The 53,482-nt window shown below is 39.6% G+C and carries 51 protein-coding genes; 29 read left to right on the forward strand and 22 right to left on the reverse strand.

Translation table 11 applies throughout. The features are described from left to right. A partial coding sequence (locus EV693_RS07850; RefSeq protein WP_207906498.1) for a YadA C-terminal domain-containing protein occupies positions 1-294 on the forward strand: 294 nt, incomplete at its 5' end. Positions 295-541: 247 nt separating this feature from the next. On the opposite strand, the gene malQ is transcribed toward EV693_RS07850, so the two are convergent. From malQ to malE, 4 genes are all read right to left on the reverse strand, one after another. After that, positions 542-2,569: a 4-alpha-glucanotransferase gene (gene malQ / locus EV693_RS07855; RefSeq protein ID WP_132501816.1), complete on the reverse strand. Its 2,028-nt coding sequence runs from the start codon at positions 2,567-2,569 to the stop codon at positions 542-544. Between the two features lie 28 nt (positions 2,570-2,597). Beyond that, on the reverse strand, positions 2,598-3,488 hold the full coding sequence (gene malG / locus EV693_RS07860) for a maltose ABC transporter permease MalG (protein ID WP_132501817.1): 891 nt from the start codon (positions 3,486-3,488) through the stop codon (positions 2,598-2,600). Positions 3,489-3,530: 42 nt separating this feature from the next. After that, the gene (gene malF / locus EV693_RS07865) at positions 3,531-5,141 is read right to left on the reverse strand and encodes a maltose ABC transporter permease MalF (protein ID WP_132501818.1); all 1,611 of its coding nucleotides are present in this window, start codon (positions 5,139-5,141) and stop codon (positions 3,531-3,533) included. A 95-nt stretch (positions 5,142-5,236) separates the two neighbouring features. Then, positions 5,237-6,424 (reverse strand): maltose/maltodextrin ABC transporter substrate-binding protein MalE, encoded by a 1,188-nt coding sequence (gene malE / locus EV693_RS07870; RefSeq protein ID WP_424991511.1) that lies wholly within the window; start codon positions 6,422-6,424, stop codon positions 5,237-5,239. Positions 6,425-6,787: 363 nt separating this feature from the next. On the opposite strand from malE, the gene malK reads away from it, so the two are divergent. Further along, entirely contained in the window at positions 6,788-7,927 is a 1,140-nt protein-coding gene (gene malK / locus EV693_RS07875) for a maltose/maltodextrin ABC transporter ATP-binding protein MalK (RefSeq protein ID WP_132501820.1), read from the forward strand. A gap of 88 nt (positions 7,928-8,015) precedes the next feature. Then, the gene (malT, locus tag EV693_RS07880) at positions 8,016-10,733 is read left to right on the forward strand and encodes an HTH-type transcriptional regulator MalT (RefSeq protein WP_132501821.1); all 2,718 of its coding nucleotides are present in this window, start codon (positions 8,016-8,018) and stop codon (positions 10,731-10,733) included. Between the two features lie 11 nt (positions 10,734-10,744). Here malT and EV693_RS07885 read toward each other — a convergent pair whose 3' ends face one another. Both EV693_RS07885 and nadR read right to left on the reverse strand, forming a co-directional pair. Further along, positions 10,745-11,431, reverse strand: a complete 687-nt coding sequence (locus EV693_RS07885; protein ID WP_132501822.1) for a metallophosphoesterase family protein — start codon at positions 11,429-11,431, stop codon at positions 10,745-10,747. Beyond that, entirely contained in the window at positions 11,428-12,699 is a 1,272-nt protein-coding gene (gene nadR / locus EV693_RS07890; RefSeq protein WP_132501823.1) for a multifunctional transcriptional regulator/nicotinamide-nucleotide adenylyltransferase/ribosylnicotinamide kinase NadR, read from the reverse strand. The genes EV693_RS07885 and nadR overlap by 4 nt, the downstream gene beginning before the upstream one ends. Positions 12,700-13,024: 325 nt before the next feature. Between nadR and EV693_RS07895 the strand changes: the two genes are divergently transcribed. Continuing rightward, positions 13,025-14,350, forward strand: a complete 1,326-nt coding sequence (locus EV693_RS07895) for an MFS transporter (protein ID WP_132501824.1) — start codon at positions 13,025-13,027, stop codon at positions 14,348-14,350. A gap of 305 nt (positions 14,351-14,655) precedes the next feature. Here EV693_RS07895 and erpA read toward each other — a convergent pair whose 3' ends face one another. Further along, positions 14,656-14,997: an iron-sulfur cluster insertion protein ErpA gene (erpA, locus tag EV693_RS07900; protein WP_132501825.1), complete on the reverse strand. Its 342-nt coding sequence runs from the start codon at positions 14,995-14,997 to the stop codon at positions 14,656-14,658. Between the two features lie 141 nt (positions 14,998-15,138). Here erpA and rfbB point away from each other — a divergent pair, with 141 nt between their 5' ends. The 6 genes from rfbB (at position 15,139) to EV693_RS07930 (ending at position 22,345) form a co-directional block, all read left to right on the forward strand. Continuing rightward, entirely contained in the window at positions 15,139-16,155 is a 1,017-nt protein-coding gene (rfbB, locus tag EV693_RS07905; RefSeq protein WP_207906499.1) for a dTDP-glucose 4,6-dehydratase, read from the forward strand. 10 nt (positions 16,156-16,165) lie between these two features. Beyond that, a complete protein-coding gene (rfbA, locus tag EV693_RS07910) occupies positions 16,166-17,035 on the forward strand; it encodes a glucose-1-phosphate thymidylyltransferase RfbA (protein ID WP_132501827.1) in 870 nt (289 codons plus the stop codon). 173 nt (positions 17,036-17,208) lie between these two features. Then, positions 17,209-17,424, forward strand: coding sequence for a 30S ribosomal protein S21 (gene rpsU, locus EV693_RS07915; protein ID WP_132501828.1), 216 nt, complete (start codon positions 17,209-17,211; stop codon positions 17,422-17,424). A 178-nt stretch (positions 17,425-17,602) separates the two neighbouring features. Then, positions 17,603-19,351: a DNA primase gene (dnaG, locus tag EV693_RS07920; protein ID WP_132501829.1), complete on the forward strand. Its 1,749-nt coding sequence runs from the start codon at positions 17,603-17,605 to the stop codon at positions 19,349-19,351. 141 nt (positions 19,352-19,492) lie between these two features. After that, entirely contained in the window at positions 19,493-21,358 is a 1,866-nt protein-coding gene (gene rpoD, locus EV693_RS07925; protein WP_132501830.1) for an RNA polymerase sigma factor RpoD, read from the forward strand. A 48-nt stretch (positions 21,359-21,406) separates the two neighbouring features. Next, positions 21,407-22,345, forward strand: coding sequence for an RsiV family protein (locus EV693_RS07930; RefSeq protein ID WP_132501831.1), 939 nt, complete (start codon positions 21,407-21,409; stop codon positions 22,343-22,345). A 125-nt stretch (positions 22,346-22,470) separates the two neighbouring features. On the opposite strand, the gene argH is transcribed toward EV693_RS07930, so the two are convergent. The 4 genes from argH to radC form a co-directional block, all read right to left on the reverse strand. Then, complete coding sequence (gene argH, locus EV693_RS07935) at positions 22,471-23,856, reverse strand: argininosuccinate lyase (protein WP_132501832.1); 1,386 nt, start codon at positions 23,854-23,856, stop codon at positions 22,471-22,473. A 234-nt stretch (positions 23,857-24,090) separates the two neighbouring features. Then, complete coding sequence (rpmG, locus tag EV693_RS07940) at positions 24,091-24,261, reverse strand: 50S ribosomal protein L33 (protein WP_132501833.1); 171 nt, start codon at positions 24,259-24,261, stop codon at positions 24,091-24,093. A gap of 11 nt (positions 24,262-24,272) precedes the next feature. After that, positions 24,273-24,509, reverse strand: a complete 237-nt coding sequence (gene rpmB / locus EV693_RS07945) for a 50S ribosomal protein L28 (RefSeq protein ID WP_006251446.1) — start codon at positions 24,507-24,509, stop codon at positions 24,273-24,275. 231 nt (positions 24,510-24,740) lie between these two features. Further along, entirely contained in the window at positions 24,741-25,397 is a 657-nt protein-coding gene (gene radC, locus EV693_RS07950; RefSeq protein WP_132501834.1) for a RadC family protein, read from the reverse strand. Positions 25,398-25,556: 159 nt separating this feature from the next. Here radC and coaBC point away from each other — a divergent pair, with 159 nt between their 5' ends. The 5 genes from coaBC to crp all read left to right on the forward strand — a co-directional run bounded on the left by coaBC (position 25,557) and on the right by crp (position 28,870). After that, positions 25,557-26,762: a bifunctional phosphopantothenoylcysteine decarboxylase/phosphopantothenate--cysteine ligase CoaBC gene (gene coaBC, locus EV693_RS07955; RefSeq protein WP_132501835.1), complete on the forward strand. Its 1,206-nt coding sequence runs from the start codon at positions 25,557-25,559 to the stop codon at positions 26,760-26,762. Beyond that, positions 26,759-27,214, forward strand: coding sequence for a dUTP diphosphatase (gene dut / locus EV693_RS07960; RefSeq protein ID WP_132501836.1), 456 nt, complete (start codon positions 26,759-26,761; stop codon positions 27,212-27,214). The genes coaBC and dut overlap by 4 nt, the downstream gene beginning before the upstream one ends. 68 nt (positions 27,215-27,282) lie before the next feature. After that, a complete protein-coding gene (slmA, locus tag EV693_RS07965; RefSeq protein ID WP_132501837.1) occupies positions 27,283-27,888 on the forward strand; it encodes a nucleoid occlusion factor SlmA in 606 nt (201 codons plus the stop codon). 25 nt (positions 27,889-27,913) lie between these two features. Next, on the forward strand, positions 27,914-28,138 hold the full coding sequence (locus EV693_RS07970) for a YheU family protein (RefSeq protein ID WP_132501838.1): 225 nt from the start codon (positions 27,914-27,916) through the stop codon (positions 28,136-28,138). Positions 28,139-28,195: 57 nt separating this feature from the next. Next, the gene (gene crp, locus EV693_RS07975; RefSeq protein ID WP_132501839.1) at positions 28,196-28,870 is read left to right on the forward strand and encodes a cAMP-activated global transcriptional regulator CRP; all 675 of its coding nucleotides are present in this window, start codon (positions 28,196-28,198) and stop codon (positions 28,868-28,870) included. A gap of 37 nt (positions 28,871-28,907) precedes the next feature. Here the strand turns inward: crp and EV693_RS07980 are convergent, their stop codons facing one another. Both EV693_RS07980 and EV693_RS07985 read right to left on the reverse strand, forming a co-directional pair. Continuing rightward, positions 28,908-30,503: an ABC transporter substrate-binding protein gene (locus EV693_RS07980; protein ID WP_132501840.1), complete on the reverse strand. Its 1,596-nt coding sequence runs from the start codon at positions 30,501-30,503 to the stop codon at positions 28,908-28,910. Between the two features lie 114 nt (positions 30,504-30,617). Next, positions 30,618-31,166 carry a TorD/DmsD family molecular chaperone gene (locus EV693_RS07985; protein WP_132501841.1) on the reverse strand — a complete coding sequence of 183 codons (549 nt, stop codon included), beginning with the start codon at positions 31,164-31,166 and terminating at the stop codon, positions 30,618-30,620. A 101-nt stretch (positions 31,167-31,267) separates the two neighbouring features. Here EV693_RS07985 and nfo point away from each other — a divergent pair, with 101 nt between their 5' ends. Then, entirely contained in the window at positions 31,268-32,116 is an 849-nt protein-coding gene (gene nfo, locus EV693_RS07990; protein ID WP_132501842.1) for a deoxyribonuclease IV, read from the forward strand. Between the two features lie 30 nt (positions 32,117-32,146). Here nfo and EV693_RS07995 read toward each other — a convergent pair whose 3' ends face one another. Next, positions 32,147-32,578, reverse strand: a complete 432-nt coding sequence (locus EV693_RS07995) for a LexA family protein (protein WP_132501843.1) — start codon at positions 32,576-32,578, stop codon at positions 32,147-32,149. A 411-nt stretch (positions 32,579-32,989) separates the two neighbouring features. Here EV693_RS07995 and agaR point away from each other — a divergent pair, with 411 nt between their 5' ends. From agaR to EV693_RS08030, 7 genes are all read left to right on the forward strand, one after another. Then, on the forward strand, positions 32,990-33,763 hold the full coding sequence (gene agaR, locus EV693_RS08000) for a transcriptional repressor AgaR (RefSeq protein WP_132501844.1): 774 nt from the start codon (positions 32,990-32,992) through the stop codon (positions 33,761-33,763). 79 nt (positions 33,764-33,842) lie between these two features. Beyond that, positions 33,843-35,006 (forward strand): SIS domain-containing protein, encoded by a 1,164-nt coding sequence (locus EV693_RS08005; RefSeq protein ID WP_132501845.1) that lies wholly within the window; start codon positions 33,843-33,845, stop codon positions 35,004-35,006. Between the two features lie 33 nt (positions 35,007-35,039). Then, positions 35,040-35,516 carry a PTS N-acetylgalactosamine transporter subunit IIB gene (gene agaV, locus EV693_RS08010; RefSeq protein ID WP_132501846.1) on the forward strand — a complete coding sequence of 159 codons (477 nt, stop codon included), beginning with the start codon at positions 35,040-35,042 and terminating at the stop codon, positions 35,514-35,516. Between the two features lie 9 nt (positions 35,517-35,525). After that, positions 35,526-36,299 carry a PTS N-acetylgalactosamine transporter subunit IIC gene (agaW, locus tag EV693_RS08015; RefSeq protein WP_132501847.1) on the forward strand — a complete coding sequence of 258 codons (774 nt, stop codon included), beginning with the start codon at positions 35,526-35,528 and terminating at the stop codon, positions 36,297-36,299. Continuing rightward, positions 36,289-37,134: a PTS N-acetylgalactosamine transporter subunit IID gene (gene agaE / locus EV693_RS08020; protein WP_132501848.1), complete on the forward strand. Its 846-nt coding sequence runs from the start codon at positions 36,289-36,291 to the stop codon at positions 37,132-37,134. The genes agaW and agaE overlap by 11 nt, the downstream gene beginning before the upstream one ends. A gap of 53 nt (positions 37,135-37,187) precedes the next feature. After that, the gene (agaF, locus tag EV693_RS08025; RefSeq protein WP_132501850.1) at positions 37,188-37,625 is read left to right on the forward strand and encodes a PTS galactosamine/N-acetylgalactosamine transporter subunit IIA; all 438 of its coding nucleotides are present in this window, start codon (positions 37,188-37,190) and stop codon (positions 37,623-37,625) included. Between the two features lie 13 nt (positions 37,626-37,638). Then, positions 37,639-38,604: a tagatose 1,6-diphosphate aldolase gene (locus EV693_RS08030; RefSeq protein ID WP_132501852.1), complete on the forward strand. Its 966-nt coding sequence runs from the start codon at positions 37,639-37,641 to the stop codon at positions 38,602-38,604. Between the two features lie 104 nt (positions 38,605-38,708). On the opposite strand, the gene accC is transcribed toward EV693_RS08030, so the two are convergent. The 4 genes from accC to aroQ form a co-directional block, all read right to left on the reverse strand. Then, positions 38,709-40,052 carry an acetyl-CoA carboxylase biotin carboxylase subunit gene (accC, locus tag EV693_RS08035; protein ID WP_132501853.1) on the reverse strand — a complete coding sequence of 448 codons (1,344 nt, stop codon included), beginning with the start codon at positions 40,050-40,052 and terminating at the stop codon, positions 38,709-38,711. 86 nt (positions 40,053-40,138) lie between these two features. Continuing rightward, positions 40,139-40,603 carry an acetyl-CoA carboxylase biotin carboxyl carrier protein gene (gene accB / locus EV693_RS08040; protein ID WP_132501854.1) on the reverse strand — a complete coding sequence of 155 codons (465 nt, stop codon included), beginning with the start codon at positions 40,601-40,603 and terminating at the stop codon, positions 40,139-40,141. A gap of 145 nt (positions 40,604-40,748) precedes the next feature. Next, positions 40,749-41,618 carry a VirK/YbjX family protein gene (locus tag EV693_RS08045; protein ID WP_132501855.1) on the reverse strand — a complete coding sequence of 290 codons (870 nt, stop codon included), beginning with the start codon at positions 41,616-41,618 and terminating at the stop codon, positions 40,749-40,751. A 5-nt stretch (positions 41,619-41,623) separates the two neighbouring features. Beyond that, complete coding sequence (aroQ, locus tag EV693_RS08050) at positions 41,624-42,067, reverse strand: type II 3-dehydroquinate dehydratase (RefSeq protein WP_132501857.1); 444 nt, start codon at positions 42,065-42,067, stop codon at positions 41,624-41,626. 229 nt (positions 42,068-42,296) lie between these two features. On the opposite strand from aroQ, the gene map reads away from it, so the two are divergent. Beyond that, positions 42,297-43,103, forward strand: coding sequence for a type I methionyl aminopeptidase (gene map / locus EV693_RS08055; RefSeq protein ID WP_132501858.1), 807 nt, complete (start codon positions 42,297-42,299; stop codon positions 43,101-43,103). A 59-nt stretch (positions 43,104-43,162) separates the two neighbouring features. On the opposite strand, the gene EV693_RS08060 is transcribed toward map, so the two are convergent. The 3 genes from EV693_RS08060 to EV693_RS08070 form a co-directional block, all read right to left on the reverse strand. Then, positions 43,163-43,489 (reverse strand): zinc ribbon domain-containing protein YjdM, encoded by a 327-nt coding sequence (locus EV693_RS08060; RefSeq protein ID WP_132501859.1) that lies wholly within the window; start codon positions 43,487-43,489, stop codon positions 43,163-43,165. Positions 43,490-43,570: 81 nt separating this feature from the next. Then, on the reverse strand, positions 43,571-44,383 hold the full coding sequence (locus EV693_RS08065; RefSeq protein WP_132501860.1) for a DNA ligase: 813 nt from the start codon (positions 44,381-44,383) through the stop codon (positions 43,571-43,573). Positions 44,384-44,538: 155 nt separating this feature from the next. Beyond that, positions 44,539-45,381: a DUF5718 family protein gene (locus tag EV693_RS08070; RefSeq protein ID WP_132501862.1), complete on the reverse strand. Its 843-nt coding sequence runs from the start codon at positions 45,379-45,381 to the stop codon at positions 44,539-44,541. Positions 45,382-45,557: 176 nt separating this feature from the next. Between EV693_RS08070 and EV693_RS08075 the strand changes: the two genes are divergently transcribed. The 4 genes from EV693_RS08075 (at position 45,558) to EV693_RS08090 (ending at position 51,385) form a co-directional block, all read left to right on the forward strand. Further along, a complete protein-coding gene (locus EV693_RS08075) occupies positions 45,558-46,502 on the forward strand; it encodes a LacI family DNA-binding transcriptional regulator (protein ID WP_132501863.1) in 945 nt (314 codons plus the stop codon). Positions 46,503-46,631: 129 nt separating this feature from the next. Then, a complete protein-coding gene (gene treB, locus EV693_RS08080) occupies positions 46,632-48,056 on the forward strand; it encodes a PTS trehalose transporter subunit IIBC (protein WP_132501865.1) in 1,425 nt (474 codons plus the stop codon). A 75-nt stretch (positions 48,057-48,131) separates the two neighbouring features. Further along, complete coding sequence (gene treC, locus EV693_RS08085) at positions 48,132-49,778, forward strand: alpha,alpha-phosphotrehalase (RefSeq protein ID WP_132501866.1); 1,647 nt, start codon at positions 48,132-48,134, stop codon at positions 49,776-49,778. A gap of 110 nt (positions 49,779-49,888) precedes the next feature. Continuing rightward, positions 49,889-51,385 (forward strand): PTS transporter subunit EIIC, encoded by a 1,497-nt coding sequence (locus tag EV693_RS08090; protein WP_132501868.1) that lies wholly within the window; start codon positions 49,889-49,891, stop codon positions 51,383-51,385. Positions 51,386-51,511: 126 nt separating this feature from the next. Here the strand turns inward: EV693_RS08090 and EV693_RS08095 are convergent, their stop codons facing one another. Then, positions 51,512-52,375 carry a YicC/YloC family endoribonuclease gene (locus EV693_RS08095; RefSeq protein WP_132501869.1) on the reverse strand — a complete coding sequence of 288 codons (864 nt, stop codon included), beginning with the start codon at positions 52,373-52,375 and terminating at the stop codon, positions 51,512-51,514. A gap of 76 nt (positions 52,376-52,451) precedes the next feature. On the opposite strand from EV693_RS08095, the gene rph reads away from it, so the two are divergent. Beyond that, positions 52,452-53,168 carry a ribonuclease PH gene (gene rph / locus EV693_RS08100; protein WP_132501871.1) on the forward strand — a complete coding sequence of 239 codons (717 nt, stop codon included), beginning with the start codon at positions 52,452-52,454 and terminating at the stop codon, positions 53,166-53,168. Positions 53,169-53,482 lie beyond the last annotated feature (314 nt).

A 53,482-nucleotide genomic window follows, 5' to 3' on the forward strand; every position in this document is an offset into this window, starting at 1 on the left:
CTGAGTAATGAGCTTGGTATGAAGGTACAAGAGATAAATAGTCGAATCCAAAATGTGGATAATCGTCTACAAAACGGTATTGCCAGTGCGGTTGCAGCGGCGAGCTTAGTACAAGCTTATAACCCAAGTGACAGCTTATTTGCGATTGGTGTTGGGAGTTATCGTGGTAGAAATGCGTTGGCAATAGGTTACTCTAAGGTGTCGGATAGTGGCAAAGTTATTTTTAAAGTAACGGGCAGTGTAAACCAGTTTAGTGACTACACAGGCGGAGCAAGCATAGGCTTTAAGTTCTAGGTGGTAGGCGAGCGTTTTAGTACAAGCGGTCAATTTGATGGATTTATTGGTAAATTTTCCACTGAAATTGACCGCTTTTTTATTGTTTTTCTTCCCCTCCCTCAGTTCTACGGACAGCGCTCTTTGTGGGCGCAGAGATAATACCGAAGGAGGAATTGTACAACACAAACACAATGTAAAGATCACTTTAGGGAGAAGTATAAACGATGTTTGTGTTGTATATTTTTTTGAGATAGTCAATAAAAAATTAAGCTTGGCGTTTTTGTTCTATTAAGGTGAGTAGTTCATTAATTTTCGGATCATCAAATATCGAATTAATATTCGTGTTTAATTTTCGCCGCCAATTTGGATATTCTGTGCTGGTGCCTGGGATATTGACAGGCTCTAGCATATTCAACCAATCTTCAGGCTGGGTGCCAAATAAGGCACTTTGAGTGTCTGCAACATAGCTTTGTAGCTGATGTGTGAAGATTTGGTTTACGCCATTTTCATCAGGTGCTAACTCTTGTTCTGCTTCTACAGCTCGGCGAATAGCGGCTTTATTATGATGACGAGTGGTTTGTAACGTTTGAAGGACTTTTTCATTTGGATAGATGCCAAATTTTTGCCCTAATTCAAAATCGTAGCCTTTCCAGTAACCTTGCACAGTCGGCAGGTCGTGGGTACTGAGTGTTGTCATTGCTGAATAAGGGTAATGTGCAAGCGGTTTGCTGCCGTGCTGGTCGAATTCAAAATAGAAAATGTTATAGGTCAGAATGCCTGCACGCTGTAGCGTGTCTATCATACCTTTAGGGACAGTACCGAGTGCTTCGGCAATAATTAAACAGCGGTTGCGTTGGCTTTCTAACGCTAAAATAGCTAGCAGATCCGCCAGTGGATATTTAACATAAACCCCGTTTTTAGCGGATTCGCCTTTTGCTACCCACCATAGACGAGCAAAGCCTAAGATATGGTCAATGCGTAATGCACCACAATCTTTCATATTGGCACGCAACAGATCGATAAACGGCTGATAGCCACGTTGTTGTAGAATTTCGGGGTGCATTGGCGAAAGTCCCCAATTTTGCCCTTGTGGTGCCATTATATCGGGAGGGGCGCCTACTGATGCCCCCAACACAAACAGATCTTTATCTGCCCAAGTTTCGGCACCATTATCAGCAACCCCAACTGCAAGATCACGATAAAAACCAATTGGCATACCGAGTTTGCAAGCAAGCTGGTAACAGGTGTTTAGCTGCTGGTTGGCAATATATTGTAGCCACATATAAAAACGTACTTCGCTTGCCTGATCACGCTGAAATTGTTGCACACTAGCGGTGTGATAATCTTGATATTCTGCAGCCCAGTTTTGCCAGCCCCATTGGTTTTTATGTTGTTCTGTTAGCCAAGCGTGAAGAGCATCAAATGTGCCTTGAATACGAAGTGATTCGCCGTGTTGGGCGATAAATTGCTCAAAATCACTTTGATCCTGTTGTGCAAATTGCTCAAATGCAAAGCGTAAAGCGGTTAATTTCAACGTTGTTACTTGCGAATAAACAATATTGTCTGATGCTCTTACTTCAGCGAGCTGCCGCTGTGTTTCGGCTGACTGTAACCATTTTTGTGCTTCTTCACTTTGTTTAAAGGCAGGTATGGCATTAATATCAATGTAAAGAATATTTTGCCATAGGCGTGAAGAGGGACTATAGGGGCTAGCACTGTCAGGATTGGCAGGGAAGAGCGAGTGGATCGGATTAAGCCCCACAAAATCCCCCCCTTTTTCAGCAAGTCTGATGAGAAATTGCTGTAAATCGCCAAAATCACCAATCCCCCAATTTTTTTCACTTCGCAGGGTATAAAGTTGTACAATTGCTCCCCATAATTTTTGTTGTTGCTGTAATGCTTGTGGCTGGTAAGCGTTTGAGGGGGCGATAATTACTCGACAGTTGGCAGCTTTGGTATTGAGGGTAAGTTGATGATAACCAAGGGGTAAATCTCGTGGTAAGGCAATGGCATTGCGTTTGCATTTTCCTGAGAGAATTTGACCGCTTTCTAATGTCAGTTGCCATTTTGCTTGAATCCGCTGAGTTTTATCTGCCACAAATAGGCGGATAAAAATCGGTTCACCCTGTTTAACCACTTTAACAAGCGGTAAGATTGGGCGTGATTTTTGCATATCCTGCTTGTTCATATTTAGCAACTGACTGATTTTTTTCACTACATCTGGAGTAGGGTAGCGGTGGCGACCATATTCATCAATAAAATAAGGATTAAGATACGGGTGAGTGGATTTCATTATAAATGTCCTGTTTGTATTGTGATATTTAGCCTTTTACACCGCCTGCGGTTAAGCCGCCAATTAGCCAACGCTGTGCAATGATAAAGATTAACGTTACAGGGATTGCAGATAAGATAGCCGCCGCTGCAAAATCGCCCCAAAGGTAATTCTGTGGGTGTAAATATTGCTGCATACCCACAGAAAGCGTATAGCTTTGCACATCTCGTAACAGTAATGAGGCAACAGGGACTTCAATGATTGCAGCTATAAAGGATAAGATAAAGACTACTGCTAAAATTGGCACAGAAAGCGGTAATAAAATTAAACGGAATGTTTGCCATGGCGTTGCACCATCAAGTGCTGCGGCTTCTTCAAGCGAAGTATCAATGGTTTCAAAATAGCCTTTTATGATCCAAATATACATTGCGATGCCGCCAAGATAAGCAAAAATGACACCGCCGTGGGTATTAAGTCCTAAAAATGGAATGTACTGACTGAGTCTGTCAAATAACGCATACAAGGCAACTAATGACAATACAGCAGGGAACATTTGGAAAATCAGCATACTTTGCAACAGCATTTTTTTGCCAAGAAAACGAAAGCGAGCAAAGACGTAGGCTGCGGTGGTGGACAATATTAGTGTAATTAATGCAGTAATGCCTGCTACCTTGACCGAATTCCACAGCCATAAAAGCACAGGAAAAGGGGGAGTAGTAACCGAACCATCAGGGTGGGTAACGCTAAAGCCCAGTGCTAATTTCCAGTGTTCTAACGATATTTCACTTGGAATAATTTCACCTAAGGCTAAATTCCCTGGACGTAGCGAGATACCGAAGACCATCAACAGCGGAAACATAATTAATGCACAAAAGATAATCAGAAAAGCGTGAGTAGCGAAAAGTCGCCGTTTCATTGATTTAGGTTGAACAATGGCCATATTTAGTTCCTTTTTATCTTCTTTTTATCTGTTATCAAGCGGTTAATTTTGAGAGAGTTTAGTCATTCGCATTTGGAAAAGAGCCAGTCCGCTGACTAATAGGAAAATGATGACTGAAATGGCAGCAGCTAAGCCAAAATCCTGTGTTCCGCTCCCTTCAAACGCAATTCGGTAAGTGTAGCTGACTAATAAATCGGTATGCCCTGCTGGTGTGCTTGTTCCTATCATTGCTGGGTGTCCTTCGGTTAATAGTTGAATGAGAACGAAGTTATTAAAATTAAATGCAAAGCTGGCAATCATCAGTGGCATAAGCGGTTTAATTAATAATGGCATTGTGATCCGAGTAAAATTCTGCCACACACCTGCTCCATCAATTGCCGAAGCTTCGTATAAATCAGTCGGAATAGCTTTTAGCAACCCCATACACACAATCATAACGTAGGGATAGCCCAACCAAGTATTGACGATTAAGATCATCACTTTGGCAAGAAATGGATCGTTAAACCATTCTGGGCGAATACCAAATAATGCGTCTAAAATGAGGTTGATTTCACCAAAACTCTGGTTAAATAAACCTTTAAAGACCAGAATAGAGATAAACCCTGGGACAGCGTAGGGTAAAATCAGCAGCAGGCGGTAAATCGCTTTGCCCTTAAGTGCGTCCCATTGTACTAATGAGGCGAACACCATACCCAATAAGGTGGTAAATAATACCGTCAGCAGCGAGAAAGTAACTGTCCAAATAAAAATCTGGAGGAATGGTTTTTGTATGCCCTCATCGGTGAGAATTTTGGTGAAATTTGTCCAACCATTACCCACGATGTAACCTGGTTCTAACCGCTTTCCATTAAAATTATTCCGTGCATCTATCTGTTCAAAAAAACCAATGTCATCATTCGGTCTATAACGTTCATTGGTTTCTTGATTAGTCAGAATTTGTGTGTCGCTATCAAAATGAAAACGTGGGCTTTGTTGAGCAAATTGACGTAATGAACTCATTGTGACCATTTCATTGGTTGGTAATGTTACGTTTAGACGTTGTAAATGCTGGCGATGTTGAGTAATGATTTTTAACGATGCGACCTTGAGCGAAGGCTCGTTTGCTATGGTATCAACGGTAATATTTGTTGCCATGCCATTCAAAGCAATATCGGTTAAAACAAGCGGTTCAGAAAGGTAAAATTTTTGCAATTTGCGATTTTCAAGCAAAAGTTGATACTGTTTTTCACCGTTGTTGCTTGTATTGCTGCTTGCTTCATTACTATCTTCTGCACGTTCAAGCAATTTAAACTGAAAGCGTTCACCTGAAAAATAACGTTGTGTTTGTAGTTGTTGCAATACTCGTTCAAAGGTAAGCTGATTGCTGCCACTGTAATTGGTAAACGCAATTAATACCGTACATAACAATGGAAAAACCACGAAGATTCCAATTGCAGAGACACCGGGGAAAAGATAACGCCAGCGGTAGCTACGAGCATTGCTGAACACAAAAATCCCTGTTGTAACAACAATTAAAACGAGTAAAGCAAACAGTAGCTCACCCTGTAAATAGATAGTTAATACAAGGTAGAAAGAAATCAAATACAGCAATCCAACGATTATACGCTTACCCCAATATTGAAGTGGTGCTAAGGGCTTGGTGATGTGCTGCATAAATATTTCCCCTTTACATTGTATGCAAGATAAGAAAGTAGACAGGTAAAAATGACTTCAGGGCGAATTCACTCTTCGCCCTATTCTTATTAAGATTATTCTTTTTCAATCTTAGCTTGTGCTTCATCAAGGGCGGCTTTCACACTTTGGCGACCTGAAACCGCACTGTTAATTGCTGTTTTTTCCGCATACCAAAAACGGCTCATTTGCGGAATATTTGGCATAATTTCACCGTTTTCAGCATTTTTCATTGTGGCGGCAATACGGGAATCTTGAGCTAATTTCTGTTGATATGAATTTAACGCTACTGCTCCTAGCGGCACATCATTATTCACAGTGGCTAAACCTTCCTCAGTCAGTAGGTGATTTTCCAAAAATTCTTTGGCTAAATCTTGATTTGGGCTGGAGGCATTCACTGCGGCACTTAGTACGCCTACAAAGGGTTTACTCGCTTTACCGTTTAAAGTTGGCAGTACAGCAACACCATAATTAACGCCACTTTTTTCAATATTTGCCCACGCCCAAGGCCCATTAATGGTCATCGCCGTATTGCCTTTGTTAAACGAGGCTTCAGCAACTGCATAGTCTGTATCAGCATTAATCACTTTATTTTTAACTAAGCCTACAACGAACTGTAAACCTTTTTGTGCTGCCTCATTATTGACGCCAACGTCTTTAACATCATAGCCTTCGTCAGTCATTTTAAAAGCATAGGCACCTTGAGAGGAGATAATCGGCCAAGTGAAGTACGGTTCTACCAAATTCCACATAATCGCATTTTTTCCTTTAGCTTTCAGTTTGTTGTCTAATGCCGCAACCTCTTCCCACGTTTTTGGTGCAGAGGCAACTAGATCTTTATTATAAATTAACGACAATGCTTCAACGGCAATAGGGTAGGCAATTTGTTTGCCATTGTATTTGGTTGCTTCCCAGCCAATATCAGAGAATTTTGCTTTAAATTCTGCACTTGGCTGTACTTCTGCAAGCAAGCCTGCCTGTGCATAGCCGCCAAAACGGTCGTGAGCAAAAATGATAATATCTGGTCCATCGCCTGTTGAGGCGACTTGTGGAAAAATCTCTTCCAATTTACTTGGGTGCTCAACTAACACCTTAATACCAGTCTCTTCTTCAAATTTTTTACCTACTTCAGTCAAGCCGTTATAGCCCTTGTCCGCACTAATCCAAACATTAAGTTGTCCTTCAATTAATTTCGCTTGAATATCTTGAACAAGCCCAAAACTTGCGACCATAGAGAGTGTGATTTGTGTAAATTTTTTCATCAGATGATCCTCACTTTGAGTTAAAAAGAATAAAGCAATAAGTAACAGAGAGATTAAATTGGTTTTTTGCCATAATGATCGATTTTATTTTTATCTTCATCATTCTCCCCTCTCAACCCTCACTGTTTATTTTGTGATCTTGATCACAAATTCTGATGATTTGGCAGAAAATACGGTTGATAATGTATTATTTAGAATAAATTTTAGGAAAAATTACACAATAATTCACATATTTACGCTAATATTTTTTTCGTATCGCTGAAAATTTTTTGCAAAAGTATGATGGCAATTAACCGCTTGATTGCTAGACTAGGGATAAAAAAGAAGCAATACTAAAACGTTAAAATACATTAGGGAGCAAGCATTATGGCAAATGTTAAATTGGTCAATATTGGTAAATCCTACGGCAACGTACCTATTTCACGCAATATAAATTTGGATATTCAAGACGGTGAATTTGTTGTATTTGTTGGACCTTCTGGCTGCGGAAAATCTACCGTTTTACGAATGATTGCAGGGTTAGAAGATATTTCGACTGGCGATCTTTACATTGGTGATCAGCGTATGAATGATATTGTCCCTGCTAAACGTAATGTGGGAATGGTCTTTCAGTCTTATGCACTTTATCCTCATCTTAACGTGGCTGAAAATATGTCTTTTGGTTTGAAGCTCGCTGGCAAATCGAAGACTGAGATTCACCAGCGAGTTAATCAAGTTGCTGAAATATTGCAGCTTGCTCATTTGCTAGAACGTAAACCTAAGGAATTGTCGGGTGGACAGCGCCAGCGTGTGGCGATTGGGCGAACATTAGTTTCGCAGCCTGAGGTATTTCTGCTTGATGAACCGCTCTCAAACCTTGATGCGACATTGCGTGTCCAAATGCGAATAGAGATTTCAAAATTGCATAAAAAACTAGGCAGAACAATGATTTATGTCACTCACGACCAAGTTGAGGCAATGACGCTCGCAGATAAAATAGTCGTCTTACAGGCAATCCAATCTGGTAGTCCGATGACGACAAATGTTGCTCAAGTGGGAAAACCGCTGGAACTTTACCACTACCCAGCAAATCGATTTGTGGCAGGGTTTATTGGATCGCCTAAAATGAATTTTTTACCTGTTCGAGTGATTGATGTGCGTGACGGCGGCGTAAAAATTGAATTGCCGAATTCTACCCATTTAAACTTTTGGGTACCCGTCGATAGCACAGGGGTGAAAGTAGGCGATAATCTCTCATTGGGTATTCGACCTGAACATTTACTGCCTTATGATCAAGGCGATGTGTGTATTAGTGGCACAGTGAAGGTGGTTGAGCAACTTGGTAATGAAACCCTTATCTATCTTGAAATGCCGCCAATTAAACAAAATTTAATTTATCGCCAAAGTGACATTGTATTAGTCGATGAAAACGACCAGATGTCAGTGGGTATTAATCCAAATCGTTGTCATTTATTCCGTGAAGATGGTATTGCCTGTCGCCGTTTATACCAAGAATTGGGGGTATGATGGAGGGAAATAGAGCGGAATGAGTAATTTACTGTAAAGTTTGCTAGAATTCTTCTTTACAAATCTTGCCTTATATTTTGGAGGAGCAATGCAGAGTGTAACAAAACTGATTCCGACTAAATTAATTGCTAACCAGCCAGTCCAAGCAATAAAGTTATCTCATCAGGAAGTGGAACGCCGTGAGTTGCTTACCAAATTGGGGAGTGCAAGATACTATCCGCTGACACTGATTACTGCTCCTGCAGGTTATGGTAAAACCACTCTTGCTCTGCAATGGCAAGCTCGTTTATTGCAAAAAAAGGAATCTGTGGCGTGGTTTTCTCTTGATGAAAGTGATAATAACGCAGAACAGTTTGCTAATTATTTTTCGACTGCACTGGCAAAGGTAGCTCGTATTTCGTTACAAGATGTTCACTATAAACATAATTTGATTGATTATTTTAGCCAATTGCTAGTACGGTTGAATGATGTTTCCCACCATTTTTACATTATTGTTGATGATTATCATCTTATCGAAAATAGCCAGATTCACGATGCGTTGCGTTTTTGGCTAAAACACCAACCTGAAACAATGAGTTTAGTGCTGCTTTCTCGTCTGATTCCACCGCTTAGCATTACCAATTTACGCATTCACGAGAAATTACTGGAAATTGATGTGCATCAGCTCGCTTTTACGCTAAATGAAACACGCCAATTTTTTGGGCAAAAACTCAATGAAACGTTAAGCGATGAGGTCATTTTTGCTCTGTACGATCGTGTTGAAGGCTGGGCAACAGCTTTGCAGTTAATGATCTTTACACTCAAACAAAATAGTGAATTGGCCTATTTCCCTGAAAAATTATTTGCAAAGCTAAACCAGCAACATATAGCAGATTATTTGAACGAAGAAGTATTTCATTATGTTGATCCGCAAATTAAGCGGTTTATGCTGCGTTGTGCGATTTTAAGATCGATGAATGAAAAACTTGTGATAGCGCTAACCCAAGATGAAAATGGCGTAAAAAAACTTGATGAACTTGAGAAAATGGGGCTGTTTATTTCTCGAATAACCCATAATGATGGCGAAATTTGGTGGAAATTCCACCCTATTCTTGCCTCTTATCTGCTGCAATCTTGTCGTTTAGAGTTACCAAATGAGTGGCAAAAATTACATCAAATTGCAGCGTTAATGTGGCTAAAATTAGGTTATGCTTCCGAAGCCTTATATCATGCTAAAATGTTGGAGAATACGCAAACGCTTTACCATATTTTACAAGAACGTGGCTGGGAATTATTCCATCAAGGACAATTAAAATTACTAGAAGATGGTTTAAATCACCTTTCTTGTGAGCAGTTGTGGTGTGATCAAAATTTAGTGCTACTCAAGGCGTGGTTGGCACAGAGCCAGCACCGTTATCAGGAGGTGAGCGGAATTTTGCAAAATTTTCGGTCAAAGTTACCGCTTACCGAGAGTCTACAGGGGCGTTTTGATGCTTTAAAAGCACAAGTGGCAATTAATGAAGGAAATGAAGAGCAGGCTTATCAGCTTGCTAAACAAGCCTTAACCAATTTATGTTCTGAATTTAATTATGCTCAAATCGTTGCTACATCTGTTATTGGCGAGGCACAGCATTGTCGAGGTTATCTGAAAGAAGGATTGTCATTAATGCAGCAAGTGGAAAAAATGGCAATTACTCAGCAGGTTTATCATCATTGGCTCTGGTCTCGTCTCCAACAAGCTGAGATATTGTCAGCACAAGGCTTTTTACAATCAGCTTACGACTTGCTAAAAGAGACAACAAAACAGATCACCGCATTTCATCGGATCCCAATGAATGAGTTTCTGTTACGTTTAAAAGGTCAAATTTTATGGGAATGGCATCAGCTTGATCAGGCTGAAGCAATGGCTCATGCTGGGATAGAGGTACTGGAAAAAGAGCAAGAACAGATTCAATGTGTGGCACTGCTGGCGAAAATTTCGCTGACTAAAGGCGATTTGGCTAATGCTGCACGTCTGATTGAGCAGTGTCGAGAATTGTTTACTCGCTATTCCCCTCATCAAGATTGGATAACTGCTGTTGATGAGGTTCAACTGATTTATTGGCAGATGAATAATCAAAAAGAGGGCTTGGAAAGCTGGTTGCTGCAAGCCTATTTCCCAGTCCAAGAGTACAATCATTTTACTCAACGCCAGTGGCGAAATATTGCACGTTGTTATATTTTGCAAGAAGATTACGAGAAGGCGTTAAACATTCTCAATCGCTTATTGAAAACTGCGGCGATATTTAATTTGGTTAGCGATAGCCAGCGGGCATTAACGCTCCGCAATCGAATATACACCTTACAAGGGCGGCGGGATCTCGCACAATGTGATTTGATCCAAGCACTTAAATTGAGCCAACAAACGAATTTCATCAGTGTATTTGTGATTGAAGGCGATCTGATGGCTGAGCAAATTCGCCAGCTATTGCAACTGAACGTGCTAGACGAACTGACCTCTCACAAGGCAGTGTTTATTTTACGCAGTATTAATCAGCATAATCGCCACAAGGTGGCACATTTTGATGAAGCTTTTGTTAAAAGTTTACTGGAAAATCCACAAGTCCCAGAATTGCTGAAAATTAGTCCTTTAACACAGCGAGAGTGGCAGGTATTGGGGTTAATTTATTCAGGATATAGCAACGATCAAATCTGTCAGGAATTAGCGGTTGCAATGACAACGATTAAAACACACATTCGCAACTTATACCAAAAAATAGGCGTATCTAATCGCAGTGAAGCGATTGAATATACTCGCAGTTTATTGCATATGATGGGATATCATTAATCACATTACATCTATTCCCGATCGTCTACACCGACAAGTAAATAGTTGCCATTTATATCAGAGAGGCTACGAAATCCGATATTAAAAATATCACAAGTTGGATTACGATTGATGCCTTTATAATCAAAATTATCGTGATGATGACCGTGGAAAATCTTGTGTACTCCCATTTTTCGGGCAAGTTGGTTAATGACGGAAAAGCCCTGTGGGTGAGGGCGAGGAGCTTCGTGTGTAATAAGAATATCAGCACGTTGATTTTCAAGTATCTCAACATCAGAAGGAAAAATAGAAGAGCGATGACGCAATGGTACACCACCACGCCAAATTCGCTCTTGTGGTAAATGCTGGCAATAATGAATCGGATCAAAAAACATTGGACGATGTGGTGGCATCCAAATATGTCCTCGAAATACACCGCCCAATCCTGCAATCTTTACTCCCTCAATCTCCACCACACGGCTATGGATATTACGGCTTTTCCATTCACTCCCCCAAATCACATCAAACGCCGCAACGGTTTTACTATCGTGATTTCCGTGTATAAACCAAATATCACAATGCTGCGCAAGTTTGTCCAGTTCTTGCGTTGTGGTTAGCTGAAGATCACCCAAAATAATGAGTGAAACGTTATCATAGGCTTCAACAAAAGGGTAAAGGTGTGCGTAACTGCCGTGAGGGTCGCCTGCAAAAAGTATCATAATCCGTTCTCCACCATCGTTTTGAATGTTAAAGAGAGCGGCTGCTCATTCAGAATAGCTTCGATAACTTGTTTAGTTTGATCATAACGATCTAAATAGCTTGGAGATTCAATCTCAATATAAGGCACACTATATTTATCCAATAATTTTTTCAATAATTGCTGAAAACGTTGGCGTTGTTTTTGTGAACCTAGACTGCGTAGCCCATCATCAACCCACTTGGTGTTATTAGACAGTAAGATCGTTACATCAAACGGATATTCTTTAATCATTGAGTCTAAAAATGGGTGGGCTTTACCCTCATATTGGATACAAAATGCTTGAGTTGTGATGTAATCAGTATCAATAATCGCTACCTTATCAGCATGCTTCATTGCGTGATCAACATAACGCTTATGTCCGAGAGCAATTTGTGGGTAGTCTGAATATTGCATTGCCTGTTCATTGCCACCTAGCTGCTCAAAGACAAACTCTCGTCCGTACTCCCATGCCGATGTGGTATTAAATACGTTGGCAAGTTTACTAACCAGTACACTTTTACCACTACTTTCACCGCCTAAAATTGCAATGGTTTTCACAAAAAACGGACGAACCTCTTTTGGAATAAATCGCCAATATTGAAATGGATTATTGCGAATTTTAGTCGCAGAGACATTGAAAGAATGGCGTTCTGGATCAACTAAATGCACCTCTAAATTGAGATATTTTTCATAAGGATCTTTATCTTGTACTTCGCTGCTAAATACCATAGTTGGGTGAATTTGCTGCTCTTCAAATAATGCTTTCACTCGTTTAGCCCAACTTTCCCAACCATTTGGATAACTTGGAATACCGTCTTCAACTAAATGATGAATAAAAATTTGTTTTTGTTGGTATTTGAAAATTTGCTGCATCCAGCGTAAACGGTCTTCATTGGTCGGCATTCGTTTCATTTTACTGTCGTGAAAAAGCTGTAAATCACGTTCGGTTTCTGTGCAAACAACAACGTGCAGCATATCAACTTTACTAAATGCCTCATAAATCATATTAATATGCCCTGTATGCACAGGATAGAACTTACCAAAAATGATACCCACACGTTGATCTTCTGTTTCCATAATGCCTAACACCTTATGCAAGCTGCTCAATTTGGTGGCACTAGGATTTTTGATCTTCCCTGTAACCAATTGATTAAAATAAGCCCTTGTTACACCTGCCTGCTGGCAAACATCATTGACCTTGAGTTTAAGTTGTTTACGTTTTTGTTGAAGATAAGCAAAATTCGACATAAATAAATCCTTTCATTATCTGCAAATAATAGGTGAATTCTAACCGCTTGTCATTGAAATTTATCCTTTTAAATAGTGAGATTCGCTCAATGTTTTACGATATTTTAGTGATAAAGAATAAAATTTTTTATCGTCAATATTTCTTATCCTCTGGAAGAAGTACTATTCAATACAACTTATTTTAATATAAAAATCTTTATATTATTAAATTTGCAGTTTTTTATAAAAATTTATGAATGATTGATGAACTGAGTCTTGTTGCGTATAAGCATTATAAATGCTAGGATTTTAGTTCTTTTTAAACGCTATATGGATAATATTTAAAATGGCTAACACAGCACAAAATCTCAGAAATGACCCTAAAAAAGTAGCAGTCGCCTCAATGATCGGTACTGCAATCGAATTTTTTGATTATTATATTTATGCCGCCGCTGCGGTATTGGTCTTTAATACACAATTCTTTAACAGTAATGATCCTGTTTCAAATGATCTGCTCTCGCTATCTACGCTCGCATTAGCGTTCTTTGCTCGTCCAATTGGATCAGCACTTTTCGGACATTTTGGTGACAGAATTGGACGTAAAAAAACCTTAGTCGTTTCTTTACTGTTAATGGGAGGTTCAACGGTTGTAATTGGCTTACTGCCGACCTATTCTGACATTGGAATATGGGCAACCATTTTGCTTTGTCTATGTCGTGTGGGGCAAGGTATTGGACTTGGTGGTGAATGGGGTGGTGCTGCACTTGTTGCGACTGAAAACGCACCAGATGGTAAACGTGCTTGGTATGGCACATTTCCACAATTAGGGGCTCCGATAGGCTTATTTCTAGCAAACGGTGCTTTTTTCTTAATTAGTTATATTTTTGGCAAAGACGCTCTTGTTGAATGGGCGTGGCGTATTCCGTTTATTTGCTCTATTGTATTGGTATTAGTTGGGCTATATGTTCGTCTAACTCTACATGAAAGCCACGTTTTCAAAGAAGCTGAAGCGAAAGGTAAAAAGCACGCTGCTCCTGTCAGTGCGGTATTTAAGTATCACTTAAAACCACTTATTATCGGCACATTTGTAATGACCGCCACCTATGTTCTATTCTACATAATGACTGCATTTGCACAAATCTACTCCAGAACAGCCCCAACCCTATCCGAGTCTGGACACCCAATGGGGCTTGGAATACAACCTAATACATTTACAGGCTTATTACTACTAAGTGCAATTGTATTTGGCATTTTTGTCAGCATTTCAGGCATTTATGCCGATAAAATTGGACGCCGTAGATGGTTGCTTTTTGTTACTTCCGCTATCGGATTATTTGGATTGTGTATGCCATTCTTCCTCTCGAATGGCACACCGACCTCGGTCTTCTTATTTCTCGTCATTGGAATGATCTTAATGGGTATGACGTTTGGGCCGATGGCAGCACTACTACCAGAGCTTTTCCCAACCGAAGTACGCTATTCAGGTGCGTCTCTTGCATACAATTTTGCCTCAATTGTAGGAGCTACTATCGCTGCTACATTTGCCATCAAAATTAACGCCAGCTACGGTATTTTTGGGGTCGGTATTTATCTAGCTATAAATGCACTCATCACCCTTTTTGCTCTATTGGCTTCTAAAGAAACTAAGCATCTAGATTTAACAAAAGTTTAATTCTATAAAGTTATATTGTTTGTCAATGGAACAAGAACTACAAAAAGTAGGCTTTAAGCCTGCTTTTTCTATTTTAATTTTTTATATGTTGCTTTTTTATTGACAATAATGGGGCCATCAAATTGAAAAAACATAAAGGGTGTTTACTACATAGAATAACTAAGAAAAAGTGATATGGCTTAATTCCGCTATAATGATAATTTAAGTACCAAATGTAAGGAGGAGAGAAAATCAACTATAACTAACTATTTCGGGCTATGTGATAAAAACTAAAAAATAATAAGATAGTTTTTGAAATCGGATAGCTAAATACTAAAAGACGCACCACAGCCACAAGTTGAACTGGCGTTTGGGTTTGTAACTAGAAAGCGAGAGCCGTCTAGACCTTCGACATAATCTACTGTTCCGCCAATTAAATATTGTAAACTCATTGGATCGACAACGAGACCTACGTTTTGGTTTTCGATAGTGAGATCACCATCGTTAATTTGGTCATCAAAGGTAAAGCCATATTGAAAGCCACTACAGCCTCCACCTGTAATATACACACGCAAACGTAAATTTGGGTTATCTTCACCTTCAATTAAGGTTTTTACCTTATTTGCCGCTGCGTCAGTAAAGATCAGAGGGATTTGAATGTCGCTCATTTTTTATCCTATATTAAGTTTGCGTAAGGAACGTATTATCTACTAATTGGATATAGAGGGCAATGGTAAGATGTGTAAAGTCAGGTTGATTTATTCTCAACTTCCTACAAAATAGACAGTGTTTTTATAATTGAATAGGCGATGACAATGAAAATTTTGGTAACTGGTGGAGCAGGCTTTATTGGTTCGGCATTTGTTCGTTATTTGGTCAATGAAATGCAAGAGTGCGTGGTGAATATAGATAAACTGACTTATGCTGCTAATGTAGCTGCATTACGAGCGGTCGAAAACAATCCAAATTATGCATTTGTCCAAGCAGATATTTGTGATTACGCTGCGTTAAAATCCGTCTTTGAGGTGTATCAGCCTGATGTAGTGGTACATTTGGCAGCAGAAAGCCACGTTGACCGTTCAATTGAGCATTCATCGGCTTTTATTCAAACGAATATTGTGGGGACTTACACATTGTTGGAGGTTGCTCGCTGTTATTGGGCGAAATTACCCTTGGAGAAAAAGTCTGCTTTTCGTTTTCAGCATATTTCAACTGATGAGGTCTTCGGCGATTTAGCGAATGAAACGGTATTATTTGAGGAAACCTCTTGTTATGCACCGTCTAGTCCTTATTCGGCATCTAAAGCGTCTAGTGATCATTTAGTCAGGGCATGGCATAGGACATACGGATTACCCACATTGATTACACATTGTTCGAATAATTATGGTCCATACCAATTTCCTGAGAAACTAATACCATTGATGATTTTAAATGCATTTGCAGGTAAACCGCTGCCGATTTATGGTGATGGGCAACAAATTCGTGATTGGTTATTTGTGGAAGATCACGTTCGTGCTTTGTATGAGGTGCTGAAAAATGGAAAAGTTGGAGAAAACTATAATATTGGTGGCCATCAAGAAAAAACCAATCTTGAGGTGGTGCAATCAATTTGTAATTTATTAGAAGAGTTAGTACCTAATAAGCCTGAGTATGTGTCAAGATATCAAGATTTAATCACTTTTGTGCCTGATAGGCTGGGGCATGATAAGCGTTATGCCATTAATGCAAATAAAATTGAAATGGAGCTAGGTTGGCGCCCTTTAGAGACTTTTGAGAGTGGTTTGCGTCAAACGGTCAAGTGGTATTTAGCAAACCGAACAACATAGCAGGTATGATATGAAGGGGATTATTTTAGCTGGCGGTTCTGGTTCTCGTCTTTATCCAATTACTCGGGGTGTATCGAAACAGTTGTTGCCTATTTATAATAAACCGATGATTTATTATCCGCTTTCTGTGCTAATGTTGGCAGGTATTCGTGATATTTTAATTATCACGACACCTGAAGATGTTTGTCATTTTAAACGTTTATTAGGCGAGGGAGCTGATTTTGGCATTCGACTTTCCTATGCGGTTCAGCACAAACCTGATGGACTTGCTCAAGCCTTTTTAATTGGAGAGCAGTTTATTGGTGATGATAATGTCTGCTTAGTATTGGGGGATAATATTTTCTATGGGCAAGGTTTTACGCCGATGCTGCGACGTGCAGCCACCCAATTGGCTGGGGTAACTATATTTGCCTATCAAGTTAAAGAGCCAGAGCGTTTTGGTGTGGTTGAATTTAATGATGATTTTCGTGTGCTATCACTTGAAGAAAAGCCTGTCGCTCCTAAATCAAATTGGGCGATAACGGGGTTGTATTTTTATGATAAGCGAGTAGTAGAATTTGCAAAGAGGGTGAAGCGATCCGCTCGTGGCGAGTTGGAGATTACCACATTGAATGAAATGTATCTTAAAGAAGGCTCATTGAATGTACAGCTACTTGGGCGAGGTTTTACTTGGTTTGACACGGGTACTTATGACAGTTTACACGAGGCAGCTTCATTCGTGAAAACGATCGAGAGTGTGCAAAACTTATATATTGCTTGTTTAGAGGAAATTGCTTGGCGGAATGGTTGGCTTTCAGAAGAGCAAGTGATAGAAATAGCGAAAATTATTGGGCATACTCAGTATGGACGATATCTTTTGCGTTTAGTGCATGCTATTTGATCTTAGGCTACCGAATTAATTCTGGACAAAATTCGTAACACAAAAGGATAAGGTTTTCTTGGATTAGGGCTTTACTTCGGACTTGCTCTCAGATAGAATGTGTCATCTTTTTATTTCTTTATCGCTACTAATTTGCGATATTATTTAACTATAAATTCCTGAGGTGATGGCATATGCCAGTAATTAAAGTTCGTGAAAATGAATCATTTGACGTTGCATTACGTCGTTTTAAACGCTCTTGCGAAAAAGCAGGCTTATTAGCAGAAGTTCGTGCTCGTGAATTCTATGAAAAACCAACAACTGTTCGTAAACGTGAAAAAGCCTCTTTGGCAAAACGCCACGCAAAACGTACCGCTCGTGAGAACGCTCGCAGCACACGTTTATACTAATTTAGTTATCAATTTCTAGATGCTAACCGTGAAACCTTTTAGGGATCACGGTTTTATGTTTTGTAGTATTTTGTTTTTACCTCCCTTGATAAGCGGTCAGTTTTTGCAGAAAAATTACCTATTTCGACCGCTTGTTGGTTGATTTTTAACTACTTGCCAATTAAGCAGGAGATGATCAATGAAAGGCAGTATTCCTCGTTCATTTATTGATGATCTTATTGCTCGTACGGATATTGTTGAGTTAATCAATAGCCGAGTGAAGCTCAAAAAAGCAGGGCGAGATTATCAAGCTTGCTGTCCATTTCATCACGAGAAAAGTCCCTCATTTACAGTGAGCCAATCTAAGCAATTCTATTATTGTTTTGGCTGTGGCGTTCACGGAAATGTGCTTAGTTTTTTGATGGAATATGATAAGTTGGAATTTCCTGAAGCCATTGAAGAGCTTGCGGCATTGCATAATCTTGAAGTCCCTCGTGAAAATGTGATTGCTCCAGACGGGAAAAAACCGATTAGCTACAAAACTCGCCGTAATCTCTATGAATTGTTGGAGGCGATATCTCAATTTTACCAGCAGCAGTTATCGCAAGATATATCTAGCCAACACTATTTACAGCAACGAGGTTTATCTAAAGAGGTGATCTCTCGCTTTGAAATTGGTTTTGCACCAAATAGTTTTGATGCGGTATTGCGGAAATTTGCGACAGATAATGACGAATATCAAAAATTGCGTGATACAGGAATGCTCTCGGAGAATGAAAGCGGTCGGATTTATGATAAATTTCGCAATCGTATTATGTTTCCTATTCGAGATAAACGTGGACGAGTGGTTGCGTTTGGTGGCAGAGTACTGGGCGATGAAAAACCTAAATATTTGAACTCGCCAGAATCAGCCACTTATCACAAAGGTAACGAGCTTTACGGTTTGTATCAAGCTTTACAACACAATGAACAGCCTGCATTTTTATTTGTGGTAGAAGGCTATATGGACGTGGTTGCCTTGGCACAATTTGGGGTCAATAATGCAGTCGCATCACTTGGTACGGCCACAACAAGTGAGCAAATTCAGCAGATGTTTCGTTGTACTGAACAAATTATCTGTTGTTATGATGGCGACCGAGCAGGGCGAGAGGCGGCTTGGCGAGCGTTAGAAAATGCGTTACCTCATTTACACGATGGGCGGCAATTAAAATTTATTTTCTTACCTGATGGTGAAGATCCTGATACGTTTATACGCCAGTACGGTAAAGAAGGATTTGAGCGTTACTTAGAACAAGCGTTGCCACTTAGCGATTTTTTATTTGATATGTTGCTTAAACAGGTCGATTTATCCAGCAAAGAAGGAAAATCCAAATTGGCTTCTTTGGCTATTCCACTAATTAAACGGATTCCAGGGGAAACATTACGATTATATCTACGGACAATTTTGGGGCAAAAATTAGGGATTTTAGATCCCTCTCAGCTTGAGACGTTGTTGCCTCAAAAGATGGAAAATAAAACAATATTGCCACAGCAATCTAAAATTGAGCGCACTCCAATGCGTCTGCTGGTTGCCTTATTGCTACAAAATCCGTATTTAGTGAAATTTGTGCCAGATGATGTGGCATTTTTATCCTCGTTGGAGGAAAAAGGATTTGATCTGTTTTTAATACTTGTCAAAATTTGCCAGCAGAATATGGGGATTTCGATGGGTGGATTACTTGAACAACAACGCCATAGCGAATATTACAGGGCTTTAGAGCGACTAGCACAGTGGGATCACTTGGTTGTTGATGAAAATATTGAAGAAACTTTTGTTGAAACATTAGATTTTTTCTATCGTAAATTGATCGATCGCCAGATTGAACATTTGATGGCGAAAGATCGTACCTCTGAACTTAGTGCAGAAGAGAAAAAAGAGCTGATGCTACTGCTTTCAGGGCGAAATTAATCGAAAATAAGCGGTCATTTTGACAGATTTTTTTGCAAATCGCTGCTAGAGGGGGCAAGCAGTGGTATAATCCGCAATAATTTTGGTGCCACGCTATTTTGGTTTCTCACTTACGAATAAACTATAAACACGGATAATATTATGGAACAACATTCTCAGTTAGAAGAACAACAATCTCAATTAGAGCTGTTGATTGCTCAAGGACGTGAACAAGGGTATTTGACGCTTTCAGAAGTACACGATCACTTGCCAGAAGAACTTGTCGATGCGGATCAAATTGAAGATATTATTCAAATGATCAATGATATGGGAATTAAAGTTCTGGAGGTTGCACCAGATGCAGATGATTTGATGCTATCTGGCAGTAGCATTGCTGATGAAGATGTAGTGGAGGAAGCGACCAAAGTACTTTCAACCGTGGAATCTGAATTAGGTAGAACAACTGATCCTGTGCGTATGTATATGCGTGAAATGGGGACAGTTGAATTGCTGACAAGAGAAGGTGAAATTGATATTGCCAAGCGTATTGAAGAAGGTATTAATGAGGTGCAATGTGCGGTTGCCGAATACCCAGAAGCACTTACCGAGTTAATTGGCAGCTATGCAAAAGTAGAAGAGGGAACGGTACGTTTATCAGATTTGGTTACCGCTTTTGTTGATCCTAATGCGGAGGCAGCGGCTGAATTAGATGATATTCCTCTTGATGATGAAGATGAGGAAACGGTTGCTGATGTTGATGATGATACTGAAGATGATGAAGATGCTGATTCAAGTACAGACAGCGGTGATGATAATAGTGTTGATCCAGAACTCGCTCGTGAAAAATTTACGGCGTTAAAAGAGCAGCACGCAAAAGCATTGTTGGCTATTCAAAAATATGGGCGTTCAAGTAAACGATCACGAGATCAAATCCAAGCATTGTCCACGATTTTCCGCGAGTTTCGTTTAGTACCAAAGCAGTTTGATTTGCTGGTAGAGACGATGCAAAAAATGATGAAGCAGGTGCGTACCCAAGAGCGTCAAATTCAACGTTATGCCGTTGAATATGCACAGATGAAAAAGACGGATTTTATTAAAGCGTTCCAAGGAAATGAGACCTCTGATGCGTGGATTGAGAAAGCGATTAATGCGAAGAAAGGTGGCGTACCAAAACTGGCAAGCTACGCTGAAAGTATCCGTGCTAATATCGCCAACTTACAAAAGTTGGAACAAACATCAGGTTTAACCATTACCCAAATTCGTGAGATTGGTGGACGTATTGCCGAAGGTGAACTCAAAGCACGCCGAGCGAAAAAAGAGATGGTGGAAGCTAACCTGCGTTTGGTTATCTCAATTGCTAAAAAATATACCAATCGTGGACTGCAATTCCTTGATTTAATACAAGAAGGGAATATCGGTTTGATGAAAGCCGTGGATAAATTTGAGTATCGTCGTGGTTATAAGTTCTCAACTTATGCAACGTGGTGGATTCGTCAAGCGATTACACGTTCTATTGCGGATCAGGCTCGTACAATTCGCATTCCTGTACATATGATAGAAACGATTAATAAACTTAATCGAATTTCTCGTCAATGCTTGCAAGAAATGGGGCGAGAGGCAACGCCTGAAGAATTGTCAGAAAAAATGGGTATGCCAGAAGATAAAATCCGTAAGGTATTAAAAATTGCTAAAGAACCGATTTCAATGGAGACACCTGTGGGTGATGATGATGATTCACATTTGGGCGATTTTATTGAGGACGGCACTCTTGAATTGCCACTTGATTCAGCAACGGCAGAGAGCTTGCGTTTAGCAACTAATGAAGTGCTAGAGGGTTTAACACCTCGTGAAGCAAAAGTGCTACGTATGCGTTTTGGTATTGATATGAATACTGACCACACTTTAGAGGAAGTCGGTAAACAATTTGATGTAACTCGTGAACGTATTCGTCAAATTGAAGCAAAAGCATTGCGTAAGTTACGCCACCCAAGCCGTTCAGAAACATTACGCAGCTTTTTAGATGATTAATCTTTTTCCCTCACGCTTTGTGAGGGATTTTTTTAGGGGAAAATTGATATGAAAAAAACAATACTGACTTTGGCATTTTCTTCCACACTATTTTTGGTTGCCTGCGATGATTCACATTTGCAACAAAAAATACTTGAGGGAGAAAAGCAGATTGTACAATTAGCCTCAGACCTAAAAAAAGCACAATTAGATCTACAACATAGTCACCAAGAGCTTGATGAGTTAAAAATAGCCAATGCAGCTTTGATGCAGGCAAAGGAGGAATTGGAAAAAATAGCAAGTGATTTTCCTGCCCTGCAAGTAAAGACGGAAGTGCTATTTGATCAAACGGAAACGCTTCCATTGACAAAAGAAGCAAATAGTTCACACCACGCAGAGTCGGAAGTGACACAATATTTTTCGATTAACACCACGCAAGTAGCTTGGTTAAATGAATTATTATGGAAGGAAACCTCAGCGTTGTATTTTCCTCAATCCTCTTTAACTGAAATAGCAAGCCTTAGTGAATTACAAGATCATTTAAGAAATCGCTATCAATCAATGCTGGAAGAAGCTAAAGAATTTAAGTTTTCGGCGTTGAATACAACATTATCAACACATTATCTCGGGCAGCGTAATCATATTGTGCAATTTGAAGTGGCTCAAAAAGCCTATACAGGTGGTGTTCACGGTACAGAATCTTATGATTACATTAATATTGATACGATTAAAAAATCGGTTATTCGCTTAGATGAGCTTGTACCCAAAAACCATCAGCCTAAGCTGAAATCATTGCTTTGGAAACAGTACAAAGCCACTCGTAAAGCCACTTTTATTTCAGAGAATGAATTTAGAATCTCGCCAAATTTTTATTTTGAACATAATGCATTGGTATTTTCTTATCCTGCTTATGAGCTTGGATCTTATGCTGAGGGGATAATCACGTTACGCATAGCTGATTCAGACATTAATGAGTTGTTATCGCCAGAATATCAATTTGATCAATAACACGGCGGTGATTATTTTAGTGAGAGGGTTGAATAATGTTAGATTTATTTTATTGAATAAGCGGTCTTTTCTTTAGAAAATTTTGCAATTTTTTGCTAGAAACTCACCGCTTATTTTCAGTCTCTTTAATGTTTTTTAGTAGAGAGATGATGTTCTGCTTGATCAATCGCTTCAGCGACTCGTTCTAGATTGACTCCACCTTTTGCAGAGCGTTTTGCCAAGCAGGAATCCAGTGAAAGAATCGGATAAACATCATCAATAATAGTGGTATGAATTTTTTGGAATTCGTCCAACGTTAATTGTTCCAACGCCTTTTTCTGACTAATTGCATAAACTACAGCTTCGCCAACAATATGGTGAGCTTCTCTAAACGGAATCCCTTTCATAACCAAGTAATCTGCTAGTTCTGTTGCGTTTGCATAACCTTGTTGTGCTGCTTCTTGGGTTCGATCCGTATTGACTTTAATATCTTCTAACACTAATACTGAGATATTTAAGCAGGCCTGCCACGTTTCTAGTGCATCAAAAATACCTTCTTTGTCCTCTTGCATATCTTTATTGTAAGCTAGCGGTAGTCCTTTTAATGTAGTGAGTAAGCCCGTTAATGCTCCAAATACACGCCCTGTTTTGCCTCGCACCAGCTCGCACGCATCTGGGTTTTTCTTCTGTGGCATCAATGAAGAACCTGATGTAACCCTATCGGAAAGCTCAACAAAATGAGATTCGCCACTATTAAAAATAATTAAATCTTCCGAAAAACGAGAAAGGTGCATCATACTAATTGAAGCCGCAGACAATAATTCCAGCACGTGATCTCTATCTGAAACGCTATCCAAACTATTTCGAGTAGCAGATTCAAAACCAAGATCTTGAGCGAGTTGGTCTCGGTTAATGGCATAAGCAGTACCTGCCAATGCTCCTGAACCAAGTGGGCAAGTATTCATTCGTTTGGCTGCATCAGTAAGGCGAGTATAATCACGCTCAAGCATTTCATAATATGCCATACACCAATGTGCAAAGGTAATCGGCTGTGCTCGCTGTAAATGTGTATAACCTGGCATCACAGCCAGTTGATTATTTTTTGCAGTTTCAACCAATTTTTGTTGCAAAGCATAGATAGAATGTTGTAGCGAATCTATCTGAACTTTACACCATAATTTCATATCAACGGCAACCTGATCGTTACGGCTACGACCAGTGTGTAATTTTTTGCCTAAATCTCCCACCTTTTTAATTAGTTGCAATTCCACCCAACTATGAATATCCTCCGCTTTTTCTTGCAAAATAATCGCCAAATTAGGCTCTATTTCAGCTCGAATTTGTTTAAGTGCATCGGTTAATTGCTCTAACTCAGCGGACGTAATAATCCCTACGGAATGAATCGCTTTTGCCCAACCAATTGAGCCATCAATATCTTGTAAAGCTAAACGATAGTCAAATCGTAATGAATCATTAAAATAGTTAAATTGTTGATCTGCTGCTTGCGTGAAACGCCCACCCCAAAGTGCCATAATATTTCCTTAGTACATTTACAAATGAATAGCGGGATTAACCGCTTGTAATGACTAAATTATTGCATATTTATGCATAAAAGTTAAATAATTATTTTTAATATTTCACTTTAAATCTCTCGCTTATGGACATCAGCCTGTAGAATGATAGGAGACATAGAAAAGAATTTTTCTAATAGAGTTTATAAAAAATGAAAAACCCAGCTAATGCTGGGTTCTTATCTTTAAATCAAATTATTTGATTTTTGCTTCTTTATACACAACGTGCTTGCGTACAACGGGATCAAATTTTTTGATTTCCATTTTTTCAGGCATATTGCGTTTGTTTTTTGTTGTTGTATAGAAATGACCAGTTTCAGCAGTAGAAACTAATTTGATTTTATCACGATTACCTTTAGCTGCCATTGTTTAGCTCCTTAGATTTTCTCGCCACGAGCACGGATTTCAGCTAATACTGCATCAATGCCTTTTTTATCAATAATACGCATACCTTTCGCTGTTAAACGTAAGGTTACGAAACGGTTCTCGCTCTCAACCCAAAAACGGTGAGTATGAAGGTTAGGTAGAAAACGACGTTTAGTCGCATTCATTGCGTGCGAGCGATTGTTACCAACTGCTGGACGCTTGCCTGTTACTTGACAGACTCTAGACATTTGAATTCTCCAGTGACTTAATTAAGTTAATTGGTTCGGGCTATCAGGCATTGTTGTCTAACTACCTCGTCAGGTATATGCCCGTCCCACGGACTATTTAAAGGTTGCGAATTATACTTGCTTTTACTGTTTTATTCAAGTCCTATTCTAATCAATTTGAGCTTATCCTATGCCATCTTAGTGAGTATTTATGTGTTTATTTTTGTCTTTTGGGCGACGCTATTCCTCTTACTATCCCTCTGAGGCAAAAGAAAAATAATCGCCTTTACCTACGATAATGTGGTCTATAAAGCGAATATCGACCAAATCGCAGGCTTCCTCAATTTTTTGGGTTAATGCTCTATCAGCTTCGCTTGGTGTGCATAACCCTGATGGATGGTTATGTGCTACGACGATTGCAGCGGCATTACATTTTAGTGCCTCTTTGATCACTTCTCGAGGGTGAACTGTGGCTTGGTTAATTGTGCCAAAAAACATTTTTTCGTGTTTAATCAAGCGGTGCTGATTATCTAAAAATAGTACCATAAAAATCTCTCGTTCACTCTGTTCCAATTCAGCTTGAAAATACATTACGGCGATAAAAGGATCGCTGATGACTTCATTAAACGACATTTTTTGTGATAGGTAACGTTTTGTCATCTCTTTAGTTGCTTGGAGCTGGATATATTGTGTTTTTCCTAATCCCTTAATTTGGCAAAATTCTTCTAAATCTGCACTCAATAATCCTCGCAGTGAACCAAACGCACGCAATACTTGGTACGATAGTTCCATTACTGGTATGCCTTTTATTCCTGTTCGCAAAAAAATGGCTAATAGTTCAACGTCAGTGAGGCTACCTACGCCATATTTTAGTAGCTTTTCACGAGGCATAAGAGAGAGGTTATTCATATTTAATCCTCAAAATTTAGATGGCTGAATCATAGGGAAAATATAAGATGTCGACAAATCTCCTTGAGTAAATTTTCGATCAAGATCACAAAAATAATAGATTGTGAGTGAGTGCCTATTTGCGTAGAATACCCTTTATTTTTCTGAAAACAAGTCATTATGCTGGCGACAAAAAAAGTTTTAATTGGGATAACAGGTGGCATTGCCGCATACAAAACGTTGGAGCTTATTCGTTTACTCAGAAAATCGAATGCTGAGGTAAGGGTGGTACTCACGCCAGCGGCGGAATCCTTTGTTACGCCACTGACTATTCAAGCTCTCTCGGGCAATGCTGTTTCTTCCTCGCTGCTTGACCCACAAGCTGAGCTGGCTATGGGACATATTGAGTTAGCAAAATGGGCTGATTTAATCGTTGTTGCTCCTGCTTCTGCTGATTTCATTGCTCGGTTACGTATTGGTATGGGAAATGATTTACTTTCAACTATTTGCCTTGCTACGCCTGCCCCCATTTTGATTGCACCAGCGATGAATCAGCAAATGTATAAGCGGTCTGTTGTGCAAGAAAATTTGCAAAAATTGAGAGAGCAAGATGTGCAGATTATTGGACCAAATAGCGGTTTTCAAGCTTGTGGCGACAATGGCGAAGGAAGAATGTCTGAGCCTCAAGAAATATGGCAAGCGATTTATGATCATTTTCAATCTTCTCAAGATTTAGAGAATTTGTACGTTACAATTACTGCAGGTCCAACTCGAGAACCGATTGATCCTGTGCGGTACATTAGCAATCATAGCTCGGGTAAAATGGGCTTTGCGATAGCCAATGCTTTTGCAAGGCGAGGAGCGAAAGTTGTGCTGATTAGTGGACCTGTGAATTTGGCAACACCTAAAAATGTTGAGCGAATTAATGTTGAAACTGCACTTGAAATGGCACAACAAGCGGTCGCTTTTGCTCAGCAATCTGCAATTTTTATCGGTTGTGCTGCAGTTGCTGATTATCGAGTAGAGGCTGTTGCTGAGCAGAAAATTAAGAAAACAGATAATAATGACGAGTTTACGCTTAAATTGGTGAAAAATCCCGATATTATTGCCAATGTTGCTCACCTTACGCAGAACCGTCCTTTTGTGGTTGGATTTGCGGCTGAAACACAAGACGTGTCAGTTTATGCTAAAGACAAACTTAAACGTAAAAAATTAGATTTAATTTGTGCGAATGATGTATCTGATAGTCAGGTGTTTGGGCAAGACCAAAATGCCTTGCACCTATTCTGGCAGACGGGTGAAAAAAAACTTCCTCTTATGTATAAAACCACATTAGCAGAATATCTCATACAAACGATTATTGAGCGATATAAGGAAACAAAATGAAGCAAATTGACTTAAAAATTTTAGATAGCCGAATCGGTCATCAATTCCCTTTGCCAACTTATGCAACAGAAGGCTCTGCAGGGCTTGATTTACGAGCATTAATTGAACAGCCCTTAACTATTGAGGCAGGGGGAACTGTGCTGATTCCAACAGGCATTTCGATTTATATTGCTGATCCGAATTTAGCTGCTGTTATCCTACCTCGTTCTGGGTTAGGACATAAAAATGGCATTGTGTTGGGCAATCTTGTGGGATTGATAGACAGCGACTATCAAGGTCCACTAATGGTTTCATTATGGAATAGAAGTGATGAAGCTTTTACCGTGAATGTGGGGGATCGTATTGCACAATTGGTCTTTCTTCCTGTTGTACAAGCTAGCCTTAATGTTGTGAATGAATTCATTCAAACTGAGCGTGGCGAAGGCGGTTTTGGTCATTCTGGTAAACAGTAGCAAGCGGTCAAATTTGAGAAAAAAATTGCAAAAAAGAAGATATTTATAAGGGAAAAAGAGAGATAGCTATGGTTGAGCTTGTGGTTAAAATGCCTAAAAGGACAGTGAAAGAACGTCAGCAACAGGTACTTGAGGTATTGATTGGATTGCTTAATTCAGAACAAGGAATGCAACGTATTACAACAGAGCGTTTAGCCGCAGCAGTCGGCGTCTCGGAGGGGGCATTATATCGTTATTTCCCAAGTAAAACTAAAATATTTGAGGCACTCATTGAGCAGATCGAATTAACGCTGACTAGCTATATTAATATCAGTAAACGTAGAGAAGATACTGAATCTGCCATCAAAATGATTTTGCAAACGATTTTAGATTTTGCTCAAAAGAATCCAGGGGTAACTCGTATCCTTACAGGACACGCACTGATGTTTGAAAATGAAATATTGAAAAATCGAGTCGCTAAATTTTTTGATGCATTAGAGTTGCAATTCGTCAATATTTTACAAATGCGTAAGCTTCGTGAGGGGAAAGGGTTTACTGATGAACGAGCATTGGCAGCTTATTTGGTTAATTTTTGTGAAGGGCAATTTATACGTCTCGTTCGTTCTAATTTCACGTTTAGCCAATATCAACATTTTGAGAAACAGTGGGCATTTATTAAGCCACTATTTTACTAGGTAATACAATTTATTGGTCGAGACTATGATTATTCCGTGGCAACAACTTGAAGAAGATACGCTAATTAATATCCTTGATTCATTTATCTTGCGTGAAGGCACAGATTACGGAGTGCAAGAACTTTCTCTAACAGAAAAGCGAGTACGCTTATTAGCACAATTACAAGCTGAGAAAGTCGTCATTGTATGGTCAGAACTAAACGAAAGCCTTGATATTAAAGAAAAAAAATCTTTCTTAAAGAATATGTAAAGTTATGTTAGAATTGTAAAAAAACGAGCTGATAAGCCAACTATAGTAGAGGTTTTTATGCAAAATGTATCCATTTCCACGGCACAACTTGAAGGTATTGGCTCATTTCCTTCAATTAACGATCCCACAGTGGAATGGTTTCTAAAATATTGCCGAATTCACCGTTATCCAGCTAAGCATATGATGATCAATGCAGGCGAGAATGCAGAATCACTCTTTTACATCATCAACGGAGATGTCTCTGTTTTTATTAAGGATGACGATGGAAAAGAAATGTTACTCACCAATCTTGGTCAGGGGGAATTTGTGGGGGAAATTAGTTTATTTGAAAACCATGTTCAACCACGCACTGCTTGGGTAAGAACGAAGGGTAATTGTGATATTGCAGAAATTTCCTATATAAAGTTTAAACAGCTTGTCCAACTGAATCCTGATATTTTGATGTATCTTTCCGCACAAATGGCACGCCGTCTGCGAATGACTTCTCGTCAAGTCAGTAACCTTGCGTTTTTAGATGTAACAGGACGCATTGCTCAAACATTGATTAATCTATCAAAAATGCCTGATGCGATGACTCACCCTGAAGGTATGCAAATCAAGATCACCCGCCAACAAATTGGTCAAATGGTTGGCTGCTCCCGTGAGACTGTTGGGAGAGTAATAAAGATGTTAGAAGATGAAGGATTAATCTCCGCTCACGGTAAGACAATTGTTATTTTTAATCCTAATTAAATTTTTTCTTCTCCCTCCAAAAATGGAGGGAGAGAGATTAATCTATTATTTTCGTGCCATAGAAGTATGAATAACCGAATGGGCTTTGTTTGAAATCTCTGACTCGTTTGCTTGTCGGGGCAAAATTGATCGAGTGTGCAACATTTATCCACGGTGCTTGTTCGTTGAGTATAACTTGTGCTTGTTCGTAGATCTTTGTACGTTCTGCTTTGTCAGATAAGCCGACTGCTTTTTCTAGTAAAGCGTCAAACTCAGGATTGTTAAAGCGAGCGTAGTTACTATTACCAATGTTTGCGGAGCCAAATAGTGGTGATAAGAAGTTATCAGGATCGCCATTATCACCAGACCAACCATAAGTGCCTGCTGTTAGTTCTCCTGCTTTGGTGCGTTTGATGTAGTCTCCCCATTCGTAAGTGACTAATTTAGTTTTTACGCCCACTTTTTCCCAGTCGCCTTGGATTAATTCAGCCATACGACGTGGGTTTGGGTTAGAGGCTCTAACCACAGGTTGTACCCAAATATTGGTTTCAAAACCGTTTTCAAAACCAGCTTCTTTAAGTAATGCCTTTGCTTTCTCTGGGTTGTATTCATAGCCAGTAATGCTGTTGTTATAGCCCCAAATGGTTGGAGGTAATGGGTTTTTAGCGACAACACCAGCACCACGATAGACCGCATCAATGATGGTGTTTTTATCTACTGCGTAATTTAGTGCTTGGCGAACTTTGATATTATCAAAAGGGGCTTTTTCGGTATTAAAGGCAATATAGGCGATATTTAATCCTTCTTGGGACAAGAGGTTAATTTTTGGATCGGTTTTCATTTTTTCAAGATCAGCAGGATTTGGGAAATCTATCATATCGCATGTACCAGCTCGTAATTTAGCGTAGCGGGTAGTTGCATCAGGTACAATATCAAAAATCAAGCGATCAATATCTGCTTTACCATTCCAATAGTCTTTATGAGCAAGAAAACGAATACGTTGGTCAAGCTGATACCCAGAGAATACAAATGGACCCGTGCCAATAGGGGTAGTATCTAGTATTTCTGGCGTACCTGCTTTAAGCAACTTATCTGCGTATTCTGCAGAATAGATAGAGATAAAATCCATTCCAAGGCTAGCAATAAAGGTTGCATCTTGTTTATTTAATGTAATTTTAACTGTATGATCGTTCACTTTTTCAACGGATTTTAGTAATTGGGGAAATTTCATCACATTGAAATAGGGATAGGTAGCTTTTGATACATTATGATAAGGGTGGTTTTTATCAAGCTGGCGTAGGAAAGAAAATATAACATCATCAGCATTGAATTCACGACTTGGTTTAAAATATTTATTTGAGTGGAATTTGACACCCTTACGTAACTTAAAAGTATAAGTTAAGCCATCTTCGCTCACTGTCCAACTTTCAGCGAGTGCAGGTTCAATTTCAGTCGAGCCTCGTTTAAACTCAACGAGGCGATTATAAACTTGTTGAGAGCTGGCATTATAAGAAATACCCTCCATCACCAACGCAGGACTAAATCCTGATGGTGAGCGGCTTACGCAGTTTACGAAGGTTTTATGTTCTGCTTGTACAACGCCAGAGAGGAGTAGCGTTGCAGTAGCAATAGATAGTTTTGCATTCAATTTCATAGTTTCCCCTAAATCAGAGTGAGTTATCGTTTCGACAAAATAGCTATGTTCTAGCCAAAGGTAAAGAACAAAATACTGCCCCTTATGCAAAAACGTTATAAAAAGAATATCCTTTTATTTAATAGGAGTTTCTTCTAACTCATCTGCCATTGCACTTAACCCATCACGGGTGAGTTGTGCTAATGCTTTGTAAAAGTTTGTATCGAAGGCTTCTACTTGTCCTAAAAATTTACTTAGGCAAGGAAGTAAGAATTGCTCAAAAAGTTCTCGCTGTGCTTCAAGTGAATGGAGGTTATCTTCAATCCAAGAAGCGGTTAGTAGCAATAACGCGGTATGATTGGGTTCTTTCAATTCAGGCATTGCACGCAATTGGCGGAATAAAATGAATTTTTCAACAGAAAAACCATAGTCGGAAATTGCAGTTGTTACTTTGCCATTTTCACCAAAAAGCATAGCATAATGCATAGAGAGCTGCTCTGGAATTGCATTATTTTCAACGATAGTGAGTGCTTGTTCGCTTTGGATATCTGTATTTAATGCCCATTGTTGGCGAAGTCCGCCTTGTTTTAGCCAGTTAAATGTGTTGTGTAAAATGGGATCAGTCGGTGAACGTAAAAAGAGATTGCCAAATAAGCGGCAGAGTAAAGAAAAATCATTAATCATAATTGGAAAAATTGTGTTAGGAAAAAATCCTGTTAGGGTAAATTAAATATAAAAGGTGGTATCCTACAACAATTATAAGATGAATATAAGGAGAAATAGGAATGAAATATATTGGTGCACATGTAAGTGCTTCTGGTGGCGTTGAGAATGCGGTATTGAGGGCGGTAGAAATTGGTGCAAATGCTTTTGCCTTATTTACAAAAAATCAGCGGCAGTGGCAAGCTCCAGCTTTGAAATCAGATAATATTGAGAAATTTAAACGTTTTTGTCAGGTACATCATTTCTCGCTTGATTATATTTTACCGCACGATAGCTATCTGATTAATTTAGGTAGTCCTGACGCTGAAAATTTAAAGAAATCACGCTCAGCATTTATTGATGAAATGGTTCGTTGCGATCAATTAGGCTTAAAGCTACTCAATTTTCACCCAGGTAGCCATTTAAATAAAATCTCTGAATCAGCTTGTTTAGCGAGAATTGCAGAATCTATTAATTTAGCGATTGAGGCTGTGCCTAATGTGGTTGCTGTTATTGAAAATACGGCAGGACAAGGTTCTAACTTGGGTTGGCGTTTTGAGCATTTGGCAGAAATTATTCAGCAAGTTGAAAATAAGCAGCGAGTTGGTGTGTGTTTGGATACGTGCCATTTATTTTCAGCAGGTTACGACATTAGCTCATTTCACCAAGCTGAAAAAGTTTTTGCTGAATTTGAGCAGGTTGTAGGATTTAATTTTTTGCGTGGAATGCACTTAAATGGATCAAAAACGCCTTTGGCAAGTCGAGTTGATCGCCATCATATTTTACAAGATGGCACGATTGGCACAGAGGTGTTCCAATTTATAATGAATGATCCTCGTTTTGATGATAAGCCTCTTATTCTTGAGACTATTCAGCCTGAAATTTGGCAAGATGAAATAACATTCTTGCGTTCTTTGGAACAGGCTAGATAATCAGTAAGATAGGAATCGCAATAGTAAACATTATTGTGTTGTATGTTTAGCTGCTATTCTATGTCGCATATTATGGACAACATTTGTGATGACCCCTGCAATCTTGATTTCTTCCCATTGTTGTATTTTTAGGTTAGGTTCTCTTACATCAAGGGAGAATAATATTTTTTCTCCTTCAATCTCATTGAAAAATTGATAGAATTTGTATTCTCCAGCTTTTTCAAGCACGATTAAATCGTTGACCAAAAGATTGGTGTTATTTTCAACAATTAATAAGTCATCAACCTCAATCCCCCACGCTAATAGGTGTGGATTTTTAACGTGAATAAAAAAAGTGTGGGTTGGGCGGCGAATGCAAAGCGAATTAAGATCAAGTTTGATCGAACGATCAGAGCTTGAATCACGGTAAAGAGGGATTGGCTGATACGGTAGACTACGAGTTAAACTTCTAAGCTGTGCCATAATATGTCCTGTATAAATACTGGTTATTTATACAAGCTATTTTACTGGATAAATAACCATAGTCAATATGTAGCCACTATTTTTTACTAAAATATTTTGACCACAAGATCGTTTGAGATCTCTAAGATGCGAAGTGTATTTTTTGTATATTTTAGGTTTTAATGGTTTTATCTTTCTTTTTCTTTCATTTTATGTGCAGGATTTGTGCTGACAAGCTGCTTTTACTATTAAAATAGGTATGAAATGGCTATAATTTGGTTCAAAATATCAAAGGTTTTGGTATAAATTATCGAAATGTGTGAAGTGGATCACATTTTTGAAAGAAAGTATTTGACGCTATAAATGAAAGCATTAATAATTAATCCGAAACAAAATGAAATAATTTTTCATTTTGTTTCGTAAGGAATTGAAATGATAAGTACGATGGAAAGACGTGCTCAGATTGTTCAAATTGTGAATACTAAAAATAGTATTCGTGTGGAAGAACTTGCTAAGTATTGCTCTGTATCGAGTGTGACTATTCGTAATGATCTTCGCTATTTACAACAACAAGGATTGATTGTTCGCTCACACGGTTTTGCTCTGCCAAGTAACCGAATGATGAGTGAATTATCTATAAAGGAAAGGGATCATCAAAACATTAGAGTCAAGCAGTTACTCGGTCAGGCAGCAGCAAAACTGATTAATGATGGTGACTCTGTTATCTTAGATTCAGGAACTACAACTAAACAAATTGCATTCAATATGCAGTATTTGAGAGATGTTGTGGTGATGACGAATGGTCTTGATGTTGCAATGGAATTAACTGGAGCAGAGGGTGTTCAGGTTCGGATGCCAGGCGGTATATTGAGGAAAAATGCGTTGTCTTTTTCTGGAATTTCAGCCGAAAAAAACTTGGAAAATTATGTTTTTGACAAGGTGTTTTTAGGTGTTGATGGCTATGATCTCAAAGTAGGCATTACAACGCATAATGAACAAGAAGCAAGTCTGAACCGCTTGATGTGCGATATTTCAACGCAAGTGATTGCTGTGACGGATTCGAGTAAATTTGGAAAACGAAGTTTTCACGTTATTCGTGATTTTGCTCGAATTGATGTGCTCGTTACTGATAATGGAATTCCTGCAGAGTATTTACAGGCTTTCCAACAACAAGGCGTTGAGGTGATTTTGGTTAATCAAGAATAAGGTTTTCTTTCCAAATAAGTATATATCATCAATTTCCTGAGTAAGTAGAATATTTATTCTTATTTATAAGGAGTGAGAGATGAGTTATTTGGGAATTGAAATCCAACTTCTTGAACAAGCCAATGCATTGTGGACTGCAAAAGAAATCTGTCAACAGCCCGCTTGTTGGCGACAAACCGCCGAGCTTGTGGCAAAACAGCGGCAAGCTCTTGATGCTTTTCTTGCTCCCTTGTTACGGCAAGCGGATCTACATATTATTTTGACAGGTGCGGGGACATCTGCTTTTTCAGGAGACGTACTGTTACCTTTTTTTAATCAATTCACTTCATTAAAAGCTCAAGCTATTCCAACCACCGATCTGGTTTCTAATCCCTATCAATATTTGAAAAAACATCGACCAACTTTACTGGTGTCCTTTGCTCGCTCGGGCAATAGCCCTGAAAGTGCTTCAGCGGTAAAACTTGTTAATCAAATTGTCGATCAGGGCTACCACTTGATTTTTTCGTGTAACCAAGAGGGCAAACTTTATCGAGAAAATTATGCTACTGAAAATGTTTGTGCATTGATACTTCCGCCACAAACGAATGACAAGGGGTTTGCAATGACCTCCAGCTTTTCCAGTATGACGCTAGCAGCTGCACTTGTGTTTTTTCAGCCTCATTTTTGTTGTGATGTTGTTGAAAAATTATCCTATATCACGCAAGACTTTATTGAAAAAAAGCACCAGCAAATTAAGGCTTTGGCGAGCAATGATGTCGATCGTGTTGTGTATTTAGGGAGTGGGGGATTTAAAGGCTTATCACAAGAGTCTGCGTTGAAGCTATTGGAATTGACCGCTGGCGAAGTTGTTGCAATTTATGATACGCCATTAGGCTTTCGCCACGGACCGAAATCCATTATTAATGCTCAAACAGCAGTCTTTGTTTATTTATCAAACGATTTCTATACTCGTCAATATGATATTGATCTCTGTAATGAACTGTTGCGTGATGGGAAAGTAAGTAATTTGGTTATTTTAACGGCACAATTGGATCATCGACTACCTGCAGAGCGACAAATTTGTTTAGAGGGATTATCTGATCTCTCTGATCTTGCTCTTGTTTTTCCTTATATCACATTTGCACAGATGTTTGCTTTTTATCGCTCTTACCTAATGGGACACACAACAGATAATCCTTGTCCAACAGGCGAAGTAAATAGAGTGGTGAAGGGGGTGATCATTCACTCTTATCCTCTTTCATAGGCGTTTAACGCATTTTATTTAAAGGAGAAAATTATGCCAAATATTGTATTAAACCGTGTTGATGAGCGATTAATTCACGGACAAGTTGGTGTGCAATGGGTTGGGTTTGCAGGTGCCAACTTGGTGTTAGTGGCGAATGATGAGGTTGCTCAAGATGAAATGCAGCAAAATCTGATGGAGATGGTATTAGCCGATGGTATTGATGTGCGTTTTTGGTCATTAAAAAAAGTCATTGACAATATTCATCGTGCTGCGGATAGGCAGAAAATTTTATTGGTTTGTCGCAGTCCTGCTGATTTTCTTAAATTAGTTGAAGGCGGTGTGCCTATCAAAAAAATTAATGTTGGCAATATGCATTTTATTGAAGGCAAGCAGCAAGTTCATAAAACAGTCTCGGTTAGCACATACGATATTGATGCTTTTAAGCGGTTACAAGCATTAGGTGTGGAATGCTATATACAAGGCGTACCAACAGAAGAGAGCATAGACTTATTTAAATTACTCAAATAAGGAGGAGTTATGGAAATTGGATTATTGCAATCAATTACCCTAGGCATTGTTGCCTTTTTAGCTGGGCTTGATCTTTATAATGGGCTAACACACTTTCATCGTCCTGTGGTATTAGGCCCTATTGTAGGCTTGGTTTTGGGTGATTTACAAACGGGTATTTTAGTTGGCGGTACATTGGAGTTAGTTTGGATGGGATTAGCTCCGCTGGCGGGAGCTCAGCCACCAAATGTCATCATTGGTACAGTGGTTGGAGCAACCTTTGCGATTAGTACCAAAACCGATCCAAAGGTAGCGGTCGGAATCGCTGTACCTTTTGCAATTGCAGTACAAATGGGGATTACTTTCCTGTTTTCTGTAATGTCTGCCGTGATGGTTCGTTGTGATCAAATGGCAGAAGAAGCAAATTTAAAAGGTATTGATTATGTTAATTATTTTGGCTTACTTGTGCTAGGCACATTTTATTTCTTCTGTGCATTCTTACCCGTTTATTTTGGTGCGGAACACGCTGGGAAAATTATTGAGCTATTGCCAAAACAAGTCATTGATGGGCTTGGTGTCGCAGGAGGCATTATGCCTGCCATTGGGTTTGCAGTCTTAATGAAAATTATGATGAAGAATGCATATATTCCCTATTTTATCTTGGGGTTTGTTGCTGCTGCTTGGTTAGCGTTACCTATTTTGGCAATCGCTGCTACCGCAACTGCAATGGCAATTATTGATTATATGCGTAAAGGTGCTGAAAGTACGGAAGTAAAAAAAGAGGAGTTTGAAAATGGAATCTAAAAATATGCAATTTGCATTGCAAAATGATGATGTTTACCAAGATCAATCCATGGGAGCCGAGCTAACGAAACAGGATCTTAACAAAATGGCGTGGCGTTCATTGCTATTACAGGCTTCATTTAACTATGAGCGAATGCAGGCAGCAGGCTGGTTATATGGGCTTGCTCTCGCATTGAAGAAAATCCATACAAATAAATCAGACCTGAGTAAGTCAATGAAAGGTAACTTAGGATTTTTTAATACTCATCCATTTTTAGTTACGTTTGTCATGGGGATTATATTGGCAATGGAGCGTTCTAAACAGAGTGTAAATAGTATTCAAAGTACCAAAATTGCGGTGGGGGCACCTTTAGGTGGGATTGGTGATGCGATGTTTTGGCTTACGTTGTTGCCAATTTGTGGCGGTATTGGGGCAAGCCTTGCACTACAAGGATCGATTATGGGAGCCGTGTTCTTCTTTGTTGTCTTCAACCTTGTCCATTTTGGGCTGCGTTTTGGTTTAGCACATTATGCTTACCGTATGGGGGTTGCTGCTATTCCAGTGATTAAATCGAATACCAAGAAAGTTGGACACGCTGCTTCTATGGTCGGTATGACAGTGATTGGTGCTTTGGTTGCGACTTATATTCGATTTAATACTACGCTTGAAATCACAGCAGGTGATGCGGTTGTTAAAGTACAAAGCGATGTGATTGATAAATTGATGCCAGCGTTTTTGCCATTAGTTTACACATTATTGATGTATTGGTTAGTAAAAAGAGGTTGGTCGCCACTACGTTTGATTATGCTAACTGTTGCTTTGGGGATTATTGGGCGTTTTCTTGGCTTCCTATAATTGAACATCACTTATTTTGGCTAGAGAAATCTAGCCAAATTTAAGGAGTGCTTATGAATAATATGATTGTTTTAGGACACGGTCAATTTGCCTCAGGATTGCAATATGCCCTCGGGCAAATCATTGGAGAGCAAGAAAATGTAGTATTTCTTAACTTTCCTGAGAGTAAAAGTCCAGCAGAATTGAAGCAAGAAATTTTAGCTGCTATCGAGTCCTTTGATTGCCAAAGCCACATTTTGTTTTGCTGCGATATTTTAGGTGGCTCACCTTTTAGAGTGGCTTCACTGGTTGCAAAAAATTTGGTGAAAAGTGAGGTAATCACAGGCACAAATCTACAAATGTTAGTTGAGTGCTGTATGGAAAAAGATGAGTTAGATTTTTATGAGCTGGTTGAACTGGCTATCTGCAGTGGTAAACAAGGTATTGTTAAATTATCGGAGCAATTGGCTAATACCAAAGTGAATACTGTACAGCAAGATGATGGAATTTAAAGGAGAATACTCTATGTCAAAGCAAATAAATGGGCTTAAAAAAGCAGAGTTACTGAAAAAAATGTGTAACGAGCAGGGCATTATTAGTGCCTTGGCCATAGATCAACGTGGAGCATTAAAACGAATGTTGGGAGATGATACAACGGCGACTCAAATCAGTGAATTTAAAAGTCTTGTTTCTGCTATTTTAACTCCTTATGCGTCAGCTATTTTACTTGATCCTGAATTTGGCTGGGAAGCCGCAAATGTGAGAGAGAATAAAACAGGCTTAATGATGGCATACGAAAAAACAGGTTACGACAAAGCTGTTGAGGGGCATTTTCCAGATTTAATTGATGAAGTTTCTGTTTTTAGATTGAAGCAAAAAGGGGCGGAAGCTGTGAAACTGTTGCTTTATGTTGACGTTGATGAATCTGATTGCATTAATGATCGCAAAAAAGCGTTTGTAGAACGTGTTTCCTCTGAATGTAAAGCAGAGGAGATACCGCTATTTTTGGAGATTTTGACTTATGATGCGAATATTGATGATGAAAAAGAGTTTGCTAGGCTAAAACCCCATAAAGTTATTAATGCAATGCGTAGCTATGTAGATCCTAAATATGGCGTGGACGTGTTTAAAGTAGAAGTGCCTGTTGATATGAAGTATGTAGAGGGCTTTGCTGAGGGAGAAGTATTATATAGCCAGCAGCAAGCAGCGACTTATTTTGCCGAGCAAAGTTCGATTTCAGCATTGCCTTTTATCTTCTTGAGTGCAGGCGTATCTGCGAAATTATTTCAGCAAACATTAATATTTGCCAAGCAAGCAGGATCGCACTATAACGGTGTGTTATGTGGACGAGCAACATGGGCAGAAGGGGCGAAAATCTATAAAGCACAGGGCAAATCTGCTGCTGTAGAATGGTTAAAAACGAAAGGGGTACAAAATATTCAAGAGCTTAATGCGGTATTAAAAAATAATGCAACTTCAATTCGTTTTTAATTAATAGCTGAAATAAGAGAAAACCTATAAAAAACCAAATACTTGAGATGAAATCTGAACAGGGTATTTGGTTTTTTATTGAGTTTTTGATGTTAGTTATTCAACTATTTTAAACCGAGTTTATGCTCTAAATAGTGGATATTGGTTCCACCTTGGCGGAAACTTTTATCAGAGAGAATTTGCTTATGTAGCGGAATATTTGTTTTAATTCCTTCTACAATCGTCTCTGAGAGTGCATTTTCCATGCGACGGATTGCGATATCTCGATTTTCTGCAAAGGTAATCAACTTACCGACCATTGAGTCATAATTTGGCGGTACTGAATATCCTGCATAGATGTGTGAGTCCCAACGTACCCCCAAGCCCCCAGGAACGTGTAAACGTGTGATCTTACCAGGCGATGGCAAGAATGTGTTTGGGTCTTCTGCATTGATACGGCATTCCATTGCGTGTCCACGCACTTTGACATCATCTTGGGTAAATGATAGCGGTAATCCCGCTGCAACACGAAGCTGTTCTTTTACTAGGTCTATACCTGTGATCATCTCAGTTACAGGGTGTTCGACTTGCAAGCGAGTATTCATTTCAATGAAGTAGAATTCGCCATTTTCGTACAAGAATTCAAAAGTTCCCGCTCCACGATAGCCAATTTCACGACAAGCATTTGCACAGCGTTCTCCAATATATTGGCGTAACTCTGGCGTAATACCTGGTGCGGGTGCTTCTTCTACTACTTTTTGATGACGGCGTTGCATAGAGCAATCACGTTCAGCTAAATAAACCGCATTGCCATGTGTATCTGCAAGCACCTGAATTTCGATATGGCGTGGATTTTCAAGGTATTTTTCCATATAGACCATATCATTATTAAATGCCGCTTTTGCCTCAGTTTTCGTCATTGCAATGGATTCTTCGAGATCTTTTTCGTGGTGTACCACACGCATACCTCGACCGCCTCCTCCCCCTGATGCTTTGATAATCACAGGGTACCCAATCCGTTTAGCGATTTCTTTATTTTTATCCGAATCTGTGCCAACAGGACCATCTGATCCAGGAACGCAAGGTACGCCTGCTTTTTTCATTGCATTAATCGCAGAGACTTTATCGCCCATTAAACGAATCACATCAGCGGTTGGACCAATAAAAATAAAACCTGAGGTTTCAACTTGCTCTGCAAAATCAGCATTTTCAGATAGGAAACCATAGCCTGGGTGAATAGCATCTGCCCCTGTTACTTCAGCCGCTGCAATGATGGCAGGAATATTTAAATAGCTTTTTGGTGAAGGTGCTGGACCGATACAGATAGTTTCATCAGCGAGGAGGACGTGTTTTAATTCACGGTCTGCAGTAGAATGCACTGCAACTGTTTTAATTCCGAGTTCTTTGCACGCACGCAATACACGCAGGGCAATTTCGCCACGGTTTGCAATTACAACTTTTTCTAACATTTGGGTTGCCCTTTTTTTAAGCAATATAAAAAAGACTGTCTAAGCGGTATGAAAAATGCAAAAATATGACCGCTTGCCAGATAGCATTATTCGATAATGAATAGTTTCTGATCAAATTCGACCGCTTCACCATCTTTAACAAGAATGGCCTTGACTACGCCTGCTTTGTCAGATTCGATACGGTTCATCATTTTCATTGCTTCCACGATACAAAGTGCATCACCAATTTTTACTGTTTTTCCAATTTCGACGAATGGTGCAGCCTCTGGGCTTGGGCTGCGGTAGAATGTGCCAACCATCGGAGAGAGTACAGCATGTCCGCTGATTTCCTCTGCAGGTGCAGCTACGGCTGGCTGAGCAGCGGTTGTTGGTTCTGAAGCTGCTGGAGCAACGGGCATTGCAGGCTGTGCATATTGTATTGGTGCTGCCATCACAGTAGCTGGGGCTGCACGACTAATGCGGACTGTACCTTCTTCTTCGGTGACTTCTAATTCCGTGATACCTGATTCTTCAACAAGTTCAATGAGTTTTTTTATTTTGCGAATATCCATACTGAGATCCGTGAATAGTGTTTAATCAATCTTTGCAAGTCTAATGCAAGGCAAAGTTACAAGGGGTGCTAGGTTACCTGAATTTTCATTAATTTGCGATGAAAATCTTAAGAAATTAGCTGAAAAAACAGAATTATGTACGATGCTAGGCTCTCAATTTGTCCTGTATTGTAACCATCAACTTATCCAGCATTTCATATCGTTTTCGATACATAGAACGCTTATTACTGGCAATATTGTCTAAGCTACGCTTGTTCGTTATTGGTAATAGCCAGTATTGATCTAGAATTCCACCGCTTTCTTGAAAAATGGTATTGTAGTTTACAATGTAGCGCTTACTCTGTATTAAACGTGATTTATTTTGATATTTTTGTGGAATACCAAGCAGTTGTTGATAACCTAATATTTGTGTTAAGCCTTTCATCATTTCTACCATCAAATAAGCGGGGCGTAAGCCATGGCATTTTTTAGTGAGTTGTTTCACTAGTTCCTTAGAACCGTCATAGTTGGGACCTTGCACTGCAGCAATCAGCAAAGATGTTGAATTTAATTTACCAAAAGTAAGTAAATAAACTAGTTGCCTAGTTGGTTTGTAACGTAATTCTAATGCTAAATAGCCTTCCATCGGTTGTTGTTCGTTAATGTTGAGAATTATTTCAAATTCTTCAACAATCTCGCCAAAAGAGAGAGGATATTCCCAAATTGGATCAATATCCTTTGTGGATAAATGCGTTGACAAAAAAAGTAAATTATCTTTAATGCACTGAAACCGCTGTTCACTATTAAAGCGTTTATCTAGAAAACGATGAACAAGAGGGTAGCCAAAATTCACGCGACGATTCAGTAGAGGAATCAGCAACGGATTAGCATTTATAAACTGTTCGAATCTTTTTATCTTTGACCAATGCAACCAAGAACGTAGAAGATAGCGAAAGCGTTTTAAACGATAGGATTTTTTTCCCCTGTCAGGGTAGATTTGTGTTGCTTTAAGCCATTTATAGTGTGAATTAGTCATCTTAATTATTCCTTTACAGCTAGACTATTGATAGCATAATCAAGAGCGTAGTCGTATCCTTTAATACCTAAACCACAAATCACACCTTGAGCTACATCGCTAAAGTAGGAATGGTAGCGGAACGGTTCTCTTGAATGGACGTTGGAAATATGGATTTCGATAAATGGGATTGCCACAGCCAGCAGAGCATCACGCAATGCCACACTTGTGTGTGTAAATGCCGCTGGGTTGATAATGATAAAATCTGTCTGTTCAAAGGCTTGATGAATACGATGAATTAAGGCTTCTTCACTGTTGGCTTGAAAACAGGCTAAATTAAAGCCTTTGTCTTGTGCAGCTTGTTGGAGCTGACATTCAATTTGGGCTAATGTTTTTGAGCCATAGATATGTGGCTCACGCTTACCCAGCATATTTAGGTTCGGACCGTTAAGTAATAGTATGTTTTTCATTTTTTCTTTTCCATTGCAAAATTAGTCTTAAAAATGACCGCTTGTTCGGATCACCATCGAGAACGGTGAGTTGCTGCGAGCAGGCTATCATACACGAAATGTAAATAATGCAAATAAAATCAGCTTTAATCAGCGGTGGTAAGTATGAGGTGAAAAACGTATAATGAACAGGCGGTAATTCATGCTGAAAGGCGTGGTTGTTGTCCTATACTATTAAATGAGAGTAAAAATGAAAAATATTCCAATTAGAACTGAACAAGAAATTGAAAAACTGCGAGTAGCCTGTCAGCTGGCAGCTGATGTGCTGGTAATGATTGAACCCTATGTGAAAGAGGGGATAAGCACTGGAGAACTTGACCGAATTTGTCACGAATATATTGAAAACGTGCAACAAGCAACGCCTGCTTGCTTGGGTTATCACGGCTTTCCAAAAGCAATTTGTATCTCTTTAAATGAAGTAGTTTGCCACGGCATTCCAAGCGATGATAAAAAATTGAAAAAAGGCGATATTTTAAACATTGATGTAACCGTGATTAAAGATGGCTATTTTGGTGACAATTCTAAAATGTATGTAGTCGGTGAGCCAAGTTTGAAAGATAAACGTTTGTTGGAAGTCACCCAAGAATCGCTCTATATCGGTATTCGCACTGTGAAAGCAGGGATTCGTCTGAATCAAATTGGTAAAGCTATTCAGCAATATGCTGAAAAAGCAGGTTTTTCTGTCGTTAGAGAGTATTGCGGGCATGGCATTGGCGATGCTTTCCATTGTGATCCACAAGTACTGCATTATTTTTCTGATGATGGCGGTGTGGTGTTGCAAGAGGGTATGGTGTTTACGATTGAGCCAATGATCAATGCAGGCAAGAAAGAGATCCGTTTGATGGGCGATGGTTGGACAGTGAAAACCAAAGATCGTAGCCATTCGGCACAATATGAGCATCAAATTGTCGTGACCAAAGAGGGCTGTGAGGTGCTGACTATTCGTGAAGAAGAGATCGCATCGGGACGTATTCAGCGCATAATGAAAAATAATTAATTTTAATTTGGACTATAGACCGTGCTGTCAGGCACGGTTTTTTTACTGAAGTTGCAATATTAGGCTTTTTTCAAAAATTCAGATTTTAGTAATAGCTTACCGCAATCTACATTGTGATCGCCATTCACTAGGCGAATACTCTTATACTTTGTGCCTTTTTTCAATACTTCCGATGAGCCTTTTAGTTTTAAATCTTTCACTAAAATGACATCATCACCATCAACCAATAAGTTACCGTTACTGTCTTTGACGATGAGTTGATCGTCATCACTGTCTATTTCGATTACGTCTTGTTCATTCCATTCGTGAGCACAATCTGGGCAGACAAACTGAATGGAATCGTGATAGGTGTTTTCGCCTTCGCAGGCAGGGCAATTCGGATACATATACTGTTCCTTGTGATGATAAAAGTTCGACATTCTATAAGAAAGCGGTTAATTTTGCGAAAATTTTTGCAAGTTTGAGCTTTATGGAACAGTACGTTCTCGCCAATAGGTCGCAAAGCGAGGTTTGCCTGTTGAAGTGAGCCCCCGATATTTATAGGTAATGATTGAACCAATCGGCGGCGGTATTTCTCGCTCTTTGTCGCTAAATCCAGATCCAATTCTAAAACGCCCTCGCTGATTTTCGCAGGTGATTGCCCCCAATTTTGCTGCATATTTCCCCTTGCCCTTATGATGAGCAACCACAGTACATTCTTCATCATCAACGGCTTTTAATTTCAAAATTTGTGCGGATCGACCCTGCACATAGGGAGCATTCGGATTGCGAATGACAACCCCTTCTCCTCCTTGTTGCTGAATATTGTTGAAGAATTTTTCCAAATGTAATTTATTTTCGATCGGAATTTGTTTGATGATAGCGATATGTGGTGAAGGATATTTCGCCAAATGATCCTCTAATACGGCTAACCGTTTAAATAAATTTCCCTCAGCATTAGGCACATCAAAAACGTGCAGCTTGAGTTGATACCACCCTTTAGGCTCTGTCGATCGTACAATGGCGGATATATTGTCAAATTGTTCTCTTTCACTAAACAATTCACCATCAATCGCAAAAGGTGGAAAATGTCGAGTGAAATAATCTGGTACAGAAAATGGATAGCCTTGTCGGCTTAATAGTTGTTTACCGTCCCAAAATCCTCTTACGCCATCCAGTTTTTCACTCATCACCCACCCTGTTACTTCTTGATTTTTATATTGTTCAAGTAGCATCAAATTCAACGGACTTGCTTCTAATTGGGCGGCAATACATAGCAAAAATAGTATTTTCAATCTCATTGTGCTGTTTACTTATAGGTGCTGTAAATGGAGAAACTGTAGGCGAAATTTGACAAAAAGTGGAAAGAAAAAAGTCAATTTTGCGATCAAGATCGAAAAATGAAATCAGCAGTAAGGTATTGCAAAATTTTTGCATTATCTTACCGCTTGTTGTTTTAAATAATCCGTTGAACCAAGGCTGAAATGCCTACCTCATCAAATTTTTCTCGTATCGCCATTGTGCGGATTTGGTCAGCGTTAAAACGTTTGCTGTCATAGAGAACGACGATACTTGTATCGCCAATTTGCAGGAAATGGCGTTCGCCAAATTCGGTATAGCGAGTGGCGCCGATACTAATAATTGCATGCGTTGGAAATTGTGCTGACTGGAGTAAGTCCGCAATATTATTCATCGGATCTTGGTCAGGCTGATGATTCATTTTCTCTACAATCCAATCTAACAGTGGTTGATGAAAATAGCTATAACCGACAGTGGGGCTGTCTATACCGTATTCATTGAGCTGTCCATCTCGTTTATGAAAGCAAGCGATGCGGTAGTCATCTAAGTTGCAACCAGCAGAAAAAGAATCCAGTGCAATTTGGGTGGCAGATAGCCCTTTTGAAGCTGTTCCCCAGTTTTTCTTTTCACAAATTTTGCGTGCGTTTGGACGGCGGATTGAACAGTCATTATACGCTGCGAAATGGGTTGGCGTTAATCTAATGACCTTGTTGTCCTGGTAGTGTACTTCACATATTAAGGCAACTTCAGGCTCAATTTGTAGATTATCTGCATCATTCGGAAAACGGATTGTATTGTGCGAGAGCGGAAAGGTGGCGAGAAAGCGGTCAGATTCGGCTAAATTTTTGCAATCGGTTGGGATATAAAACGGAAAGATAGCTTTGGGCTGTGTTATGGTTTCTGTTTTCACATGCAAGAAATCGGCGGCTTCACCAGCTTGCTCCAAATGCCCTGCGAAATTGCCCGCTACGCCAAGCCCAATAAAATTTGTATATTGCATAGAGTTTTCCTTATAAAGGGAGGGGAAGATACTACGCTAATAGTATCAAATTTTTTATTTTTTAGGCGGATAAGATTAAATGAAATCATTTTCTACTTTTATTCTGTGTTAGACCTGCGTGAAAACCCTATATAATTGTCAGGGGAGTGGCTAACAGAAACAGAACGGGCGGTTTGATGACGAAATTAACGATTAAGGATATTGCACAGCGTTGTGGCGTAGGGAAATCGACTGTGTCTCGGGTATTGAATAATGCTCCAAATGTTAGCGAGAAAACTCGTGAGAAAATTCAAGCTGTGATTAATCAATTAGGTTTTCAACCTGATCGTACTGCTCGTGCGATGCGTGGAAATCAAGAGTCAGTCGTAGGGATTATTGTTACTCGCTTACATTCGACAGCAGAAATGCAAACCTTGAGTGCGATACTAAAACAGCTTTACGCTCGCAATATCACGCCAATGATTGTAGAAAGTCAATTTCAGGCAAGTGCCGTCAGTAAATATTTTCAACTGTTCGAGCAGCGTCAGGTAAATGGCGTGATTGTGTTTGGTTTTTCTTCGTTGCCTCTGGAAACCGTTCAACAATGGAAAAGCCCGCTTGTCAGTCTCGTGCGAGCTTACCCTGATATTTCTGCGGTGTATTATGACGATGAAAATGCGATTAAGGCGTTGTTAAAAGCACTGTATATGAAAGGACATCGTCAAATTGGTTATTTAGGGGTAGATGATCAAGATGAGACCAGTGGACGGATACGCAATCAAAGTTATCTCAATTTTTGCAAAGACTATGAGCTTACGCCAAATATGGTGTTGGCAGCATTAGATCCTGAAAGTGCTTTTCAACAGACCGCACAGCTCTTGAAAGCAGCACCTTCTGCCGTGCTTTGTGGCAGTACGAGTTTGGCTATTGGGGCATTAAAATATTTGCAAAAAAATCAGCAAACTATACCGCTTGCCTACCTTGGAGAAAATGCGTTATTGCAACATTTTTGTCCCGATTTGCTTTGCCTTGATTTTGGCTATGTGCAGGCAGGAAAAACCGCAGTGGATTTGTTGCTACGTCAATTAAATGGAGATCATTGCGTGATGCAGCAGAAAGTACCTTTCCAGCTCGTAGAATGAGCATTGTTACCCCATTATTTTGATAAAATGTGATCTAGTTCACATTTCTGATTTTTAGTGGGAACGTTCCCATTGTGGATTTTTCTTGCCAGCTTATAATCACGTTACTTTTTATTTAGGAGGTACTTTATGGCTAAATCAATTATTGATCCGCTTTCTGTTGAACAATTGATTGCTTCTGTGGGTGGGCGTGAAAATATTGTAACGGTTACACATTGTATTACTCGTTTGCGTTTTGTATTAAATGATGACAGCAAAGTGGATAGCAAAGCATTAGAACGTTTGCCAATGGTGAAAGCAAATTTTGCCACAGGTGGACAGTATCAAGTTGTGATTGGGCAAGAAGTGGGGGATTACTACAAGGTTGTGCTGGAAAAAACGGGTTTGGCGAATGTCGATAAAGAACAGGCGAAAACCGCTGCCCGCCAAAATCAGAAAGGTTATGAGCGATTGATTTCACATATGGCGGATATTTTTATTCCATTGTTGCCTGCGTTAATTAGTGGCGGTTTAATTTTGGGTTTTCGTAATGTGATTGGCGATATTGCAATGTTTGAAAATGGCACGAAAACCCTTGTACAAGTTAGTCATTTTTGGGCGAGCGTGCATAGTTTCTTGTGGTTGATTGGCGAGGCGATTTTCCATTTCTTGCCTGTGGGGATTTGCTGGTCAATTGCTCGTAAAATGGGAACATCGCCTATTCTTGGTATTGTGTTAGGTATTACCCTTGTTTCGCCGCAGTTGATGAATTCGTACGGATTGGGATCGCAAGTGCCTGATGTGTGGGATTTTGGTTTTCTTGCAGTCGAAAAAGTGGGCTATCAAGCACAAGTGATCCCTGCGATTTTAGCAGGGCTGGCGTTGGCGTATATTGAGCGGTTTATGACGAAAATTGTGCCAAATTATCTGAATTTGATTATTGTGCCAGTGGCGTCGATTATTATTGCTGTTTTCCTTGCTCATACGATTATTGGTCCAATTGGGCGTGAGATAGGTAATGGGATTGCTTTCTTGGTGAAAAATGCAATGACAGGCAGCTTTGCACCCATTGGGGCAGCGTTATTTGGTTTCCTTTACGCACCGCTCGTGGTGACAGGGGTACATCAAACTACGCTTGCGATTGATATGCAGATGATCCAAAGCATTGGTGGTACGCCTGTTTGGCCTATTATTGCGTTGTCCAACATTGCTCAGGCTTCGGCTGTGTTGGCGATCGTATTTATCAGCAAAAAAGCCAATGAGCGTGAAGTGTCTGTACCAGCGGCACTTTCCGCTTACTTAGGCGTTACCGAACCTGCGATGTATGGGATTAATTTGAAATATCGTTTCCCAATGCTGTGTGCGATGATTGGGGCTGCGTTGGCGGGCTTAATTTGTGGTTTTGCAGGCGTGTTAGCCAACGGGATTGGCGTGGGCGGCTTACCAGGCATTTTATCCATTCAACATATTTATTGGGGAACTTTTGCGGTTGCGATGTTAGTGGCGGTTGCTGTACCACTTGCTCTAACTGCAATGGTTTACAAACGTAAAGAAAAAGCTGGAAAGTTGGAATAATCAACGAGATAGCGGTCAGATTTTGCAAAATTTTACCAAAATCTGACCGCTTGTTAATGTTATAAGGGCAGAAAAATGAGCAAGAATTGGTGGAAAGATGGGGTTATTTATCAGATTTATCCCAAATCTTTCCAAGATACTACGGGTTCTGGTACAGGGGATATTCAAGGTATTATTCAGCGGTTAGATTACTTGCAAACGCTAGGTGTGGACGGCATTTGGATTACGCCAATGTATGTTTCACCACAAATTGATAATGGTTACGATATTGCGAATTATCGTGAGATCGATCCTATCTATGGGACGATGGCAGATTTCGAGCAATTGATTGCACAGGCACATCAACGTGATATTTATGTGGTGATGGATATGGTGTTCAACCATAGTTCAACTTTTCACGAATGGTTTAAACAAGGAGAAGATCCCAACAGTGAATATCACGACTTTTATATCTGGCGAGACACGCCAACAAACTGGCGTTCGAAATTTGGTGGCTCTGCTTGGCAATGGTCGGATAAAGCACAAAAATATTATCTGCATTTATTTACGACTGAGCAGGCGGATTTAAACTGGGAAAACCCTCGGCTGCGTGCAGAATTAGTGGAGATTTGTCGTTTTTGGGCGGAAAAAGGCATTGACGGCTTGCGGCTAGATGTGGTGAATTTGATCTCAAAGCCTGAACAATTTGAGGACGATTTTGAGGGCGATGGTCGCCGTTTTTATACTGATGGACATAAAATTCACCACTATTTGCAAGAGTTGAATCAAAAAGCCCTGACGCCGTATGGTTTGATGACAGTCGGTGAAATGTCGTCTACTCAGCTTGAGCATTGTCAGCAGTATGCGAATTTGGCAGGGACGGAGCTTTCGATGACATTTAACTTCCATCATCTGAAAGTAGATTACCCAAATGGGGAAAAATGGACTTATGCACCGCCTGATTATGTGCAATTAAAATCGATTTTTAATTATTGGCAACAAGGAATGCACAATAAGGCGTGGAATGCGTTATTTTGGTGTAACCACGATCAACCTCGAATTGTGTCTCGTTTTGGAGATGAGGGCGAGCTTCGTACTGTTTCAGCCAAAATGCTCGCAATGCTATTACACGGAATGCAAGGGACGCCCTATATTTATCAAGGCGAAGAAATTGGTATGACAAATCCCAATTTTACGACCATTGAAAAATACCGAGATGTGGAAAGCTTTAATGCTTATGCCAACTTGCAAAAAAAAGGTGAAAACGAACCGCTTATTCTTAAAATTCTTGCCCAAAAATCACGAGATAATTCACGCACGCCAATGCAATGGAACGCCAGCGAAAATGCAGGCTTTAGCACAGGAACGCCGTGGATTGAGGTAGCGGAAAATTATCGTGAAATTAATGCAGAGCAAGCATTAGCGGATAGTCATTCGGTATTTTATACTTATCAATCATTGATTAAGTTGCGTAAAACCTTAGAGGTGCTAACAGATGGCGATTATACCGATTTACTGCTAGAACATTCGTGCGTATGGGCATATTGTCGCCAAAATGCCACACAAAAATTTACCGTTGTGGCGAATTTAAGTCGAGAGGAGCAAGTAGTTAGCGTGCCGATAAGCGGTCAGATTTTGATGAATAATTACAATACTGTTGAGATGTTGGATAAACAAATTTGTCTTCAACCATTCCAAGCAGTCTATTTATTAGAGCAGGAAAAGATTGCTGAACATAGTTAGCTGTCTTCTGTCTCCAATACTTTTTGGCTAAATTGACGTAGAATAGATTTTGGTCGCATTTTCGTGGTGCGACCTGTTTAGTGAGTGAAATATTCTATATCGGAGGAAATATGTTCAAGGTACTTCAACAAGTGGGTAAAGCCTTTATGTTACCGATTGCCATTTTACCAGCAGCAGGTTTATTGTTAGGTATTGGTGGAGCGTTATCAAATAAAGCCACGGTTCAGGCATACCCATTATTAGATAATCCCTTATTACAAGGGATTTTTCAGATTATGTCTGCAGCAGGATCGGTAGTATTTGCGAATTTAGCCTTGCTTTTGTGTATTGGGCTAGGTATTGGTTTGGCAAAACGTGATAAAGGTGTGGCTGCGTTAGCTGCGGTGGTCGGTTATTTAATTATGACGGGCACAATTTCAGCTCTTATTCCTATTTTTTCGCCTGATGTAAAAGCGATTGATACAGGAGTGATTGGTTCGCTGGTGATGGGGTTGATTTGCGTAACCCTACATAATCGTTACCACACTATTCAGTTGCCACAAATTTTAGGTTTTTTTGGCGGATCGAGGTTTGTCCCTATCATCACCGCATTCGCAGGGATTTTGGTTGGAGCATTATTTTTCTTAATTTGGCCAACTTTCCAGCAATGGCTCGTGTCTGCTGGGCAGGGGATTGCACAGATGGGGGAAATTGGCACCTTTTTCTACGGATTTTTAATGCGTTTAAGTGGAGCAGTGGGGTTACATCATATGATTTATCCGCTGTTTTGGTACACCGAGTTGGGTGGCACAGAAATAGTGAATGGTGAGACAGTCATTGGGGCTCAGAAGATCTTCTTTGCTCAGCTTGCTGATCCGAATCATCACGGTTTGTTTACGGAAGGAACACGCTTTTTTGCAGGTAGATTTGATACGATGATGTTTGGTTTACCCGCAGCCTGTTTGGCAATGTATCACTGCGTGCCTAAAGCACGCCGTAGCCGTGTGGGTGGGCTTTTTCTTGGTGCAGCATTGACTTCATTGATTACAGGCATCACCGAGCCAATTGAATTTATGTTTTTATTTGTTGCTCCGTGGCTTTATGTGATTCACGCATTACTTGATGGTGCCTCATTTTATCTTGCTGATTTACTGAATATTTCAATTGGCAATACGTTCTCTGGCGGTTTTATTGATTTTCTTTTATTCGGTATTTTGCAAGGCAATGATAAGACCAATTGGTTGAATGTGGTGCTGGTTGGGTTGCCGTGGGCTGTCCTTTATTATTTCACTTTCCGCCTATTGATTATGCGGTTTAATGTGCTGACTCCTGGTCGCATAGAAGAAAGTGATGACGTTGTATTGGATAAGCAAACCACGTCATTAACCGAAGCGGCTCAACAGATTATTTCGGCACTGGGTAATGCGGAAAACATTGAAAATGTTGATGCTTGTATTACTCGTTTAAGGGTATCAGTTAGGGAAGTAGCAAAGGTAGACAAAGCTACCCTTAAAGCACTAGGGGCGATTGATGTATTTGAGGTAGGCGGTGGCATTCAAGCAATTTTTGGGGCAAAAGCTGTGTTATATAAGAGTGAAATCAACCAAATTTTGGGGAAAGAGGATTAAAGCAAACTTTTGGAAAGAAGATAAGCGGTGAGTTTTATTTGATTTTTTGCAGCTTATATACCTATTCCCTCTGTTTTTGTGGCAAATAGTCTGAAAACAGAGGGAAATTTAGAAAGGGAAGATGAATTACTCTAAATTCTGAATTTGTTCTCGAATTTGTTCAATCAAGACTTTCAGTTCGACTGCCGAGTTGGTTACCTCTGCATTGATCGATTTTGAGGCAAGCGTGTTCGCTTCACGATTGAGTTCTTGCATCATAAAATCCAATTTTCGACCGACTGCTCCGCCTTTTTGTAATATTGAGAGCGTTTCTTTAACGTGAAGTTGTAAGCGATCTAGCTCTTCTGCCACATCGACTCGTTGGGCAAGTAAGACCATTTCTTGTTCAATGCGTTGCGGATCAAGTGGCAAACTGAGCTCTTGAAAACGCTGCTGTAAGCGATCTTTTTGCCATTGTAAGATGGCAGGCATTTGTTGTTGTACTTTTCCAGCTTCTGCTGAAATGGATTTTAAGCGTTGTTCTATTAACTTTTGTAAATTCAACCCTTCTCGACCACGCATTACGATAAACTCATTCAGGAGCTGTTCAAAGCCTGCTAAGAGATCTTGGTTAATCTGGTCAAGATCTGGGTTACCGTGTTCGATAACACCAGGGAAACGTAGTACATCAACTAAATTTATTTCACCCTCATTTGCCATCTGTTTAAGGCATTTTAGTGATGAGATGACTTGCTGTGAATATTCTTGGTTTAAGCTGATGCCATCTGTTTGATGCTGATTGAGTTCTATACGCAAATGACATTCAACTTTGCCTCGAGTGAGTGCTGCTCGTAACCGTTCACGCAGGGGCATTTCTAAATGGCGAAAGGTTTCAGGCAAACGGAAATAGGTTTCTAAAAAGCGTTGATTAACCGAACGCATTTCCCATACGGCATTACCCCATTCTTGTTTTATTTCAAGATGCGCAAAGGCAGTCATACTGTAAATCATAGGTGATCCTGTTTTGTAATGAAAATTGACGCATTGTACTGTAAAATGCCGATAAATTTTAGAAAAAGGAAAAATTATGCGTGCAAATAATCGTTTAGCAACCCAAACTCGTCCAGTCAAAATCACTCGCCATTATACGCAATATGCTGAAGGCTCAGTGTTGATTGAATTCGGTAATACGAAAGTGCTTTGTAATGCAACAGTAGAAGAGAAAGTGCCAGCCTTTTTACGAGGACAAAATCAAGGTTGGATTACTGCAGAATATGGAATGTTGCCTCGTGCGACACACACGAGAACGCAACGAGAAGCCGCAAAGGGCAAGCAAAGTGGGCGTACGATGGAAATCCAGCGTTTAATTGGTCGCTCTTTGCGTGCCATTGTGGATCTGAAATTACTTGGAGAGCGGACTATTACCGTTGATTGCGATGTGGTCCAAGCTGATGGCGGCACTCGCACAGCTGCGATTACAGGAGCTTGTGTTGCTGTTTGTGATGCGGTAAATAAATTGTTATTGGAAAAAGCGTTGAAGGTTAGCCCAATTAAAGGGCTAGTTGCTGCTATTTCGGTTGGTATTGTCAATGGCGAAGCAGTTTGTGATTTAGACTATAGCGAAGATTCTAGCGCCGAAACGGATATGAATGTGGTGATGGTTGAAGATGGTCGTCTTGTTGAAGTTCAAGGTACTGCCGAAGGAGAGCCTTTTACTCAAGCAGAACTTGCCACTTTACTTGAGTTAGCTAATGCAGGTATTAAGCAGTTAATCGCAACACAAAAACAGGCTCTTTTGGCATAAGCCTAGAATTTCCAGCATAAACGTAAATTAAGTATAAAAAAGGCGTTCAATATTTTTGAAAGCCTTTTTAATAATTCACTCATTGCCCCTTCCCAAGCTCAGTTTGATTTAGTCATAAAAAGCAATTGCTTGTTGTTAGCACGATAAAGGACAAATATAAGAGAGTTAAAACAGACTGCTTATAAAGCACCAAGCGGTTAGTTTTGTGTTAAAAGTTGCCAATTTGCTCAAAAATTGTATGAACAATAAATTTTTAATGTTTTTTTGCAAAAATAGGTTGCATAGATTTTGAATTTACCTATAATGCACGGCAC

The organism is Nicoletella semolina, from assembly GCF_004345745.1.
Classification (GTDB): Bacteria; Pseudomonadota; Gammaproteobacteria; order Enterobacterales; family Pasteurellaceae; genus Nicoletella; species Nicoletella semolina.

Bases quoted from the DNA above. Each gene is read 5' to 3' on its own strand.
- nfo (WP_132501842.1), top strand. From the start codon at position 31,268: ATGAAATATATTGGTGCACATGTAAGTGCTTCTGGTGGCGTTGAGAAT.
- EV693_RS08005 (WP_132501845.1), top strand. From the start codon at position 33,843: ATGAGTTATTTGGGAATTGAAATCCAACTTCTTGAACAAGCCAATGCA.
- agaW (WP_132501847.1), top strand. From the start codon at position 35,526: ATGGAAATTGGATTATTGCAATCAATTACCCTAGGCATTGTTGCCTTT.
- dnaG (WP_132501829.1), top strand. From the start codon at position 17,603: ATGAAAGGCAGTATTCCTCGTTCATTTATTGATGATCTTATTGCTCGT.
- rpmB (WP_006251446.1), bottom strand. From the start codon at position 24,509: ATGTCTAGAGTCTGTCAAGTAACAGGCAAGCGTCCAGCAGTTGGTAAC.
- accB (WP_132501854.1), bottom strand. From the start codon at position 40,603: ATGGATATTCGCAAAATAAAAAAACTCATTGAACTTGTTGAAGAATCA.
- malG (WP_132501817.1), bottom strand. From the start codon at position 3,488: ATGGCCATTGTTCAACCTAAATCAATGAAACGGCGACTTTTCGCTACT.
- rpmG (WP_132501833.1), bottom strand. From the start codon at position 24,261: ATGGCAGCTAAAGGTAATCGTGATAAAATCAAATTAGTTTCTACTGCT.
- treB (WP_132501865.1), top strand. From the start codon at position 46,632: ATGGCTAAATCAATTATTGATCCGCTTTCTGTTGAACAATTGATTGCT.
- EV693_RS07885 (WP_132501822.1), bottom strand. From the start codon at position 11,431: ATGATACTTTTTGCAGGCGACCCTCACGGCAGTTACGCACACCTTTAC.
- agaR (WP_132501844.1), top strand. From the start codon at position 32,990: ATGATAAGTACGATGGAAAGACGTGCTCAGATTGTTCAAATTGTGAAT.
- agaF (WP_132501850.1), top strand. From the start codon at position 37,188: ATGAATAATATGATTGTTTTAGGACACGGTCAATTTGCCTCAGGATTG.
- malK (WP_132501820.1), top strand. From the start codon at position 6,788: ATGGCAAATGTTAAATTGGTCAATATTGGTAAATCCTACGGCAACGTA.
- malF (WP_132501818.1), bottom strand. From the start codon at position 5,141: ATGCAGCACATCACCAAGCCCTTAGCACCACTTCAATATTGGGGTAAG.
- malT (WP_132501821.1), top strand. From the start codon at position 8,016: ATGCAGAGTGTAACAAAACTGATTCCGACTAAATTAATTGCTAACCAG.
- radC (WP_132501834.1), bottom strand. From the start codon at position 25,397: ATGAATAACCTCTCTCTTATGCCTCGTGAAAAGCTACTAAAATATGGC.
- agaE (WP_132501848.1), top strand. From the start codon at position 36,289: ATGGAATCTAAAAATATGCAATTTGCATTGCAAAATGATGATGTTTAC.
- dut (WP_132501836.1), top strand. From the start codon at position 26,759: ATGAAGCAAATTGACTTAAAAATTTTAGATAGCCGAATCGGTCATCAA.
- EV693_RS08090 (WP_132501868.1), top strand. From the start codon at position 49,889: ATGTTCAAGGTACTTCAACAAGTGGGTAAAGCCTTTATGTTACCGATT.
- map (WP_132501858.1), top strand. From the start codon at position 42,297: ATGAAAAATATTCCAATTAGAACTGAACAAGAAATTGAAAAACTGCGA.
- argH (WP_132501832.1), bottom strand. From the start codon at position 23,856: ATGGCACTTTGGGGTGGGCGTTTCACGCAAGCAGCAGATCAACAATTT.
- EV693_RS07930 (WP_132501831.1), top strand. From the start codon at position 21,407: ATGAAAAAAACAATACTGACTTTGGCATTTTCTTCCACACTATTTTTG.
- EV693_RS08045 (WP_132501855.1), bottom strand. From the start codon at position 41,618: ATGACTAATTCACACTATAAATGGCTTAAAGCAACACAAATCTACCCT.
- crp (WP_132501839.1), top strand. From the start codon at position 28,196: ATGCAAAATGTATCCATTTCCACGGCACAACTTGAAGGTATTGGCTCA.
- nadR (WP_132501823.1), bottom strand. From the start codon at position 12,699: ATGTCGAATTTTGCTTATCTTCAACAAAAACGTAAACAACTTAAACTC.
- EV693_RS08075 (WP_132501863.1), top strand. From the start codon at position 45,558: ATGACGAAATTAACGATTAAGGATATTGCACAGCGTTGTGGCGTAGGG.
- rfbA (WP_132501827.1), top strand. From the start codon at position 16,166: ATGAAGGGGATTATTTTAGCTGGCGGTTCTGGTTCTCGTCTTTATCCA.
- coaBC (WP_132501835.1), top strand. From the start codon at position 25,557: ATGCTGGCGACAAAAAAAGTTTTAATTGGGATAACAGGTGGCATTGCC.
- accC (WP_132501853.1), bottom strand. From the start codon at position 40,052: ATGTTAGAAAAAGTTGTAATTGCAAACCGTGGCGAAATTGCCCTGCGT.
- aroQ (WP_132501857.1), bottom strand. From the start codon at position 42,067: ATGAAAAACATACTATTACTTAACGGTCCGAACCTAAATATGCTGGGT.
- EV693_RS08070 (WP_132501862.1), bottom strand. From the start codon at position 45,381: ATGCAATATACAAATTTTATTGGGCTTGGCGTAGCGGGCAATTTCGCA.
- EV693_RS08060 (WP_132501859.1), bottom strand. From the start codon at position 43,489: ATGTATCCGAATTGCCCTGCCTGCGAAGGCGAAAACACCTATCACGAT.
- EV693_RS08065 (WP_132501860.1), bottom strand. From the start codon at position 44,383: ATGAGATTGAAAATACTATTTTTGCTATGTATTGCCGCCCAATTAGAA.
- EV693_RS07995 (WP_132501843.1), bottom strand. From the start codon at position 32,578: ATGGCACAGCTTAGAAGTTTAACTCGTAGTCTACCGTATCAGCCAATC.
- treC (WP_132501866.1), top strand. From the start codon at position 48,132: ATGAGCAAGAATTGGTGGAAAGATGGGGTTATTTATCAGATTTATCCC.
- EV693_RS07970 (WP_132501838.1), top strand. From the start codon at position 27,914: ATGATTATTCCGTGGCAACAACTTGAAGAAGATACGCTAATTAATATC.
- rpoD (WP_132501830.1), top strand. From the start codon at position 19,493: ATGGAACAACATTCTCAGTTAGAAGAACAACAATCTCAATTAGAGCTG.
- EV693_RS08095 (WP_132501869.1), bottom strand. From the start codon at position 52,375: ATGATTTACAGTATGACTGCCTTTGCGCATCTTGAAATAAAACAAGAA.
- erpA (WP_132501825.1), bottom strand. From the start codon at position 14,997: ATGAGCGACATTCAAATCCCTCTGATCTTTACTGACGCAGCGGCAAAT.
- EV693_RS08030 (WP_132501852.1), top strand. From the start codon at position 37,639: ATGTCAAAGCAAATAAATGGGCTTAAAAAAGCAGAGTTACTGAAAAAA.
- rfbB (WP_207906499.1), top strand. From the start codon at position 15,139: ATGACAATGAAAATTTTGGTAACTGGTGGAGCAGGCTTTATTGGTTCG.
- EV693_RS07895 (WP_132501824.1), top strand. From the start codon at position 13,025: ATGGCTAACACAGCACAAAATCTCAGAAATGACCCTAAAAAAGTAGCA.
- slmA (WP_132501837.1), top strand. From the start codon at position 27,283: ATGGTTGAGCTTGTGGTTAAAATGCCTAAAAGGACAGTGAAAGAACGT.
- EV693_RS07980 (WP_132501840.1), bottom strand. From the start codon at position 30,503: ATGAAATTGAATGCAAAACTATCTATTGCTACTGCAACGCTACTCCTC.
- agaV (WP_132501846.1), top strand. From the start codon at position 35,040: ATGCCAAATATTGTATTAAACCGTGTTGATGAGCGATTAATTCACGGA.
- malQ (WP_132501816.1), bottom strand. From the start codon at position 2,569: ATGAAATCCACTCACCCGTATCTTAATCCTTATTTTATTGATGAATAT.
- EV693_RS07985 (WP_132501841.1), bottom strand. From the start codon at position 31,166: ATGATTAATGATTTTTCTTTACTCTGCCGCTTATTTGGCAATCTCTTT.
- rpsU (WP_132501828.1), top strand. From the start codon at position 17,209: ATGCCAGTAATTAAAGTTCGTGAAAATGAATCATTTGACGTTGCATTA.
- rph (WP_132501871.1), top strand. From the start codon at position 52,452: ATGCGTGCAAATAATCGTTTAGCAACCCAAACTCGTCCAGTCAAAATC.